This is a genomic window from Ensifer sp. ENS06, assembly GCF_014852205.1.
GTDB classification, from domain to species: Bacteria; Pseudomonadota; Alphaproteobacteria; order Rhizobiales; family Rhizobiaceae; genus Ensifer; species Ensifer adhaerens.
In genome coordinates this window covers 333839-391509 of record NZ_JACVBC010000001.1, presented here as the reverse complement: position 1 = coordinate 391509, position 57671 = coordinate 333839, and the positions used below count along the sequence as shown (strand labels likewise).

The 57671-nt window shown below is 63.6% G+C and carries 49 protein-coding genes and 1 pseudogene (1 of these 50 cut by a window edge); 18 read left to right on the top strand and 32 right to left on the bottom strand.

The genetic code is table 11. From position 1 onward, the window contains the following. Window positions 1–111 precede the first annotated feature (111 nt). Entirely contained in the window at window positions 112–633 is a 522-nt protein-coding gene (locus IB279_RS01970; RefSeq protein WP_162728662.1) for an EF-hand domain-containing protein, read from the top strand. A 118-nt stretch (window positions 634–751) separates the two neighbouring features. Here IB279_RS01970 and IB279_RS01965 read toward each other — a convergent pair whose 3' ends face one another. Continuing rightward, a complete protein-coding gene (locus IB279_RS01965) occupies window positions 752–1651 on the bottom strand; it encodes an LOG family protein (RefSeq protein WP_113187527.1) in 900 nt (299 codons plus the stop codon). Window positions 1652–2016: 365 nt separating this feature from the next. Here IB279_RS01965 and dapD point away from each other — a divergent pair, with 365 nt between their 5' ends. From dapD to IB279_RS01950, 3 genes and pseudogenes are all read left to right on the top strand, one after another. Then, window positions 2017–2874 (top strand): 2,3,4,5-tetrahydropyridine-2,6-dicarboxylate N-succinyltransferase, encoded by an 858-nt coding sequence (gene dapD, locus IB279_RS01960; RefSeq protein ID WP_034797345.1) that lies wholly within the window; start codon window positions 2017–2019, stop codon window positions 2872–2874. 5 nt (window positions 2875–2879) lie between these two features. Beyond that, window positions 2880–3262 (top strand): annotated as a pseudogene (locus IB279_RS01955) (DUF805 domain-containing protein). 139 nt (window positions 3263–3401) lie between these two features. Further along, the gene (locus IB279_RS01950) at window positions 3402–5372 is read left to right on the top strand and encodes a DEAD/DEAH box helicase (protein ID WP_060607235.1); all 1971 of its coding nucleotides are present in this window, start codon (window positions 3402–3404) and stop codon (window positions 5370–5372) included. A 164-nt stretch (window positions 5373–5536) separates the two neighbouring features. On the opposite strand, the gene IB279_RS01945 is transcribed toward IB279_RS01950, so the two are convergent. Further along, on the bottom strand, window positions 5537–6448 hold the full coding sequence (locus IB279_RS01945) for a LysR family transcriptional regulator (protein ID WP_034797362.1): 912 nt from the start codon (window positions 6446–6448) through the stop codon (window positions 5537–5539). A 140-nt stretch (window positions 6449–6588) separates the two neighbouring features. On the opposite strand from IB279_RS01945, the gene IB279_RS01940 reads away from it, so the two are divergent. From IB279_RS01940 to IB279_RS01920, 5 genes are all read left to right on the top strand, one after another. After that, the gene (locus IB279_RS01940) at window positions 6589–7413 is read left to right on the top strand and encodes an alpha/beta hydrolase fold domain-containing protein (RefSeq protein WP_034797364.1); all 825 of its coding nucleotides are present in this window, start codon (window positions 6589–6591) and stop codon (window positions 7411–7413) included. Between the two features lie 79 nt (window positions 7414–7492). Next, complete coding sequence (locus IB279_RS01935; RefSeq protein WP_034797366.1) at window positions 7493–8695, top strand: efflux RND transporter periplasmic adaptor subunit; 1203 nt, start codon at window positions 7493–7495, stop codon at window positions 8693–8695. 128 nt (window positions 8696–8823) lie between these two features. Further along, complete coding sequence (locus IB279_RS01930) at window positions 8824–12009, top strand: efflux RND transporter permease subunit (protein WP_060519801.1); 3186 nt, start codon at window positions 8824–8826, stop codon at window positions 12007–12009. A gap of 222 nt (window positions 12010–12231) precedes the next feature. Next, complete coding sequence (dapE, locus tag IB279_RS01925) at window positions 12232–13425, top strand: succinyl-diaminopimelate desuccinylase (RefSeq protein ID WP_113187529.1); 1194 nt, start codon at window positions 12232–12234, stop codon at window positions 13423–13425. Further along, on the top strand, window positions 13412–14011 hold the full coding sequence (locus IB279_RS01920) for a hypothetical protein (RefSeq protein ID WP_034797371.1): 600 nt from the start codon (window positions 13412–13414) through the stop codon (window positions 14009–14011). Before dapE ends, IB279_RS01920 begins: the two co-directional genes overlap by 14 nt. A gap of 10 nt (window positions 14012–14021) precedes the next feature. Here IB279_RS01920 and truA read toward each other — a convergent pair whose 3' ends face one another. The 3 genes from truA to def all read right to left on the bottom strand — a co-directional run bounded on the left by truA (window position 14022) and on the right by def (window position 16387). Continuing rightward, the gene (gene truA, locus IB279_RS01915; RefSeq protein WP_034797373.1) at window positions 14022–14765 is read right to left on the bottom strand and encodes a tRNA pseudouridine(38-40) synthase TruA; all 744 of its coding nucleotides are present in this window, start codon (window positions 14763–14765) and stop codon (window positions 14022–14024) included. Further along, window positions 14765–15700, bottom strand: a complete 936-nt coding sequence (gene fmt / locus IB279_RS01910) for a methionyl-tRNA formyltransferase (protein ID WP_113187530.1) — start codon at window positions 15698–15700, stop codon at window positions 14765–14767. Before fmt ends, truA begins: the two co-directional genes overlap by 1 nt. Before the next feature lie 162 nt (window positions 15701–15862). Next, window positions 15863–16387 (bottom strand): peptide deformylase, encoded by a 525-nt coding sequence (gene def / locus IB279_RS01905; protein ID WP_113187542.1) that lies wholly within the window; start codon window positions 16385–16387, stop codon window positions 15863–15865. A 151-nt stretch (window positions 16388–16538) separates the two neighbouring features. Between def and IB279_RS01900 the strand changes: the two genes are divergently transcribed. The 3 genes from IB279_RS01900 (at window position 16539) to IB279_RS01890 (ending at window position 21448) form a co-directional block, all read left to right on the top strand. Next, on the top strand, window positions 16539–17732 hold the full coding sequence (locus tag IB279_RS01900) for a DNA recombination protein RmuC (RefSeq protein WP_060519794.1): 1194 nt from the start codon (window positions 16539–16541) through the stop codon (window positions 17730–17732). A gap of 52 nt (window positions 17733–17784) precedes the next feature. Further along, complete coding sequence (locus IB279_RS01895) at window positions 17785–18684, top strand: ribokinase (protein WP_113187531.1); 900 nt, start codon at window positions 17785–17787, stop codon at window positions 18682–18684. A gap of 358 nt (window positions 18685–19042) precedes the next feature. Beyond that, a complete protein-coding gene (locus IB279_RS01890) occupies window positions 19043–21448 on the top strand; it encodes a methyl-accepting chemotaxis protein (RefSeq protein ID WP_113187532.1) in 2406 nt (801 codons plus the stop codon). A 75-nt stretch (window positions 21449–21523) separates the two neighbouring features. Here the strand turns inward: IB279_RS01890 and IB279_RS01885 are convergent, their stop codons facing one another. Next, window positions 21524–22468 carry a nucleoside hydrolase gene (locus tag IB279_RS01885; protein ID WP_060519791.1) on the bottom strand — a complete coding sequence of 315 codons (945 nt, stop codon included), beginning with the start codon at window positions 22466–22468 and terminating at the stop codon, window positions 21524–21526. A gap of 240 nt (window positions 22469–22708) precedes the next feature. On the opposite strand from IB279_RS01885, the gene IB279_RS01880 reads away from it, so the two are divergent. Together IB279_RS01880 and IB279_RS01875 are read left to right on the top strand one after the other, a co-directional pair. Continuing rightward, complete coding sequence (locus IB279_RS01880; RefSeq protein ID WP_034797386.1) at window positions 22709–23140, top strand: Hsp20 family protein; 432 nt, start codon at window positions 22709–22711, stop codon at window positions 23138–23140. A gap of 47 nt (window positions 23141–23187) precedes the next feature. Beyond that, the gene (locus IB279_RS01875; RefSeq protein ID WP_034797387.1) at window positions 23188–23445 is read left to right on the top strand and encodes a DUF1150 family protein; all 258 of its coding nucleotides are present in this window, start codon (window positions 23188–23190) and stop codon (window positions 23443–23445) included. 220 nt (window positions 23446–23665) lie between these two features. On the opposite strand, the gene IB279_RS01870 is transcribed toward IB279_RS01875, so the two are convergent. The 18 genes from IB279_RS01870 to mutS form a co-directional block, all read right to left on the bottom strand. After that, window positions 23666–24364 carry a tRNA (guanosine(46)-N(7))-methyltransferase TrmB gene (locus IB279_RS01870; protein WP_113187533.1) on the bottom strand — a complete coding sequence of 233 codons (699 nt, stop codon included), beginning with the start codon at window positions 24362–24364 and terminating at the stop codon, window positions 23666–23668. Between the two features lie 166 nt (window positions 24365–24530). After that, window positions 24531–25799, bottom strand: coding sequence for a methionine adenosyltransferase (gene metK, locus IB279_RS01865; RefSeq protein WP_089043190.1), 1269 nt, complete (start codon window positions 25797–25799; stop codon window positions 24531–24533). Between the two features lie 203 nt (window positions 25800–26002). Next, window positions 26003–26422, bottom strand: a complete 420-nt coding sequence (locus IB279_RS01860; RefSeq protein ID WP_034797393.1) for a helix-turn-helix domain-containing protein — start codon at window positions 26420–26422, stop codon at window positions 26003–26005. A 146-nt stretch (window positions 26423–26568) separates the two neighbouring features. Beyond that, a complete protein-coding gene (gene lnt, locus IB279_RS01855) occupies window positions 26569–28164 on the bottom strand; it encodes an apolipoprotein N-acyltransferase (protein ID WP_113187534.1) in 1596 nt (531 codons plus the stop codon). A 229-nt stretch (window positions 28165–28393) separates the two neighbouring features. After that, complete coding sequence (locus IB279_RS01850; protein WP_192338957.1) at window positions 28394–29554, bottom strand: hemolysin family protein; 1161 nt, start codon at window positions 29552–29554, stop codon at window positions 28394–28396. Window positions 29555–29566: 12 nt separating this feature from the next. Beyond that, window positions 29567–30073, bottom strand: a complete 507-nt coding sequence (ybeY, locus tag IB279_RS01845) for an rRNA maturation RNase YbeY (RefSeq protein ID WP_113189778.1) — start codon at window positions 30071–30073, stop codon at window positions 29567–29569. Between the two features lie 18 nt (window positions 30074–30091). Then, on the bottom strand, window positions 30092–31147 hold the full coding sequence (locus tag IB279_RS01840; protein WP_034797402.1) for a PhoH family protein: 1056 nt from the start codon (window positions 31145–31147) through the stop codon (window positions 30092–30094). 27 nt (window positions 31148–31174) lie between these two features. Continuing rightward, on the bottom strand, window positions 31175–32575 hold the full coding sequence (miaB, locus tag IB279_RS01835; protein ID WP_060607267.1) for a tRNA (N6-isopentenyl adenosine(37)-C2)-methylthiotransferase MiaB: 1401 nt from the start codon (window positions 32573–32575) through the stop codon (window positions 31175–31177). Between the two features lie 71 nt (window positions 32576–32646). Beyond that, the gene (locus IB279_RS01830; protein ID WP_060607270.1) at window positions 32647–33438 is read right to left on the bottom strand and encodes a 1-acyl-sn-glycerol-3-phosphate acyltransferase; all 792 of its coding nucleotides are present in this window, start codon (window positions 33436–33438) and stop codon (window positions 32647–32649) included. 154 nt (window positions 33439–33592) lie between these two features. Continuing rightward, window positions 33593–34090: a GNAT family N-acetyltransferase gene (locus IB279_RS01825; RefSeq protein WP_113189777.1), complete on the bottom strand. Its 498-nt coding sequence runs from the start codon at window positions 34088–34090 to the stop codon at window positions 33593–33595. Between the two features lie 6 nt (window positions 34091–34096). Next, entirely contained in the window at window positions 34097–34756 is a 660-nt protein-coding gene (tsaB, locus tag IB279_RS01820) for a tRNA (adenosine(37)-N6)-threonylcarbamoyltransferase complex dimerization subunit type 1 TsaB (RefSeq protein ID WP_034797409.1), read from the bottom strand. A 101-nt stretch (window positions 34757–34857) separates the two neighbouring features. Further along, entirely contained in the window at window positions 34858–35424 is a 567-nt protein-coding gene (locus IB279_RS01815) for a NifU family protein (protein ID WP_034797411.1), read from the bottom strand. A 105-nt stretch (window positions 35425–35529) separates the two neighbouring features. Next, window positions 35530–36021 carry a universal stress protein gene (locus tag IB279_RS01810; protein ID WP_034797413.1) on the bottom strand — a complete coding sequence of 164 codons (492 nt, stop codon included), beginning with the start codon at window positions 36019–36021 and terminating at the stop codon, window positions 35530–35532. A 166-nt stretch (window positions 36022–36187) separates the two neighbouring features. Continuing rightward, the gene (gene trpS, locus IB279_RS01805; protein WP_113189776.1) at window positions 36188–37252 is read right to left on the bottom strand and encodes a tryptophan--tRNA ligase; all 1065 of its coding nucleotides are present in this window, start codon (window positions 37250–37252) and stop codon (window positions 36188–36190) included. Between the two features lie 51 nt (window positions 37253–37303). Next, on the bottom strand, window positions 37304–37756 hold the full coding sequence (locus tag IB279_RS01800) for a VOC family protein (protein ID WP_113189775.1): 453 nt from the start codon (window positions 37754–37756) through the stop codon (window positions 37304–37306). Beyond that, the gene (gene murJ / locus IB279_RS01795) at window positions 37756–39360 is read right to left on the bottom strand and encodes a murein biosynthesis integral membrane protein MurJ (protein WP_060607281.1); all 1605 of its coding nucleotides are present in this window, start codon (window positions 39358–39360) and stop codon (window positions 37756–37758) included. Before murJ ends, IB279_RS01800 begins: the two co-directional genes overlap by 1 nt. Beyond that, a complete protein-coding gene (locus IB279_RS01790; protein WP_090295106.1) occupies window positions 39357–42200 on the bottom strand; it encodes a [protein-PII] uridylyltransferase in 2844 nt (947 codons plus the stop codon). Before IB279_RS01790 ends, murJ begins: the two co-directional genes overlap by 4 nt. Window positions 42201–42434: 234 nt before the next feature. Further along, window positions 42435–45188, bottom strand: a complete 2754-nt coding sequence (gene mutS, locus IB279_RS01785; protein WP_113189773.1) for a DNA mismatch repair protein MutS — start codon at window positions 45186–45188, stop codon at window positions 42435–42437. A 103-nt stretch (window positions 45189–45291) separates the two neighbouring features. Here mutS and IB279_RS01780 point away from each other — a divergent pair, with 103 nt between their 5' ends. Beyond that, window positions 45292–47577, top strand: coding sequence for an NADP-dependent malic enzyme (locus IB279_RS01780; protein ID WP_060519765.1), 2286 nt, complete (start codon window positions 45292–45294; stop codon window positions 47575–47577). Window positions 47578–47926: 349 nt separating this feature from the next. Here IB279_RS01780 and IB279_RS01775 read toward each other — a convergent pair whose 3' ends face one another. The 5 genes from IB279_RS01775 to IB279_RS01755 form a co-directional block, all read right to left on the bottom strand. Then, entirely contained in the window at window positions 47927–48817 is an 891-nt protein-coding gene (locus IB279_RS01775) for a GNAT family N-acetyltransferase (RefSeq protein ID WP_034797430.1), read from the bottom strand. A 121-nt stretch (window positions 48818–48938) separates the two neighbouring features. Then, a complete protein-coding gene (locus IB279_RS01770; RefSeq protein WP_192338955.1) occupies window positions 48939–51215 on the bottom strand; it encodes an ATP-binding protein in 2277 nt (758 codons plus the stop codon). A 55-nt stretch (window positions 51216–51270) separates the two neighbouring features. Continuing rightward, entirely contained in the window at window positions 51271–51762 is a 492-nt protein-coding gene (gene lspA / locus IB279_RS01765) for a signal peptidase II (RefSeq protein ID WP_034797436.1), read from the bottom strand. Next, window positions 51759–52619, bottom strand: coding sequence for an RNA methyltransferase (locus tag IB279_RS01760; protein WP_043615629.1), 861 nt, complete (start codon window positions 52617–52619; stop codon window positions 51759–51761). Before IB279_RS01760 ends, lspA begins: the two co-directional genes overlap by 4 nt. Next, window positions 52616–53770, bottom strand: coding sequence for a class I SAM-dependent rRNA methyltransferase (locus IB279_RS01755; protein WP_113079945.1), 1155 nt, complete (start codon window positions 53768–53770; stop codon window positions 52616–52618). The genes IB279_RS01760 and IB279_RS01755 overlap by 4 nt, the downstream gene beginning before the upstream one ends. A gap of 310 nt (window positions 53771–54080) precedes the next feature. Here IB279_RS01755 and IB279_RS01750 point away from each other — a divergent pair, with 310 nt between their 5' ends. After that, window positions 54081–54539, top strand: coding sequence for a carbon monoxide dehydrogenase subunit G (locus IB279_RS01750; RefSeq protein ID WP_060580658.1), 459 nt, complete (start codon window positions 54081–54083; stop codon window positions 54537–54539). Window positions 54540–54600: 61 nt separating this feature from the next. Here the strand turns inward: IB279_RS01750 and IB279_RS01745 are convergent, their stop codons facing one another. The 3 genes from IB279_RS01745 to sppA form a co-directional block, all read right to left on the bottom strand. Then, window positions 54601–54945, bottom strand: a complete 345-nt coding sequence (locus tag IB279_RS01745) for a lipopolysaccharide assembly protein LapA domain-containing protein (RefSeq protein WP_113189524.1) — start codon at window positions 54943–54945, stop codon at window positions 54601–54603. A 107-nt stretch (window positions 54946–55052) separates the two neighbouring features. Beyond that, complete coding sequence (locus tag IB279_RS01740) at window positions 55053–55430, bottom strand: integration host factor subunit beta (RefSeq protein ID WP_226020731.1); 378 nt, start codon at window positions 55428–55430, stop codon at window positions 55053–55055. Window positions 55431–55484: 54 nt separating this feature from the next. Continuing rightward, window positions 55485–56444: a signal peptide peptidase SppA gene (gene sppA / locus IB279_RS01735; protein WP_034797445.1), complete on the bottom strand. Its 960-nt coding sequence runs from the start codon at window positions 56442–56444 to the stop codon at window positions 55485–55487. A 263-nt stretch (window positions 56445–56707) separates the two neighbouring features. Here sppA and lptC point away from each other — a divergent pair, with 263 nt between their 5' ends. Together lptC and IB279_RS01725 are read left to right on the top strand one after the other, a co-directional pair. Next, complete coding sequence (gene lptC / locus IB279_RS01730) at window positions 56708–57376, top strand: LPS export ABC transporter periplasmic protein LptC (protein ID WP_034797447.1); 669 nt, start codon at window positions 56708–56710, stop codon at window positions 57374–57376. A 15-nt stretch (window positions 57377–57391) separates the two neighbouring features. Beyond that, a protein-coding gene (locus tag IB279_RS01725) for an LptA/OstA family protein (RefSeq protein ID WP_034797449.1) crosses the window boundary here: on the top strand, window positions 57392–57671 show its 5' end (the start). 281 nt of this gene lie beyond the right edge of the window; only the first 280 of its 561 coding nucleotides appear in the window; its start codon is at window positions 57392–57394; the stop codon falls past the right edge of the window.

Here is a 57671-nt window from a genome sequence, read left to right as displayed (position 1 = left end):
CGCCGAAAAACCCCTTTTCGGCCAATGACTTAAATTACCAAAGTTTAACTGGCGTCGGCTGCACCCGCGTCTATCCTTGAGATCAGAAACAACCGATCGAAAGGACGCATGATGCCGAACAAGACCCTGATCCTCGGCGTGGCTGCACTCTCCGTCGCCGTCACCGGAATGGCCTCCCCCTCCTTTGCTGCCCGCGAAAAGATGACGCCCGAGCAGCGCGGCCAGCGCATGATAGAGCGCCTCGACACCAACAAGGACCAGAAGGTTTCGCTCACCGAGTTCCAGGCGCGGATCTCCGACAATTTCAAAACCTTCGATACCAATGGCGACGGGCAGATCAGCGCCGAAGAAATGAAGGTCAAGCGCGAGGCCTTCCGTGAGGCGCGCAAGGCCTGGAAGGACGCCAAGGCAAAGACCGGCACGGAGCGCGAGACCGCCCTTGCCAAGCTGAAGGAAGCCCGCCCGGCCATGCTGCCTGGCCTGCGGCCCAAGGCCTTCAAGCGCGTCGATACCGACGGCAACGGCTCCTTGAGTGCCAGCGAGGTTTCAGGCGCCGCGGAAGCCATGTTCAAGCGGCGTGACAAGAATGGCGACGGCGTCATCGACGCGGCCGACTTTACCAAGAAGATCTGACGGGAGCTCTTCTCTCTCCCCACCGCCCGGTGGAGAGGCTCCCGGCTAGCCCATAGCCCCTTGCTCCCCCCAGCGAGGGGCTATGCGCATTGTCGGAGGCGTTCCGCGCGAGATCGTTTCAGCGGCGGCCGTTCGCCATCGGCACCGACTTCGGATCGACCGTTTCGTAGAAGCGGGAGATGATCTCCCAGGCTTCCTCGGCCGTTTCGACGAAGTGGACTAGGTCGACATCGTTGGGCGCGATCGTGCCGAACTCGGCGAGCGCCTCGAAATTGACGATCGAGCGCCAGAACTTTTCCCCGAAGAGAATGAGCGGAACCAGCGCCAGACGCCCGGTCTGCATCAGCGTCATCGTCTCGAACAATTCGTCCAGCGTGCCGAAGCCGCCCGGGAACACGGTGACGGCCTTGGCGCGCATGAGGAAATGCATCTTGCGGATGGCGAAATAGTGGAAGTTGAACGACAGTTCGGGCGTCACGTAGCGATTGGGCGCCTGCTCGTGCGGCAGCACGATGTTGAGGCCGATCGACGGCGCGCCGACATCATCGGCGCCGCGATTGCCGGCTTCCATCACGCCCGGCCCACCGCCGGTGACGACGACATATTCCTTGTAGTGCAGCTTGGCCGAATGCTCGGAGCAGAGCCGCGCGAACTTGCGTGCTTCCTCGTAATAGACCGAGGCGGCTTCGAGGTTCTTGCGCTGCGTCTCGTTCTTCGCCGCCCAGGCGTCGCCGCCGGGCTCAGGAATGCGAGCGCCGCCGAACATGACGACGGTGGAGTTGATGCCGCGCTCTTCCAGCATCATTTCGGTCTTCAGGAGTTCGAGCTGCAGCCGGATCGGGCGCAGTTCCTCGCGGCAGAGAAAATCGTCGTCGATATAGGCGAGGCGATAGGAAGGCGAAGCCGATTGCGGCGTGACCGGAACGGTCTGTGCGCGTTGCCGGCTCTGCGAGCTGTCGGCCAGCGGATCCCAGACCCCATCTTTGCGGCGCAGAGCGCGCTTCTTCATGCGTGCCATATTCTCGTCTTTCCCGTCGCGTTCCGGACAATCGGCATCTCGTCCAGACGCGTCCTATCCTCAATCCTCGGTCATGAAGGTCGCAAGCGCATCAGCGCGCTGCGGCGGCCTTTGCGCATCCCGAACGGGTACGCGGCGCTGTAGTGCCGTGTTCGCCTCAGTTTGCCAAGCCCCGGCCACTCCAGGGACCTGAAAAGCCCTTCAACTTTTCAGGATCACGTCGTGCAGCCACCGCCGCTCAGGACGTGTCAAGGTCGCTGCAGCAGCTAGATCTGCTGCATAATTTTGTCCTTAAATCGATTCCGATTTTCGGATTTATGCAGTAGAGCTTTCGCAGGATAACCGCCGAACTTTAAGGAATTCCGATGACGAACCACGACCTCGCCTCCCTGTCGCAGACGATCGAAGCCGCCTTTGAAGACCGCGACTCCGTCAACACCGGAACGCGCGGCGCGGTGCGCGATGCCGTCGAGACGGCGCTGAACCTGCTCGACAGCGGCAAGGTCCGCGTCGCACAGCGCGGCGAAGACGGTAACTGGACGGTCAATCAGTGGCTGAAGAAGGCCGTACTGCTCTCCTTCCGCCTCAACCCGATGGAAATCGTCAAGGGCGGCCCGGGCCAGTCGGTCTGGTGGGACAAGGTGCCCTCGAAGTTCGACGGCTGGAGCGTCAACGAGTTCGAGAAGGCCGGCTTCCGCGCCGTTCCGAACTGCGTCGTGCGCCGTTCGGCCTACATCGCCCCCAACGCCATCCTGATGCCCTCCTTCGTCAATCTCGGCGCCTATGTCGGCGAAGGCACGATGGTCGATACCTGGGCAACGGTCGGCTCCTGCGCCCAGATCGGCAAGAACGTGCACCTTTCGGGCGGCGTCGGCATCGGCGGCGTGCTGGAGCCGATGCAGGCCGGCCCGACGATCATTGAAGACAACTGCTTCATCGGCGCCCGCTCGGAAGTCGTCGAAGGCTGCATCGTGCGCGAAGGCTCGGTCCTCGGCATGGGCGTCTTCATCGGCAAGTCGACCAAGATCGTCGACCGCGCCACCGGCGAAGTGACCTATGGCGAAGTGCCGCCCTACTCGGTCGTCGTCGCAGGTTCGATGCCCTCGGGCTCGACCATGGGCAACGGCCAGCCGGCGCCGAACCTCTACTGCGCCGTCATCGTCAAGCGCGTCGACGAGAAGACCCGCTCGAAGACCGGCATCAACGAACTGCTTCGGGACTGATCGCGATGACACCGGAGGGGCCGCAGCCGAGCATGACCTGGCTGTTCTTCAGCCCCTCCGGTCGCATCGGCCGCCTGCCCTTCTTTCTCTCCTGCTGTTCTGGTTCCTGATCGACGGCTTCATGGTCGCCCGAATGGTTGCCAACGAGGGCAATGAGACGGTGCTGGCGCTCTGGACGCTGGCATTCGTCGTCTCGAGCCTCGTCTCGCTGCCCTCCATCGCCATGCTGGCGATCAAGCGCCTGCACGATATCGGCTATCCCGGCCCGCTTTCCCTCACTCTGTTTATCCCGGTCTTGAGCCCGGTCGTCTTCATCGCCCTTTGCCTCTGGCCGGGCGATCAGGGGCCCAACGAGTTCGGCGCGCGCAGCGACGAACCCGGCCCTTGAACCCTTCGCCCCTGTACAAGAACCGCGTGAGCGCGTATGTAGCGCGCCATGACAGGCCCGCGACGTGTTGGCCGCGGCAATTGGCGCCGAGACGATCCGTTCGTCCTGGGCTCTACGACCGATATCCGAAAGACAAGATATGACTGAATTCGAAGGGATCGCGCCTGCGATCGCCGAGGCGTTGGCAAAACGCGGTTACAACGAATTGACGCCGGTTCAACAGGCGATGCGCGATCCGGAACTCGCCGGGCGCGACGCCCTGGTTTCGGCGCAGACCGGTTCCGGCAAGACGGTCGCCTTCGGCCTGGCGCTGGCGCCGACGCTGCTTGGCGACGAACGCCGCTTCGGGCCTGCCGGTGCCCCCCTGGCGCTCGCCATCGCACCGACGCGCGAACTGGCGCTTCAGGTCAAGCGCGAGCTTGAGTGGCTCTACGGTGAGACCGGCGCGACGATCGCCTCGTGTGTCGGCGGCATGGACATGCGCACCGAGAAGCGCACGCTGGAACGCGGCGCCCACATCGTCGTCGGCACGCCCGGTCGCCTTTGCGACCACATTCGCCGCAACTCGCTCGACATTTCTTCGCTGCGCGCCATCGTTCTCGACGAAGCCGACGAAATGCTCGACCTCGGCTTCCGCGAAGACCTCGAATTCATTCTCGAAGAGTCCCCTGACGATCGCCGCACCCTGATGTTCTCGGCGACCGTGCCGAAGTCGATCGCAACGCTTGCCAAGAACTACCAGCGCGACGCCGTACGCATCAGCACCGCTTCCGAACAAAAGCAGCATGTCGATATCGAATACCGCGCGCTCACCGTTGCGCCGAACGATCGCGAAAACGCGATCATCAACGTGCTGCGCTTTTACGAAGCGCGCAACGCCATCGTGTTCTGCTCGACCCGCGCCGCGGTCAACCATCTGACCGCCCGCTTCAACAACCGCGGCTTCTCGGTGGTGGCGCTTTCGGGCGAGCTCAGCCAGAACGAACGCACCCACGCCCTGCAGGCCATGCGCGACGGCCGCGCCCGCGTCTGCATTGCGACCGACGTTGCCGCCCGCGGCATCGACCTGCCGGGCCTGGAACTGGTCATTCACGCCGATCTGCCAACCAACTCCGAGACGCTGCTTCACCGCAGCGGCCGCACCGGACGCGCAGGTCAGAAGGGCGTCAGCGCACTGATCGTGCCGGTCAACCAGCGCCGCAAGGCTGAGCGCCTGCTCGACGGCGGCCGGATTACCGCGACCTGGGCACGCCCGCCGTCGGCCGACGAGGTCAGCCAACGTGACGACGAGCGCCTGCTTGCCGATACGAGCTTTGCCGAGCCGATCCGCGAGGACGAACAGGCGATCGTGGCAGCACTTATCGAGCGCCACGGTGCCGAGCAGATGGCCGCGGCCTTCGTACGCCAGTTCCGTTCCGGACGGTCCGCTCCGGAAGACCTGATCGAAGTCGCTGTCGGCGCCAAGCCGCGCCGCGACGAACGCGCACCGCGCGATGATCGTGCACCGCGCGAGGACTTCGGCGCCGAGCGGGCCGATTTCAGCGACGGCAGCTGGTTCTCGCTGTCCGTCGGCCGCAAGCAGAGTGCGGAGCCGCGTTGGCTTATCCCGATGCTCTGCCGTCACGGCAAGCTGACCAAGCGCGACATCGGCGCGATCCGCATGCAGCAGGAAGAGACCTTCGTCGAGATGACCGCCGAAGGCGCCGAACGCTTCCTGTCGGCGATCGGCAAAGACAAGATGCTGGAGAAGGGCATCCGCGTGAAGCCGCTCGCCGGTGCGCCGGATCTGTCGCAGCAGCGCCAGGAAAAACCGAGTTTCTCGAGGGACAAGCCGAACTACTCCAAGGATAAGCCGGGCTTTGCCAAGAAGCGCCCCTATTCCGACGACGCCCCTCGCAATGACGACCGCGGCGACTTCAAGCCGAAGCGCAAGTTCGAAAAGAAGGCCGCCTATAGCGATGGGCCCGCCCATACCGAGGACAGGCCGCCGGCGAAGGGCGCCGAAAAGCCCTGGGGCAACAAGAAGAAGGGCAAGCCGGACGCTGGCAAGGACGGCGGCTTCAAGCCCAAAACCAAGCCGAAGGGCAACGCCAAGAACCGCCAGGGCTGAGCCCGGCGACGGCAACCCAAAAGCCAATCAACAAGGCGCTGCGATCCGATCGCGGCGCCTTTTTTTGTTACTCCGACGACCGGGGAGCGAGCGGTCCCGGCACTCCGCCCGGACGCTCAGCGCAACGCGGATCATGCATGGCACCGAGCCAGCGCGCGTGACGGTCAGGCAGCGTCGAGCTGCGACTGGGCGACAATCTTGACCACCCAGTCGGCAAAGACGCGCAGCCGGCTGCTCAGGTGCCGGTTCGGCGGATAGACGAGATAGATCGGCATGGGCTCGACTTCCCAATCCTCCAGCACCGGCCGCATGGCGCCGGTCTCGAGGTCCTCGCGCACCATGAAACGCGGCGCCTGAATGACGCCGAGGCCGGCTCGCGCCGCCGCGAGATAGGTGGTGGCTTCATTCGCCGCCACGGCATAGCGGCCGTTCACCTCAATCTCCTCGTTGCCGCGCTTGAAGTAGAACGGCAACTGCTGCCCGGTCTGCGGCCGGAAGTAGCCGACGACGTAGCAGTTCTTCGAGAGATCCGAGGGATGCTGCGGGATCGCGTGGCGCGAGAGGTAATCGGGCGCTGCGCAGGCGACGAAGCTCATCTCGGTGATGCGGCGCGCGATCAGGGACTGGTCGGTGAGCGCACCGACGCGAATGGCGCAATCGACATTCTCGGCCACGTAGTCCACCGTCCTGTCCGAGACCCCGAGGTCTATCTGGATGTCGGGATAACGCTTGTGAAACTCCGGTAGCGCGGGGATCACGATCAGGTTGGCAATCGCGCTTGCCATCTCCACCCTGAGCCGTCCCTTCGGCAAGGTCTGGGCGCTCGAAAGACTGCCGTCGAGTTCGTCGAGGTCGGTCAAAAGGCGTGCAGCGCGTTCGTAATAGAGCGCGCCATCGGGCGTTACCAGCACCCGGCGGGTGGTGCGGTTCAGAAGTTTTGTGCGCAGATGCGCCTCCAATCCCTGGATGAGATTGGTCAATGTCGCCTTGGGCATATTCAGCGAAGCGGAAGCGCGGGTGAAATTTCCGGTTTCGACGACCCGGAGAAAGGCGCGCATGGCCGTGAGCTGGTCCATTTTCAAGAGCCGTAATTGTTCGAGAATACGAATAGTGTAATCAGATTGAAAAGACTATTCCAGACAGAAGACAATGCTATTCTCCTATCGTGGCGTGTTGTCGCCACATGTGGGTTTGGCTCGGGCCGAAGGCAAGAGAGATGGGCGAACAGTTCAAAGTGGAGACGATGCAGACGGGCCAAGGCTCGTGCACCGCACGCGTCTACCGCGGCGAGACCCTGCTCAATCCGCCGCCGATCGTACTGCACCTGCATGGCGGCTCCTTCGTCGGCGGAACGATCGCTGCCGGCGAGCGCGTTGCCGAGGCACTCGCGGCAGCCGGAGCGGTGGTGATATCTCCGGAATATTCCGCGGCCTGCCTCAACCCCTTTCCCGCGGCCCTCGATGTCGCCTATGCCATGCTGTCGTCGATGCGCGCGCGCTGCCCGCAGTTCGCACACAAGAAGTCGTCGCTGTTCGTGGCCGGCGAAGAGGCTGGCGGCAATGTCGCCGCCGGGGCCGCGCTGATGGCGCGAGACCAGTATCTGACCGATCTCAAGGGCCAGATCCTGCTGTCGCCGATGCTGGATCCGTGCCTGGCAACGGCATCGTTCCGTCAATACTGTCCCCAGTCCTCGGCGCAATCGATCGCCGACGGCTGGCAGCGCTATCTCGGCCAGAACGGTGGCTTCACCCACCCTTACGCCGCGCCGGCCCACTGTACGCGGCTCGCCGGCCTCGTGCCTTCGCTGATCGTGACCAGCGAAGAGTGTCCGATGCGCGACGAGGCTGAAGCCTATGCCGAGCGCCTGCGCAAGGCGGGCGTGGCGGTGGAATCCCACGTGCTGCCCGGACGCGCCGGATGGTTACCGCAGAACGCAGGCACCGGCGAAAGCTGGTCGGCACAGCAGAAGGAAATTACCGGCATCTTCGCCCGCTTCTTCCAGAAGGCGGGGGCAAAGCCGGCGGAAATGACGGTGCGTTAGGCGGGGCCGCTCAGAGGCTCATTCCCCGATCTGGCATCGAACGCAAAGCGCCGGCTCCCAACCGGCAAGGAGAGAAAAGATGACATCGACAGTGACCCGCCGGGCCCTCTGGGGCGCCGGCCTGAGTATTCTTTTGTCTGTCGGCGGCGGCGCCGCCGTCATGTTCGGCCTGCCGCAGCATTTCGAGGCCGATGCCGCGACCGATGCGTCCGCCGCTCCTCCGCCGGCCGTGCCGGTCTCGGTGGCGCGGGCGCAGTCCAAGCGCATCACCACCTGGGAGGAATTCTCCGGACGCCTTGAAGCGATCGAGCGTGTCGAGGTGCGCCCGCGCGTCGGCGGCGCCATCCTGAAGGCCCACTTCCGCGAAGGCGCGCTGGTCAAGCAGGGCGACCTCCTGGTGACGATCGATCCCGAGCCCTATGCCGCCGCCGTCGAGCGGGCAAAGGCCCAGGTCGAGGCTGCCGAAGCGCGTGTTTCGCTCGCCAAGATCGAGCTCGAGCGCGGCCGCAAGCTGGTGACCACCAGCGCCGTGCCGCAGAGCAGCGTCGACCAGCGCGCCAGCGCCTATGACGAAGCTCAGGCGGAGGTGCGTTCGGCCAAGGCGGCGCTGCGCACGGCCGAACTCGATCTGCAATACACCGAGGTCCGTGCGCCGATCTCCGGCCGCGTCGGCCGGCTCGACGTCACCGCCGGCAACCTCGTTGCTGCCGGTTCCGCCTCGCCTGTGCTGACAACGCTCGTCTCGGTCGATCCGATCTATGCGAGCTTCAACGCCAGCGAAGAAGTGGTCACCACCGCTCTCGCCCGGCTCGCAGCATCGGCCGGCGGCAACGCGATCGAGCGCCTGCCGGTCCAGGTCGGCACCGCCGCCGACGAGGGCACGCCGATCTTGGGCCATATCCAGCTCATCAACAACGAGGTGGATGCGGCAACCGGCACGATCCGGGTACGCGCGGCGCTTGAAAACGCCGACGGCAGGCTGATCCCCGGACAGTTCGTCCGCATCCGCATCGGCGAGCCGGACCCCGAGGAAAAGCTTGTGATCAGCGACCGCGCCATCGGCTCCGACCAGGACAAGAAATTCGTCTTCGTCGTCGGCACCGACAACAAGGTCGAGTATCGCCAGGTGAAGCTGGGGCCGAATTCCGACGGTCTGCGCATCGTCGAAAGCGGCCTGAAGTCCGGCGAGAACATCGTCGTCAACGGCCTGCAGCGGGTTCGCCCCGGCGTCGTCGTGGCGCCGCAGCAGGTCGAGGAAACGACCGCCTCTATCGCCAAGTAATCCCGGCGCCTCTTCGCCCGGTGTGAAGAGGCTCCAGCCAAGGCATCACTCTGCAGACATGGCCGCGCGGCGCGTTTTTTCGCCGCGCCCGCCGGAGGTCTGCCCGAACGCATCCCAAGGGGGATACCATGAACTTCTCACGCTTCTTCGTCGACCGCCCGGTCTTCGCAGGCGTATTATCGGTCCTGATCTTCGTGGCCGGCCTGATCGGCATGACCGGTCTGCCGATCTCCGAATATCCCGAAGTCGTCCCGCCGCAGATCGTCGTGCGCGCGCAGTATCCGGGCGCAAACCCGGCCGTCATCGCCGAAACGGTGGCGACACCGCTTGAAGAACAGATCAACGGCGTCGAAGACATGCTCTACATGCAGAGCCAGGCGACCGCCGATGGCCTCATGACGCTGACCGTCACCTTCGCGCTCGGCACCGATCCGGACCAGGCGCAGCAGCTCGTGCAAAACCGCGTCTCGCAGGCCGAGCCGCGGCTGCCCGAGGAGGTGCGCCGTCTCGGCGTCACCACCGTCAAGAGCTCGCCCGACCTGACCATGGTCGTGCACCTGCTTTCGCCCAACGGCCAGTACGACATCAACTATCTGCGCAACTACGGTGTGCTCAACGTCAAGGACCGGCTGGCCCGTATCGAAGGTGTCGGCCAGGTGCAGATCTTCGGCGGCGGCGACTATTCGATGCGCATCTGGATCGACCCGCAGAAGGCAGCCGAGCGCGGCCTTGCCGCAGGCGATATCGCCAACGCGGTGCGCGGCCAGAACGTCCAGGCGGCGGCCGGCGTCATCGGCGCCTCGCCTTCCGTCCCAGGTCTCGACCTGCAGCTTTCCGTCAACGCGCAGGGCCGTCTGCAGACGCCTGAGGATTTCGAGAACATCGTCGTCAAATCCGGTGCCCAGGGCGAAGTAACCCGCCTTGGCGACGTCGCCCGCGTCGAAATGGGCGCGTCTGAATATTCGTTGCGCTCCTTGCTCGACAACAAGCCGGCCGTCGGCATGGCGGTCTTCCAGGCACCTGGATCGAACGCGATCCAGATTTCGGACGACGTCCGCAAGGCCATGGCCGAGATGAAGCTCACCATGCCTGAAGGCGTCGACTACGGCATCGTCTACGACACGACACAGTTCGTGCGCGCCTCGATCGAATCCGTGGTCGACACGCTGCTCGAGGCGATCGCGCTGGTCGTGCTCGTCGTCATCATCTTCCTGCAGACCTGGCGCGCCTCGATCATCCCGCTCGTCGCCGTTCCGGTCTCGATCGTCGGCACCTTCGCCGTCATGTATGTCTTCGGCTTCTCGATCAACGCGCTCAGCCTCTTCGGCCTCGTGCTTGCGATCGGCATCGTCGTCGACGACGCGATCGTCGTGGTGGAAAACGTCGAACGCAACATCGAGCAGGGACTGTCGCCGGTCCAGGCGACCTACCGCGCCATGCAGGAAGTCTCGGGTCCGATCATCGCGATCGCGCTGGTGCTCGTCGCGGTGTTCGTGCCGCTCGCCTTCATCACCGGCCTCACCGGCCAGTTCTATCGCCAGTTCGCGCTGACGATCGCCATCTCGACCGTGATCTCGGCGCTCAACTCGCTGACGCTCTCCCCGGCGCTGGCTGCCCTTCTCTTGAAGGACCACCACGCGCCGAAGGACTGGCTGACGCGGGTGATGGACAGGCTTTTCGGCTGGTTCTTCCGCGGCTTCAACCGCTTCTTCGGCGCAAGCTCGGAGGCCTATGGCCGCGGTGTGGGTCGCATCCTGACGCGCAAGTCGCTGATCATGGTGGTCTATGTCGTGCTTCTCGGCGTCACCTTCACGCTGTTTCGCGCGGTCCCCGGCGGCTTCGTACCGGCGCAGGACAAGCAGTACCTGATCGGCTTTGCCCAGCTTCCGGACGCAGCCACGCTCGACCGCTCGGAAGACGTGATCAAGCGGATGAGCGAAATTGCGCTCAAGCACCCGGGCGTCGAAAACGCCATCGCCTTCCCGGGCCTGTCGATCAACGGCTTCACCAACTCGTCGAACTCCGGCATCGTCTTCGTCGCGCTCAAGCCCTTCGAGGAACGCAAGACGCCTGAACTGTCCGGCGGCGCGATCGCCATGCAGCTCAACCAGGAATTCGGCGTCATTCAGGATGCCTTCATCGCCATGTTCCCGCCGCCGCCCGTCCAGGGTCTCGGAACGACCGGCGGCTTCAAGCTGCAGCTCGAGGACAAGAACGGCCTCGGTTACCAGGCGCTTGACGAGGCGACCAAGGCCTTCCTCGCCAAGGCTTACCAGGCACCGGAGCTGGCCGGTCTCTATTCGAGCTACCAGATCAACGTGCCGCAGCTCTATGCCGACCTTGACCGCGTGAAGGCACGCCAGCTCGGCGTGGCCGTCACCGACGTCTTCGAGACGCTGCAGATCTACCTCGGCTCGCTCTACGTCAACGACTTCAACGCCTTCGGCCGCACATACAGCGTGCGCGTCCAGGCGGATGCGAACTACCGCAGCCATGCCGACGACATCGGCAAGCTGAAGGTACGTTCGCAATCCGGCGAGATGATCCCGCTGTCGGCGCTTCTCAAGGTCGAGCAGACGGTCGGCGCCGAACGGGCGATCCGCTACAACGGCTTCCTGTCGGCCGACATCAACGGCGGCCCGGCACCGGGTTTCTCGTCCGGCCAGGCGCAGGAAGCCATCGAACGCATCGCCGCTGAAACCCTGCCTCCGGGCATCGGCTACGAATGGACGGACCTGACCTACCAGCAGATCCTGGCTGGCAACTCCGGCATCCTGGTCTTCCCGCTGGCGCTGTTGCTCGTCTACCTCGTGCTTGCGGCCCAGTATGAGAGCCTGACGCTGCCGATCGCCATCATCCTGATCGTGCCGATGGGCATCATGGCGGCACTCGTCGGTGTCTGGCTGACCGGAGGCGACAACAACGTCTTCACCCAGATCGGTCTGATCGTCTTGGTCGGGCTATCGGCGAAGAACGCCATCCTGATCGTCGAGTTCGCCCGCGAACTGGAACTGTCGGGCAGCACGCCGGTCAAGGCGGCGATCGAAGCGAGCCGGCTGCGTCTGCGCCCGATCCTGATGACCTCGATGGCCTTCATCATGGGCGTGGTGCCGCTTGTCATGTCGACCGGCGCCGGTGCGGAAATGCGCTCGGCCATGGGTATCGCGGTCTTTGCCGGCATGATCGGCGTCACCGCCTTCGGCATCTTCATGACGCCGGTGTTCTACGTGCTGATCCGCAAACTCGCTGGCGAGCGGCCTCTGAAGCACGCGGGAGCCCATATCGAGGCGCCGCATCTCGCACCCGGAGAATAAGCCCTTCTCCATCCCCTTCGCGATCTTCAGGCGGGCCGGATCCTTCCGGCCCGTTGAAGCTGCGGCGCTGCGCCTCCGCCCAGGCGCGGCGCCGTTCTGCGTTCGACGTCACAGTTCCCGTCTCGCGTGCCCCATCCTGCGTGACAGTTCGCTGGCGATCGGATAAACCAGCAGCCTCCATTCCCAAGGCCCTTCGTGGCCATGTAGACGGCATAACGTTAGATGACCTCCACCGATCCGATCGCCAATCTCGCCACCCTCATTCGTTGCCCCTCGGTCACCCCGGCCGAAGGCGGTGCGCTTGCAGCCCTTGAAGCCATGCTGAAGCCGCTCGGCTTCGCGGTCGACCGCGTGATGGCCAAGGAGGCTGGCACGCCCGACATCGAGAACCTTTATGCGCGGCTTGGAACCGAAGGCCCGCATCTGATGTTTGCCGGGCATACGGATGTCGTTCCCGTCGGCGACGAGGCCGCCTGGAGCCACGGTCCGTTTTCGGCCGACATTGCCGGCGGCGAGATGTATGGCCGCGGCGCCGTCGACATGAAGGGCGGCATCGCCTGCTTCGTCGCGGCAATCGCCCGCCATGTCGAAAAGCATGGCGCCCCGAAGGGCTCGGTCTCCTTCCTCATCACCGGCGACGAAGAGGGACCGGCGATCAATGGCACCACCAAGCTCTTGCAATGGGCGGCCGACAAGGGCGAGCGCTGGGATGCGTGCCTGGTCGGCGAACCGACCAACCCGGAGAGCCTTGGCGACATGATCAAGATCGGCCGGCGCGGCTCGCTTTCCGGGCGCATCACCGTTCACGGCGTGCAGGGCCATGCGGCCTATCCTCATCTCGCCGACAGCCCGGTGCGCGGCATCCTGCAGCTGACGCAGGCGCTGATGGACCCACCCTTCGACAACGGCACCGAGAGCTTCCAGCCCTCCAATCTGGAAGTGACGACGATCGATGTCGGCAACAGTGCCGTCAACGTCATTCCGGCCAAGGCGGCGGCCGCCTTCAACATCCGCTTCAACGACACATGGACCGCCGAAAGCCTGATGGCCGAGATCATCGCCCGGCTCGACCGTGCCGCGGCAAGCGGTAGCCTGCGTCCGGACCGCGCCCCCGTTCGCTACGAAATCGTCTGGGCCGAGCGCCCGAGCCACGTGTTTCTCACACGCAACAACGCGCTGATCGATTCGCTCTCGGGCGCGGTCGAAGCCGTGACGGGGCGCCAGCCGAAGCTGTCGACGACCGGCGGAACCTCGGATGCGCGCTTCATCAAGGACTATTGCCCGGTGGTCGAGTTCGGCCTCGTCGGCCAGACGATGCACATGGTCGACGAACGGGTCGCCGTTGCCGACCTCGAGACCCTGACCAATATCTATGAAACCTTCATCGCCCGCTGGTTCGGCCATGCCGCTGCTTGATGAGGTGCTTGCCTATATCCGGGGGCTCTGGCTCCTGGCGCAGGGTAACGAAGAAGGCTTCCGCTGGCTCGATTTCAGCGAGAGTGGCCTCTGGCGCTCGTTCACGTCCATGCTCTGGTGCCTGCCGGCGATCGCCGTCACCTGGGCGTCCTGGCGGCTCTACTACCTCTCGGTCATGCCTGATGGCACCACGATCGGCATCGGCTTCATCTTCAAGCTGCTCGTCGTCGATCTCGTCAGCTGGCTCTTGCCGCTGGTGCTGATCGCCATTCTCTCGCGCCCACTCGGATTTGCCGGAGCGGTGGTACCGATCGTCGTTACCACAAACTGGCTCTCGGTTCCGCTCTCCTACGCCATGGCGGTGCCGGCGGCGATCCGTGTCGTCATTCCCGGGAGCCAGGGGCTGACGAGCTTCATCTGGTTGACGCTGCTCGTCATCAGCGTTGCGGTGCTCTTCCGGCTCTTGCGCATGGTGACCGGCAACCAGACGCTGCTTGCCTCGGCGCTGACGGCGCTGTTCCTGTTGCCGTCGATGATGATCGGCGATCTCTTGCAGCGCTTCTTCGGTCTGATCCCGACAAGCTAGGACTTCGGGATCAGTAGTCCACCTGAAGGAAATAAAGCCCATCGGGCGGCGCCACGGGGCCGCAGGCCTTGCGGTTGCGGGCCTCAAGCGCCGCCTGCAGATCATCCGGCGTCCACTTGCCTTCGCCCACCAGCTTCAGCGAGCCGGCGAAGGAGCGGATCTGGTTGTGCAGGAAGCTCTGCGCCGTTGCGCGGATCTCGATGACGCCGGCGACAAGCGCGACGTCCAGCCGATCGAGCGTGCGCACCGGGCTCGCCGCCTGGCAATGGGCGGAGCGGAAGGTGGTGAAGTCATGATGGCCGACGAGGCGCTGGGCGCCTGCATGCATGGCTTCATGGTCGAGCGGCTTCGGCACCCACCAGGCGCGCCGGGCTTCAAGCGCCAGCGGCGCGGGCCGCGAGATAATGCGGTAGAGGTAGTGGCGGCGCAGCGCCGAGAAGCGCGCGTCGAATTCCTCGGACACTTCCTCGGCCTCGAGGATCGCCACCCGCTCGCCCGCAAGCCCCAGATGGGCATTTAGCGCGTTGCGCAGCGTGTAGGGCTTCCACGGACGCGTGAGATCCGCATGCATGACCTGGCCACTGGCGTGCACACCGGAATCGGTGCGGCCGGCGCCGCGGATCGACACGGTCTCGCCGGTCAGCGACAGGATCGCCTTTTCGATCGCCCCTTGCACGGACTCTCCGTTGTCCTGCCGCTGCCAGCCGACATAGTCCGAGCCGTCATATTCGACGGTCAGCTTGAACCGCGGCATCAGCCGACCCTCGTGCCGGGCGCAACCGGCGTTCCGCGCAGGAAGTCGGCCGCACCCAACGCCTTGCCGCCGGCGCGCTGCAGGCGGGTGAGCCGAACGGCGCCCTCGGCGCAGGCAATCGTCAGATTATCGTCGAGCACCGTGCCGGCCTCGGCCTCGCCGGAAGCGGGCTCCGAGTTCAGAACCTTGATGCGCTCCGGCCTGCCGGCGATCTCAAGTTCGAACCAGGCGCCCGGAAATGGCGACAGGCCGCGGATATGGTCGTGGACCTCGCGGGCGGGACGGGCGAAATCGATGCGGGTTTCCGTTTTGCTGATCTTCTGGGCGTAGACGACGCCGTCCTCGGCCTGGACCGTCAGCGGCAGATCGTCGGCCTCGAGTTTTGCCATCGCTTCCCGCATCAGACTGGCGCCGACCTGCATCAGGCGATCGTGCAATTCGCCCCCGGTCATCGTCTCGCCGATCAGAACCGTCTTGGTGAGGGCGACCGGGCCGGTATCGAGCCCCTTTTCCATCTTCATCACCATCATGCCGGTCTCGTGGTCGCCGGCCATGATCGCGCGCTGGATGGGCGCTGCACCGCGCCAGCGCGGCAGCCGCGAGGCGTGGCCGTTGTAGCAGCCGAGCTTGGTGCCGGTGAGGATGGCCTCGGGCAGAAGCAGGCCATAGGCGACGACGACGGCGACGTCGGCGTCGAAATCACGGAAGGTCTGGCGGTCCGCCTCGTCCTTGAAGTTGACCGGCGTTAGCACCGGAATACCCAGCAGTTCGGCCGCCTGGTGCACCGGCGATTTCTGCAGATCGAGCCCGCGGCGGCCACCCGGCCGCGGTGGCTGGGTGTAGACGGCGACGATCTGATGACCGGCCTCGGCAAGTGCCGCCAGTGTCGGCACCGAAAATTCCGGTGTGCCCATGAAGATGATGCGAAGCGACAAGGCGGTAACTCCGTCCTTTCAGATCACTTCATGCGGGGAAACGGCGAAATGATCTCATTCTCTAAAACAGGACAATTCCAGGAAAGCCGTTTCACGCTCTTCCTGGAATGTTCAATGGGTTCCCGCCTTCAAAATTTCGCGTGATCTTCCGCGATCGAAGGCTCAGATCGCCTTTGCGCCGCGCGTCTTGGCAGCCTTGGTGAACTTGCGGATCACCATGTCGCGCTTGAGCTTGGAGATGTGGTCGATGAACAACACGCCGTTCAGGTGGTCGATCTCGTGCTGCAGGCAGGTGGCGAGCAGGCCTTCGGCCTCGATCGTCTGCTGCTTGCCGTCGCGGTCGAGGTGCTTGACGGTGATGACGGCGGGGCGCTCGACCTCGGCGTAGTAGTCCGGGATCGACAGGCAGCCTTCCTCGTAGACCGAATAGGTGTCGGACGAAGCGACGATCTCGGGGTTGATGAAGACAAGCGGCGTCTTCTCGTCGCCCTCTTTCGAAACGTCGAGCACCAGCATGCGCCTGGCGACACCGATCTGGATCGCGGCAAGGCCGATGCCGGGGGCATCGTACATGGTTTCGAGCATGTCATCGGCCAGACGGCGGACGTCCGCGTCGACGGTTTCGATCGGCGTTGAAACCTGGCGAAGCACAGGATCGGGAAGGATGATAAGCGGCTTGATGGTCATGATGCTCCCATAGCCGATCTTTCCATCGACGCGCAAGGAAATTGCCTTGCCACCTGCGGCACCCGCTCGTCCCTCGTCGGGCGTTAACCGCCGCGCACATATGTTCTTGTTTTGATCTACACTTCGCGAGAGAATCTGTTAGGTTTGGCGCATGGAACCCGCGCCCCTTCCCTTCGCCCAACCGTTGTTTTTCATCGGCACCCTGCCGATTACCCTGGGCCATCTGGCGATTGCCGCCGGCCTTGTGCTGGCTGTTGCCGGCCTGATGGCGCTCTCGCGCCGGCGCAATCCCCGCGACGACGAGCGGCAGGAACAGATGGCAATGCTGCTGGCAGCACAGACGGAGATGCAAGGGCGGGTCGCGGCCATGGCCGAGGTGTTCGGCGCCCGGCAGGCGGAGCTCAACCAGACACTCAGCCAGCGCATCGACGGCATGACCCATCGCATCGGCGCCTCGATCAGCGAGCAGACCAAGGCGACACACGAGAACCTGCGCCGGCTGCAGGAGCGCCTCGCCGTCATCGACACGGCCCAGAACAACATCCAGTCGCTCGCCAAGGACATGGCCGGACTTCAGGCGATTCTATCGAACAAGCAGACGCGCGGCGCCTTCGGCCAGTCGCGCATGGAAGCGATTATCGCCGACGGGCTGCCGATGGGTGCCTTCGAATTCCAGGCGACGCTGTCGAACGGGGTGCGGCCCGACTGCACCATCCGCATGCCAAACGGCCAGCCGCCGCTGGTCATCGACGCCAAATTTCCGCTCGAAGCCTGGAACGCGATGCGGGATGCTCCGACTCCGGAGCGGCGCCAGCAGATCGCCCAACTCTTTCGCCGCGACATGGAAACGCATGTGCGCGACATCGCCGGCAAGTATCTGATCCCGGGCGAGACGCAGGACACCGCCTTCCTCTTCGTACCCTCGGAATCGATTTTTGCGGAGATCCACGAGCATTTCGAAGCGATCGTGCAGAAGGCGCACCGCCAGCGGATCGTCATCGTCTCGCCCTCCCTGCTGCTGCTGTCGATCCAGGTGATCCAGGCGATCCTCAAGGATGCGCGCATGCGCGAGCAGGCGCACCTGATCCAGGGCGAAGTCGCGCGGCTGATGGAGGATCTCGGCCGTCTCGACGAGCGCGTGCGCAAGCTGCAGGGCCATTTCGCCATGAGCCAGAAGGATGTCGAGGACATCCTCGTTTCCTCCAGCAAGCTCACCCGCCGCGGGGCCAAGATCGAGGCCCTAGAGCTGCAAGCGGAAGGCGGCACACGGGACGCGGACGAACCACGTGCCGCGGTTGACAATCGCGTCGGGCAATTGCGCCTGCGGGTGGTTGACGAGGACTGAGGCTGTCGGGCACTCTCCGGCCCAATTCGCAAAGCCGACAGGATAGTTTCACATGATTACTGTTTTTGGGTCCATCAACATGGATCTGATCGCCACCACCGCGCGCCTTCCGAAGCCCGGCGAAACCGTCGCCGGCACCAGCTTCTCGACCGCCGCCGGCGGCAAGGGCGCAAACCAGGCGCTGGCCGCACGGCGTGCCGGCGCGACGGTGCAGATGGCAGGCGCGGTAGGAAAGGACAGCTTTGCCGACGGCGCGCTCGAACTGCTGAAGGGTGCGGGCGCCGACCTGTCGTTGACCAAGACGGTCAGCGAGCCGACCGGCACCGCCCATATCCTCGTCGGCGGTGACGGCGAAAATGTCATCGTCGTCGTCGCCAGCGCCAATGCGACGGTCGATGAAGCCGATGCGGTGAAGGCCGTCGACGGCATGAAGCCCGGCGACACCTTGATGCTGCAGCTCGAAATTCCGGCCGCTTCGGTCGAGAAGGCGCTCACCGCCGCCAAACAGAAGGGCGTGCGTTCGGTCATCAACATCGCGCCGCTGACACCGGACGCAGCCCGCCTCGGCCGCCTCGCCGATATCGTCATTGCCAACGAAACCGAATTCGAGCTGCTGGCCGGCAAGAGCGGTATCGGGAGCACTGAGCGCGAAGAAGCGATGAAGGCGCTGCACGCGGAGACCGGCCAGACGGTCATCGTCACGCTTGGCGCCGAAGGCGTGGTGGCCGTGCATGAGGGCGAGATCCAGCGCGCCAAGGGCCTGAAGATCGAGCCGGTCGATACCGTCGGCGCCGGCGACACCTTCTGCGGTTATCTCGCAGCCAGCCTCGATGCCGGCATCGCCTTCCCCGACGCTCTGCGCCGCGCAGCAGTCGCCGGCTCTCTCGCCTGCCTGAAGAGCGGCGCCCAGCCCTCGATCCCGCTCGCTGCGGACGTGGCGTCGCGTCTCTAAATCCTGCGCGAAAAAGCACGCACTTGAGACGGGCGAAGTCGCCCGTCTCATTTTTCCCAGGCCCTGGCCCGCATAGATTTCACCCTCCCGACGGCCGCTTGCGCAATCCGGACAGCCGATGTCGCGGACATAAAACTTTGCGTGCAATTTTATGCAAGCGATGCGTAAAACAGCGTCCGTGTTGGCCCTATCTTAAGAATCTCCAGTCTATTCAGGACCGTGAGAAAACCGGCCGAAGCGCCTGGTCGTCTCCAACATGCCGGTCGGCATCTGACGCTCCATGATGGAGTTCACCCCCATTGCGAAATGCGTCCACCGCAGGTGAAAACCTGCGAACCTCCCAGCACGTGAGGATTTCATGTTCAAGTTCCAAGCCAAATCGCTGGCGACCAAACTGATCGCGGTGACAGGCGGCACGATCGCACTTGTCCTGCTTGCCTCGAATTTCGTTCTCATATCCCAGACCCAGGACCGCGTCGAAACGCTGGTCCTCGAACAGGCTGGCGGCGAAGCCCGCGCGATTGCCTCCGACATTGCCGGCGACATCGGCGAGCTTGCAAGTGCTGCCCGCTCGATGGCGGGCATCCTCGGCCGCGCACATGCCGAAAAGTCGCTGGAGCGCACCGGGGTGATCAACATCCTCAGGGCAAACCTCGAGCAGAACCCGTTCGCCTTCGGCAGCTGGTTCGCGGAAGAACCCAAGGCTTTCGACGGTCGCCAGGAAGACCTCGTCAACAACAAGGAACTGGGCGGCAACGACAAGGGCATCTTCACGCCCTACTGGTCGAAGAGCCGCACCAACGAAATCCAGTACTCTACTTTCGGCGCTGACTATGCGGCCGAGTGGTACAAACTCGCGGCAAAAAGCGGCAAGGGTGCCATCACCCAGCCCTACACCGCGCAGGACACCGACGTTCCGACCGCGATGAGCTCGATCGCCTACCCGGTCATGTCCGGCGGCAAGCTTCTCGGCGTCACCGGCGTCGACATTTCGCTCGCCTCGCTCGGCGATGGCCTCTCGAAGCTGAAGCCCTTCGACACCGGCCGCGTCTACCTGCTGTCGCAGACCGGCAAATGGCTGGTCGCGCCGATCCCGGACCTTCTGCTCAAGGAGTATGACGGAGAAGGCAACGAGGTCGTCAAGAACGCGCTCGCCTCCGGCAAGCCGGGCATCATCTCCAACCTCTCCTATGACGGCAACGAGCCCTTCGACCGTCTCGTCTATCCGTTCACTCTCTCGGGCGTGAACACCAGCTGGGTCGTGCTCGTCGACGTGCCGCGTACCGCGATCAATGCGCCGGTCAAGGATCAGACCTACATGATGATCGTCGGCGGCCTCGTCGTGCTCGGCGCTGTGTTGTTCGGTCTCTATCTCGCGGTTCGTGGTTTCGTGCAGAAGCCGCTGGCAAGCCTCGTCAAGGACGTGAACGATCTCAGCCATGGTGACTACACCAAGGCGATCGCCGGCCAGGATCGTTCCGACGAAACCGGTCAAGTCGCCAAGGCGCTCGAAGGCTTCCGCCATCAGCTTGCCGACACCAAGCGCCTCGAAGGCGAAGCCCGCCATGAGCGCGAACAGGCCGAGCGCGAACGCGGCCGCTCGGAAACCGAGCGTGCCGAATCGAGCGCGCTTCAGCGCGACATCGTCGCCCGCCTCGGCAAGGGTCTCTCGCATCTGTCGTCCGGCGATCTCGCATTCCGCATCACCGACGATTTCCCGGGCGAATACGCGCAGCTCAAGCGCGACTTCAACGCGGCAATGGAAAGCCTCGAAGAGACGATCCGCACCGTCAACCATTCGGTCGTCAACATCGGCAACGGCACCAGCGAAATCAGCAGCGCCGCCAACGACCTGTCGCACCGCACCGAACAGCAGGCTGCAAGCCTGGAAGAGACAGCAGCGGCTCTTGACGAGCTGACCTCGCAGGTCAACGCCAGCGCCGAAAACGCCAAGGTCGCCGCCAAATCGGTGGATGTGGCCAGCAGCGATGCCGGACAGTCGGGCGAAGTGGTGCAGAAGGCGATTGCCGCGATGAAGGGCATCGAGCAGTCCTCGCACGAAGTCAGCCGCATCATCGGCGTCATCGACGAAATCGCCTTCCAGACCAACCTTCTGGCGCTGAACGCCGGTGTCGAAGCGGCGCGTGCAGGTGAGGCCGGCAAGGGTTTTGCCGTCGTCGCCCAGGAAGTGCGCGAACTCGCCCAGCGCTCTGCCAATGCCGCCAAGGAGATCAAGACACTGATCAACACCTCGGCCGGCCAGGTGCGCGAAGGTGTTGATCTCGTCGGCAAGGCCGGTGGCGCGCTCGAAAAGATCGCGGAGCAGGTCGTGCAGATCAACGGCCTCATCCGCCAGATCTCCAGCTCCGCTTCAGAACAGGCCGTCGGCCTGAAGGAGATCAACTCTGCCGTCAACCAGATGGACCAGGTAACCCAGCAGAACGCCGCGATGGTCGAGGAAACGACCGCGGCCGGCATGGCGCTCAACGAAGAAGCCCGAACGCTCAACACGCTCGTGGCCCGCTTCCGGGTCGCGCAGGCGACCGCATCGGCCCAACCGTCCTCGGCGGCTATGCTGCGTGGCACGGCCGAGCGCATGCGCGCGGCCGAACGCCCCGCTCCGGTCCCGGCCCCCGCCCGCGAGGCGCGGCCCGCTCCGGCGGCGAACCCATCGCGAAGCAATTACTCAGCTTCGACGCAGCGGGTGCTGACCCAGACCTCCGGCGCCAACGCGCTTGCCCAGGACAACTGGGAAGAGTTCTGATCAACGGAACGACAAAAGAAAACGGCGCCTCTCGGGGCGCCGTTTTTGTTTGGACTACGAGGATTGAGCCGAGGCTCAGATGCGAGCCAGCCGCTCGGTCAAAAGGTCGAAGAAGCCCTGGTCATCGACGAAGCGCATAACCTTGGCGTTGTGCGGCCGGCCGGTGACCTGCCACCAGTCGACGACGGTCATGCCGGCCGTCAGCTCCGACTTGGTCTCGATCTCGACGTTGCAATCGCGGCCGGTGAAAAGCTCGGGGCGCAACAGATAGGCAATGACCGTCGGATCGTGCAGCGGACCGCCATCGGTGCCGTACTTCTCGATATCGAAGCGCTCGAAGAATTCGAGCATCTCGGCCATTGCGATCGCCGGGCGGCTGCCGATGTCGCGGATCTTCTGGACGCGCGCCTTGTGGGTCAGCACCCGGTGGGTGACATCGAGCGGCATCATCACGATCGGAATGCCCGAACGGAAGACGATGTCGGCTGCCTCGGGATCGACGTAGACGTTGAATTCGGCGGCGGGCGTGATGTTGCCGCCTTCGAAGAAGCCGCCACCCATCATCACCAGTTCCTTGACCCGCTGCGCAATGTCAGGCGCCTTCTGCAGGGCCAGCGCGATGTTGGTGAGCGGGCCGAGCGTGCAGAGCGTCACGGTGCCCTCTGGCTCCTTTCGCAACGTCTCGACGATGAAGTCGACCGCATGCTGCTCCTCGAGCTTCATTGTCGGCTCAGTAAGCTCCGGGCCGTCGAGGCCGGTCTTGCCGTGCACGTGCTCGGCGGTCACCAGCGGGCGAGCAATCGGCTTGTCGGCGCCCGAGAACACCCGAACCTTCGGCCGGTCGCAGAGCTCGCACAGGATGCGCGCATTGCGGGCCGTCAGCGCCAGCGGCACGTTGCCGGCGACCGCGGTGATGCCGAGCAGGTCGATCTCTTCCGGACTGCCGAAGGCGAGCATGATGGCGGCGGCATCGTCCTGCCCGGGGTCGGTGTCTATGATTATCTTTCTCGGCACGGGCACTTTCTCGTCCTCCCTGGACCACGTTGTTCGGCGCGATCGATACGTTGCATTGGGCCGGACGGGAGTAAACGCCCTGGCGTTCCTTTGTCCCATTCCCGGATTCTGCGAGAGCGGACTATGATTTGCGTGCACGCCGGAGGCAAGCGGCTTGCACTCATTGCGCACAGCTACCATATTGCGGAAAGGATGCTGCAAGGCAGGTCCGAACAACGGTCGCTTGATCTCGCAAGGACTTGAAGAATGAGCCGAATTACCCCTTTTACGAGCCCGCTTCTGCTGGGTTTCGATACGATGGAAAAGACCCTTGAGCGGATCGCCAAGGGCAACGACGGATACCCGCCCTACAACATAGAACGCGTTCGCGGCGATGCCTCGACCGACGAACCGGAACGGTTGCGCATCACGCTCGCCGTGGCAGGCTTTTCCGAAGAAGACCTCGAAGTCACCACCGAAGAGAACCAGCTCGTCATCCGCGGCCGGCAGATCGACAACGGCGACCGCGATTACCTGCACCGCGGCATTGCGGCACGCCAGTTTCAACGCACTTTCGTTCTCGCCGACGGCATGAAAGTTCTGGGCGCGGAACTGCGCAACGGCCTGCTCTCCGTCGACCTCGTTCGTCCCGAACCGGTTCGTATGGTAAAGAAAATTAACATTTCAGTCCCAGAGTAGGATAACCGGCGGGATTCTCCCCTCACCGGCGACCACGGAGTGTCACCATGGGACTGAAAGACATCAGCTCGTCGCTGTCGAAGAACGACCTCGCACATCTCGGCGAAGGCGAAATCGGCTACATCCGGAAGATGCGCTCGGAAGAAGTCTCGCGCTGCTTCCCGGAAGCGCCGGAGATGGGACCGGGTATCGATCTCTGGGCGCTCTTCGGCGCCGACGGCACGCCGATCCTTCTGACAGACAACCGTTCCAGCACCTTCTTCAAGGCGGCCGAGGATGATCTGAAGACGGTCACCCTGCACTGACAGGCTGCCGTCGGTGGAGACGGCAATCGGACGTTTGAATGGAAGCCGTCGCTCTCGAGAGCGACGCAAGCGCGAGCGGAAAACCGCTTCGCACCTTTCCTGGAATTGATCTGCTAGTCCGCAATTCCGGACAGAAAACCGCTTCGCACTTTTCCTGGAATTGATCTGCTAGTCCGCAATTCCGGACAGAAAACCGCTTCGCACTTTTCCTGGAATTGCTTTAGACGCGCCGGAAGGTGAGGTAGGCGGAGCTTCGCCCTTCCCTGCGTGCCTTGGCCTCGTAGCGCGTGCTCGGCCATCCCTCATAGGGCGTCAGCCAATCGGAAGCCGTCTCTGCCGTCCACTCGAAGGCTGCGTGATCGCGGCAGTGCAGCAGCGTCCAGTTGACATAGGTATCGATATCCGAGGCGAAGCAGAACACGCCGCCGGGCTTCAGCACGCGGGCGAAGCGATCGAGATTGATCTTGGAGACGAAACGGCGCTTCCAGTGTTTGCGCTTCGGCCACGGGTCCGGATAGAGCAGGTCGATCTGGTCGATCGACGCGGCCGGCAGCCAATCGAGGACCTGGGTGGCGTCGTCGTCATAGAGCCTGACGTTGCTGACGCCGCGCTCCTCGATATGACCGACAAGCTTGGCCATGGAATTGACGAAGGGTTCGACGCCGATGAAGCCGGTCGACGGCGCTTCGGCCGCACGGTGGATCAGGTGTTCGCCGCCGCCGAAACCGATTTCGAGGCGCATGCGGTCCACGCCCTGCGGATAGAGGGTCTTCAGGGCCGCCGGAGGCGGGCTCGAAAGGTCGAGCTTCAGGGTCGGCAACACGGTTTCCAAATGCGCCGCCTGCCGCTCGCGCAACGGCTTGCCCTTGCGGCGGCCGAAAAAGGCTTCGGTTGCTCTGGCGCGGCGCGGTTCGGTCATGTCGTCTTTCCCTTGGTCATACCGATCTGGATCAGGCCAACCCAAAATCAAAATGAACGAAGCGGGCGCTCCTTGTCGGAGCGCCCGCCTTGATTTTCGCAAACGCCTGATAGCAGGACGTTGCGCTACCTTCAATGCGCGGCGTGACGCCGCGCCCCATCGCCTGTTAGGCGGCAGCGCGGCCGTTGACGGCGCCGCTCTGCTCGATCGCAGCCTTCAGCGGCTTCACGAGGTCGAGCTTCTCCCAGGAGAAGGAACCGTCGCGGCCAGCCTTGCGGCCGAAGTGGCCATAGGCAGACGTCTTGGCATAGATCGGCTTGTTGAGGTCGAGATGACGGCGGATGCCGGTCGGCGACAGGTCCATCGTCTTGCGGATCGCATCCTCGACCTGGTCTTCCGAAACCTTGCCGGTGCCGTGCAGGTCGACATAGATCGACAGCGGCTGGGCGACGCCGATGGCGTAGGACAGCTGGATCGTGCATCGGTCGGACAGGCCGGCGGCAACGACGTTCTTCGCCAGGTAACGGGCAGCATAGGCGGCCGAACGGTCGACCTTGGTCGTGTCCTTGCCCGAGAAAGCGCCGCCGCCGTGCGGTGCGGCACCGCCATAGGTGTCGACGATGATCTTGCGGCCGGTGAGGCCAGCATCGCCATCCGGGCCGCCGATGACGAACTTGCCGGTCGGGTTGATGTACCAGGTGCAGTCGTCGGCGATCTTCAGATCGTCGAGGGCTTCGCGGATATAGGGCTCGACAACCGAGCGAACCTTGGCCGAATCCCAGGTGTCATCGAGGTGCTGCGTCGACAGAACGATCGAGGTGACTTCCGCCGGCTTGCCGTCGACGTAGCGTACGGTGACCTGGCTCTTGGCGTCAGGGCCGAGCTTGGCGACTTCGCCCTCGCCCTTCTTGCGGGCAGCGGCGAGCAGGTTGAGGATGCGGTGCGAATAGTAGATCGGCGCCGGCATCAGCTCGGCGGTCTCGCGGCAGGCGTAGCCGAACATGATGCCCTGGTCGCCGGCACCTTCTTCGCCCTGCTTGTCGGCAGCGCTGTCGACGCCCTGAGCGATGTGAGCGGACTGGAAGTGCAGGAGCACGTCGATCTTCGCGGTCTTCCAGTGGAAGCCGTCCTGCTCATAGCCGATCTCGCGGATCGCCTTGCGGGCGGCGGACTTGAACTTCGAGGGGTTGATGACGTCGTTGCCGTCCTTGTCCTTCTTCAGAAGGCTCGGCGGCAGGCGCACTTCGCCGGCAATCACGACACGGTTGGTGGTCGCCAGCGTCTCGCAGGCGATACGCACGCCCCAGGGATCGACACCGGTCTTGGCCGCTTCGCGGTAGACCAGGTCCACGATCTCGTCGGAGATACGGTCACACACCTTGTCCGGATGACCTTCGGCTACGGATTCACTCGTGAACAGGTAGTTTGCACGCATGCGGGAAGTCCCCTCAATGAAGAAAAAGCGCTGGCACGGTGTTAGTGGTTTTGCGACCGAAAAACAAGCACACAACGACATAAATATATCTTTATATCGCCATTGCGGCCAATCACTTTGGTGCGCCGGAGGGAAAGGCGCGCAAGAAAAAAGCGGCACAAATGGCCGCTTTGTTTTTCAAGTCCCGACGGGGAACGTTGGAACTATTCGCTTTCTGCTTCCGCAGCGAGTGCCTTGACGAGATCGACGAGCCGACGGCGAACCTTCGGGTCGGTGATCTTGACGAAAGCGCGGTTGAGCTGCAGCCCCTCGGAGGACGACAGGAAATCGACGACGTAGTTCGAGCTGGAAGCTTCTGCCATGCCGGACTGACCGGCAGCGTTATCGCCCGGGGCATCTTCGAAGAAGAAGGAAACCGGAACGTTCAGGATGCCTGAAATGTTCTGCAACCGGCTGGCGCCGACGCGGTTCGTGCCCTTCTCGTACTTCTGGATCTGCTGGAAAGTGATCCCCAGACTTTCGCCGAGCTTCTCTTGGCTCATGCCAAGCATCGTACGGCGAAGACGAATCCGACTTCCGACATGAATGTCGATCGGGTTCGGCTTCTTCTTGTTTTCGATCATATCTGCGTTCCCAAACACGCTGTTTCGTTTATCCATCGCCCAGCATGAGACCTACGCTCACCGAAGCGACCGCCAGGGTGATAAGGACAGAGCCAGCACAACAAGGACGATGGTGCGGACCACTATGCAATTTTAGGGGTTTTAGGTCAATTCTTCCTAATATTAAAACCAACACGCGAAAACACTGCAACCAGAAGGAGGAAGATCGCACCCAGCCAGAAAACGCGGCTTCGCATAGCGTCGTCCAACGGGGTAGGCATCCTTCCCGGCAGAAGTGTGTCGACCACTCCCCTATAATTGTAGGATAATCCTACCATTAAAACCCCACGTGCATCAACAATTGCTGATATACCGCTGTTTGCCGCTCGGACAAGGGGGGTGCCGGTTTCAACGGCCCTTAATTGTGCCTGATGGAAATGCTGGCGCGGGCCTGGCGTATCTCCGAACCAGGCGTCGTTGGTAACATTGAGAAGCACATCGGCCCGGCGCGCGGCCCCATCGATCTCGTCCGGGAAGATCGCCTCGTAGCAAACGAGCGGATACAGCGCGCGGCCGCTGGGCAGCGTCAGCAGCGAACGGTTCTTGGCCGCTGTGAAGCCACCGGGCATCGACGCGGCGACCGAACTCAGGCCCCAGGAAGACAACAGATCCTCGAAGGGAAGATATTCGCCGAAAGGCACCAGATGCACCTTGTCGGCAGCGCCGATGATCTGGCCCCGACCGTCGATCATGTAGATCGAGTTGTAGTAGCGGGGCGGCAGACCGGCGCCGGCATACTCTACGCGCACCGCGCCGGCAATCAGGATCTGGTCCTCATCAAGCACCTCGGCGATACGCGCCAGTGCGTCCGGATTGTCGGTGAGGATGAAAGGGATCGACGTCTCGGGCCAGACGACGATATCCGGCCGCTTGCCGTCTTTCTCCGGAGCCACGGCGGTCAAAGCCAGATGCTCCTCGAACACCGCGGCACGCTCGCCGTCATCGAGCTTCTTTGCCTGGTCGATCACCGGCTGGACGAGGCGCACGGTCAGCGGCGGCTCGGGCGAGGCCGGCGCCGGCTGCGACAGGCGGTAGAAGCCGAAGCCCACATGGCCGGCAAAAAGCACGACGGCGATCGTGAGCCCGATCCGGCTCCCGCGGCCCGTCGCGATCAGGGCGGGAGCGGCAAAGACGAAGACGGCGAGCATGTTGACGGTCGCGAGATTGATGACGCTTGCCGACTGCATCATCAGCGGCATCGGCATGGCCGCATAGCCGATCGCATTCCAGGGAAAGCCGGTAAAGAGGAAGCTGCGCAGCCATTCGGCAAGCCCGAAGCCCAGGGCGAGTGCGGCGATGCGCCCGACGCCGTCGGACCAGAAAAGGCGGGCGATCAGCGTCGCCAACGCATAGAACAGCGCGAGAAAGGCCGGCAGGCCCACGACGGCGAGCGGCAGCGCCCAGGCGAACTCGTCGGCCTCGACGAGCAGCGCATTGCCGAGCCACCAGAGACCACCGAGGAAGTAACCGAAGCCGAACCACCAGCCGACAACCGCAGCCGGCCAGAGCCGGCGGATGAAGCCACCGTCCGGACTTCCGGTCGCACCGTCGAGCAGCCAGACGAGAATCGGGAAAGCGACGAAAGCAAAGGCGAAGATGCCGAAGGGCGGCTGGGCCAGAACCGCGAGCAGCCCCGCGAAGAAAGCAAGCAAAGCCCGGGGGAACCCGGAAAGTAGCATCACCCTGCCAGCCAATCTTGCCATACAGCCTCCAGTCGATCCCGCAGCCTGCCACGGCGAAGGAGCGAAACAACACCCGAATCAATCGGGGCCAGTCTTCCAAAAAACCGGCTGCTTGTCCCCTTTCGGGGCTGGATTAGGGGGCGAGACGACGGTTCCGGCCCTTGGTCGGTGTTTACGACACAGCCTCGGGAGACGTCAAAGGTGGGGGGAGGACTTCCCGCGCGCGCAGAAACGCGCGGGAACCGGACAATTACTGTTCGTCGGCCGCTGCCTCGGAGGCGGCTGCACCGTTGGCGCGATTGAGCGCACCGGCCTCCGCAATCGTCTCGCCTTCCGGTCGCAGGACGCGGCGGCGGGCGGGCGGGCGCTTGCGCATGATGCGGACGCGCTTCACGCGGCGCGGGTCGGCGTCGAGGATCTGGAACTCGAAGCCCGGGATCGCCTGAACGACCTCGCCGCGTACGGGAATGCGGCCCAGTGAAGCGAAGATCAGGCCGCCGAGGGTGTCGACGTCTTCGAGCTGTTCGCGCACGTCGAAGTCGGGACCGATCGCCGCGGCGATCTCTTCCAGCTCGACACGAGCGTCGGCGATAAAGACATCGTCCGAAGTGCGCGCGAACATGACTTCGTCATCGTCGTGCTCATCCTCGATGTCGCCGACGACCATCTCGACGATGTCTTCGAGCGAGACGAGGCCATCGGTTCCGCCATATTCGTCGATGACAAGCGCCATCTGGATACGGGCCGCCTGCATGCGCTGCATCAAGTCGGAGGCCAGCATAGAGGGCGGCACGAAGAGAAGCTGGCGGACGATGCCCGCCTCTTCCAACGACTTGCCTAGATCGACACGTGAAAGGTCGAAACTTGCCTTGGGCGAGCGCGGCGTCTTTTCGGACGCAGCCGTCGTCGACGCCTGGGCCTTGCCGTTACGCCGGCGATTGCGGGCCTGTTTGGTGACGTAGGACAGCAGGTCGCGAATGTGGACCATGCCGCGAGGGTCATCGAGCCCGTCGCTATAGACCGGCATGCGCGAGCGGCCGGATTCCTCGAAGATCACCATCAGCTCGCCGATGGTGATGCTCTGGTCGACCGCCTCGATGTCGGCGCGCGGGACCATGACGTCCTCGACCCGGATCTCGCGGAACCGCAGGATGTTGTTGAGCATCGCCCGTTCGCCGGGCGAAAAGACCGTGTTGCTGTCGGCATCGGTCTGCAGCGCGTCAGCAAGATCCTCGCGCAGGCTCGATGGACTTGCGCCGCGCAAAAGGCGCGCGGCCCGGCTCCAGAAAGTGGAAGTGGATTTCGTGCCCTCGTGTCGAGTGGCGGTGCTACTACTGCCCGCCTCCGCCTCTCCGGAGGCATCTGCCTCCTCGGTCGCCAGCGCGACAGGCTGTGTTTTATAATCGCTCATCGGTCCAAACTGTTAATCCGGGGTACGATCCCCGTAGGGGTCAGATAAGCCAAGACGCGCCAAAATGCGAGTCTCCAGGCTTTCCATTCTTTCGGCTTCATCATCTTCCATATGATCATAGCCGAAAAGATGCAGGAATCCATGCACGAGAAGATGCGTCAGATGCTGATCGAAGGACTTCTCGAGCTCCACCGCCTCGCGCTCGAGGGTTTCGCGGGCAACGATGATGTCGCCGAGCATCGGTCCGGGCATCGATCCGGGCGTCACGGGAAAGGCCGGGAAGGACAGAACGTTGGTCGGCTTGTCCTGGTTGCGCCACTCGGCGTTGATCGCGCGCATGGAGGCATCGTCGGTGAATACGAGCGAGAGCTCCGGCGGCATGTTCGGCAACGGCTGCTGTTCTTCGCTTGCGAGAAAGGCTGCCGCCGCTTCGAGCACGGGCGACGAGAAGGCGAGCAACGCCTCTTCGTCCGGCCAGTTGCCCTCTTCCACGCTGATCTGGATATCCAATGCCGTCATGATCGCAGCGACCGCCTGTTAGCGGTCGCCTTGCTCGCTTTCGTCGTGCACGGCCGTATGGGATTCGTAGGCCTTGACGATGCGCGCCACCATCGGATGGCGAACGACATCGACATCCTTGAAGCGGACGACCGAGACGCCCTCGACCCCTCTCAGGATCTGCAGGGCCTCGACCAGCCCCGATTTAACGCCGCGCGGTAGGTCCACCTGGCTCGGATCGCCGGTGACGATCATCCGGCCGTTTTCGCCAAGACGGGTCAGGAACATCTTCATCTGCATCGATGTGGTGTTCTGTGCCTCGTCGAGGATGACGGCAGCATTGGCGAGCGTACGGCCGCGCATGAAGGCGAGCGGCGCGATTTCGATGACCCCGGCGGTGATCGCGCGTTCGACCTTGTCGCCCGGCATCATGTCGTAGAGCGCGTCGTAGAGCGGCCGAAGATAGGGATCGACCTTCTCCTTCATGTCGCCCGGCAGGAAGCCCAGGCGCTCGCCCGCCTCGACTGCAGGGCGAGAGAGCACGATACGGTCGACGGCGCCGCGCTCAAGCAGCTGTGCGGCGTGGGCGACGGCAAGATAGGTCTTGCCGGTACCGGCGGGGCCTACGCCGAAGACGAGCTCGGACCGCTCGAGCGCTCGGATATAGGCATCCTGCGTTGGCGTGCGCGCGGCGATCGTCTTCTTGCGCGTCGAAATCTGCGCCATTGTCAATTTGGCTTTACGCTCCATGGTCGGCAATTGTAGCTGATCGTCGGCGGCAACCGCCATTCGGATCGCACCCTCGACATCAGACGTATCGATCGACGCGCCGCCCTGCAACCGCCCGTAGAGATAATCGAGAGCACGGCGGGCCTGGTTGGTGGCGACGACGTCACCCGAGATCGCGACGGAATTGCCGCGCGGCCGAGCGTCGATGCGCAGGCGCTCTTCGAGAAGCTTCAAGTTCTGATCGAACTGGCCGAAGAGCTCGCTGGCGAACCGATTGTTCTCGAAGGTCAGCACGAAGTGATTGGCGTCTGTCGCAGTTGTTTTCGACTGGCGCGTGGATGAAGAGATCAATTCGTGTCCGTTCAAGCGGTTCAGGCTCCTTGTTTTCGGTCCTTACCCGATCATCTCCGCAAACAGGCTGTTCGGCCCGGCCTTGATGATTCGCACCTTGATAATGTCACCGATTTGCGATGCTTTTGCATCAACATTCACCGGCTGCAGCCACGGCGAACGCCCGACGAGTTGGCCGGGCATGCGCCCTTCCTTCTCCAAAAGCAGGTCGATTTCGCGGCCGACACAGGACTCGGCAAAGGCGCGCTGCTGGGAAAACAGCAAAGCCTGCAATTTTTCCAAGCGCTTGGCTTTCACGTCCTCGGGAACCTGGTCGCCGAGCTCGGCGCCCGGCGTTCCGGGACGGGTCGAATATTTGAATGAAAATGCCTGTGCATAACCCACGGCTTCGACGAGGCGCATGGTGTCCTCGAAGTCTTCATCGGTCTCGCCGGGGAAGCCAACGATGAAATCGCCCGACAATGCGAGGTCCGGCTGGACGGCGCGGATGCGCGCGATCAGCGCCAGATATTCCGCCGCCGTATGCCTGCGGTTCATCGCCTTCAGAATACGGTCGGAGCCGGACTGCACCGGCAGGTGCAGGTAGGGCATCAGCTTTACCATCGAGCGATGCGCCTCGATCAGGCTGTCGTCCATGTCGCGCGGGTGGCTGGTGGTGTAACGCAGCCGGGCAAGACCCTCGATCTCGCCAAGACGCGAAAGCAGGTCGCCAAGGCCCCATTCGCGGCCATCGGGCCCGACGCCGTGCCAGGCGTTGACGTTCTGACCGAGCAGGGTGATCTCGCGCACGCCGCCCTCGACCAGCTTTTCCGCCTCCGAGACGATCTGGGCGACGGGGCGGGAAACCTCGGAGCCGCGCGTGTAGGGCACGACACAGAAGGTGCAGAACTTGTCGCAGCCTTCCTGAACCGTCAGGAACGCGGTAACGCCGCGCATGCGGGTCTTTGCCTTGTCGGGTGCCGGCAGGTGTTCGAACTTGTCTTCGACGGCATACTCCGTCTGCACGACACGCTCGCCGCTGCGGGCGCGCTTCAGCGCCTCGGGCAGCCGGTGATAGGTGGTCGGGCCGATCACCAGGTCGACGGCCGGTGCGCGCCGCAGGATCTCGTTGCCTTCGGCCTGCGCGACGCAGCCGGCAACGCCGATCACCATCTCGCGGCCTTCCTTGGCCCTTTCCTTCTTCAGATCACGCAGGCGGCCGAGTTCGGAATACACCTTTTCTGCCGCCTTCTCGCGAATGTGACAGGTGTTGAGCAGGACGAAGTCTGCGTCTTCCAGCACATCGGTCGAGACGTAGCCGTCGCGCGACAGGGCGTCCGTCATGCGGTCGGAATCGTAGACGTTCATCTGGCAGCCGTAGGTCTTGACGAAGACCTTGCGGGCCGGGGCGCGCTCGTCGCCCGTGGCGGGCGTCGTCGACAGAAGGGCGGTTTCCTGGGTCATGCCGGGTTCTTTAGTGCAAAGCGGTCGGAAGTTGAAGTATTTTCGGCGCAGCGGTCCTTGCCCGGGGCGTTTCAAGCCCGCCCGCGCAGACGATCCGACAGCATGCTGCGGATGCGCTGCTCGACCGTGCGGCTCACCTCCTTGCGATTGGTATGGCGGTCGTAATCGATGGCCTCACCGAAATCGACGTCGACCTCGATCGCGCCCTCACGCAGGATGCCGAGCAAATGCGGCACCAGTTCGGTGTCGCCCGGCCAGGCGGCGATCGGCCGGTTGAAGCGGCCCATCGGCATGCCGTGGATACCGGTATAGGAGATCGCGACCGGCTGCACATGCACGAGACCGGTCGGCGAATGCGGCACGGCGGAAGCGGCAGCCCCGAAAAGCGAGGTCTTGATCTCCAGCAGGCGGTTGCCGTCCGAGGTCGTTCCCTCGGGAAAGAGCACGACGATTTCACCGGCCGCCATGCGCTCGCCGATTTCGCTCACCTGCTTGCCGGTCGAGCGCTTCTGCTCGCGCTCGACGAAGATCGACGCCTGCAGCCGGGCAAGCACGCCGAAGACCGGCCAGCCCTTCACCTCGGACTTGGCGACGAAGACGACGTCGGCAACCGAGGAGAGCACCAGAATGTCCTTCCAGGAGGCGTGGTTGGCGCAGATCAAAAGCGGCCGGCGGCGATCCGCCATGCCATGGACGCGCACCTTTATGCCGAGAAGGTAACAGGCGAGCCGGTGCCAATATCGCGGCAGACGGCGCCGGGGTTTCAGATCAAGCCAGAGGCAGACGACCTGCATCGGCATCAGCACGAGCGAAACCAGCGCCAGAAGCGCTGCGAAGATCGCGATCCGTAGCCAATTGACCATCCGGGAAGAGTTTTCCTGCGCGAGACCTTGAGAATCGCGATGATCTGGAGCCGAACCGCGGCGCGATCATCGTGACCTGTTCCGATAGGGTAATGCGGGATGCGGGCGGAAGACCGCCTTGGCCTTCCTCATCCTGCCCCTGTCCGTGTCGGGACTAGCGAAGATCGAGCCGCATGACAAGCGCGGCGGTCCGCTGGCCGGCCTTGTCCTGGTAATAGGCGCGGCGTTCGCCGACCTTGTTGAAGCCGAGCTTACGGTAAAGCCCGATTGCGGGCTGGTTGGTCTCGTCGACTTCGAGGAACAGGGCCTCGGAGCCCTTGACCAGCGCTTCACGCATCGCCGCCTGCATCAACCGCCAGCCGAGACCGGAGCGCGCATAACGCGGCTCGACACCGATCGTCAGGATTTCCGCCTCGCCGGCAACCGCACGCGACAGGACAAACCCACCGAATGCCGGGCGAAAGCTGCCATTGGTCTGCCGGGCGACAAAGCCGAACACCGTCTCTTGCACCAGAAGCGCATGGATTTCGCCATCGCTCCACGGGGACGCGAAACGCTGATGGTGCAGCGCCGCCGCGGCAATCAGGTCCGCCTCCTCCAAGGGGAAGATGTCGAACTCGGTGCGGCGGGTGAAGTAATCGGTGAAGCTCATCTCGGTCTATGCTCGGGCAATCGCGAAGCCCGCCTGCGGCTTGGCGTCGGGGCCTCGGAGATATAACGGACGCGGCTTGGCCGAGGCTGGATCGGCAGCGGCACCAAGTTTGGCGACGGCGGCGACATCGATGAGTTCTGAAGGCTTGAGCGGTAGATCGGCAGCGACGAGATGCGCGCCGGAGCCGCCTATGACGCCGTCGAAACCGGCAAATCGTTCGCGCGCACTTCCGACGGAGAGTGCTTCGGGCTCACCCGTGGCGCTACCGGTCGCATCGAAAGCCTGGAGATAGACCTCGTCCCGCTTGGCGTCGATGGCGACAAGGACGGGCTTTCCGGCGGCCGTCCGGCGCAGCCCCTCGGCCACGACCGCAAGTGTCGAGACGCCGACGGCGGGTTTGCCGAGCGCAAGCGCCAAGCCGCGAGCGGCCGCTACGCCGACGCGAATGCCGGTGAAGGATCCCGGGCCGACAGTGACGGCGATGCGGTCGATAGCGTCAAGCGACCGGCCGGACGCAGCCAATGCCTCGTCGACGAACTCCATCAGCCGCTCGGCGTGTCCCTTGCCGAGATCGGCCCCGGAACGCCCGAGCACGGCTTCCGTTTCGCTGTCATAGACGGCAACGGAGCAACCGGAACCGGACGTGTCGAGCGCAAGTACAATCATTTCAACGCAGGATCTTTCAGACGCCACAAGCCGCAAAGCCGATCGGGCTTTGCGGCAAAATCGATACGCGAAACCGGCGCGCCGGACAGGCGCGCGCTATATCAGACGGCCTCGACGGCCTCCACCTCGGGAACGAAGTGGCGCAGCAGGTTCTGCACGCCATGCTTCAGCGTCGCGGTGGACGACGGGCAACCGGAGCAGGCGCCCTTCATGTTGAGGAACACAGTCCCATCCTTGAAGCCGCGGAAGGTGATGTCACCGCCATCCTGGGCGACGGCCGGACGTACGCGGGTTTCCAACAGTTCTTTGATCGTGGCGACGATCGTTTCGTCACCCTCGTCGAAGAACTCGTCTTCCTCGTCGGACTGCTCGGCGCGGCCGCTGCCAGCCATGATCGCCTGGCCCGACATGAAGTGTTCCATGATCGAACCGAGGATCGCCGGCTTCAGGTGCTGCCATTCCTGGCCTTCCTTGCTGACGGTAATGAAATCGTAGCCGAAATAGACGCCGGTGACGCCGGGGATCGAAAACAGCCGTGCCGCGAGCGGCGAGCCGGCGCGTGCTTCTTCCTCGTCGCGGAACTCGGCCGTGCCGTTTTCCAGGACGACCTTGCCCGGCAAAAACTTCAGCGTCGCCGGATTCGGCGTGGCTTCGGTCTGAATGAACATGTCTGTCTCCGTTTCGCCGGAGCGGCATCCGCCCAGCTTTTTAGAATAATTCAAAAGAATATAGGAGCATGGCCGTCTGGTCGCAAGAGCACATAGCGACGCAGGTCAGCTGAGCGCGTCGATCTCCTCGTCCGTCAGGGCATCCGGGATGACCGTGACGGGGATCGGAAAGGCCGCGGCCTTGCCGGCAATGGACGACACCAGCGGACCGGGGCCTTCTTTCGCCGAGCCGGCCGCGAGAACCAGAATGGCGATGTCGCGATCTTCTTCGATCGCCGCGTGGATCTGCTCCGTGGCCGTGCCCTCGCGGATGACGACCTCGGGCTCGATGCCGATCCGCTCGCGGACCGATTGGGACACCTTGGCGAGCGTCGCCTCGGCCTCCTCGCGTGCTTCCGCACGCATGATTTCCTCGACCCCCAGCCATTGCTGGAAGTCGCCGTCGGCGATCACATAGAGCAGGACGAGGCCACCATTGGAATTCTTGGCGCGCATGCCCGCATAGTGCACGGCGCGCCCGCATTCCGGGGTATCGTCTATCACCGCCATGAATTTGCGGCGGTGTCCTTCAAGTCGAGAGAGTCGGGTCGAGACCATAGGGTGAACAATACATCCCGCGCGAGCCGCCGCAAGGTCTGATTTTTGCGTTTCGGACGAGGGCACGGAAAAGTGCCCGAGGCTTTCCGGTCGAGGTTCACTTCGGCTTGCGAAGTCCGACCATCAAAATGAAACTGGGTCCGGGAGTTCCCCGGACCCAATCAATTTACTGCAGGAAGCCGATGATTTCGCGCACTTCGCGCATCGTCTTTTCTGCCCGCGCCCGCGCCCGCTCGCCGCCATCCCTAAGGATTGCGTCGATATGGGCGGTGTCGCCCATCAGGCGGCGCATCTCGGCCGTGATCGGCGAGAGAACCTCGACCGCGAGGTCGACCAGCGCCGGCTTGAAGACCGAGAACTGCTGCCCACCGAATTCGGCGAGCACCTGCTCCCTGGTCTTGTCCGACAGCGCCGCGTAGATACCGACGAGGTTGTCCGCCTCGGGACGGCCCTTCAGACCGTCCACTTCGCTCGGAAGCGCGTCCGGATCGGTCTTGGCCTTGCGGATCTTCTTCGAGATCGTCTCTGCGTCGTCCATCAGGTTGACGCGCGAGAGATCGGAGGGATCCGACTTCGACATCTTCTTGGTGCCGTCACGCAGCGACATGACGCGCGGCGTAGCGCCACCGATCAGCGGCTCGACCGGCGGGAAGTAGGCATGGATCGGCTCTTCGCCGACAACCATGTCGACACCGTAACCAGCGCTGCGAATATGCTCCATGAAGTCGATGTTGAACTTCTGGGCGATATCACGCGTCAGCTCCAGGTGCTGCTTCTGGTCGTCGCCGACGGGAACATGGGTGGCGCGATAGACGAGAATGTCAGCCGCCATCAGGCTCGGATAGGCCAGCAGGCCGAGCGACGCATTCTCGCGGTCCTTACCGGCCTTGTCCTTGAACTGCGTCATGCGGTTCATCCAGCCGATGCGGGCGACGCAATTGAAGATCCAGGCGAGTTCCGCGTGCTGCGGCACGGCCGACTGGTTGAAGACAATATGCTTGTTCGGATCGATGCCCGAAGCGATGAAGGCGGCGGCGATCGAGCGGATCTGCCCCTTCAGGTCCTCATGCACGAGCTGCGCGGTGATCGAGTGCAGGTCGACGACGCAATAGATGCAATCGTTGTTTTCCTGCAGCGCCACGAACTTGCGGATCGCGCCGAGATAATTGCCGAGATGGAGATTGCCCGTCGGCTGAACGCCGGAGAATACGAGCGGCTTGAATTCGTTCATGTCGTCCTCAATAGGCTGGTGGAGGGCCCCAGGGCCGGCTGGCCCATGTTGCTAACGGCATGGCTTATGCACGGGTGGCGGGAGGCAATCAAGAGGTCGAGAACTGTAGGTTCGCGCCGCCGGTTGCAAGAGATCCCAATGGTTGCCGAACGGGTCGCTGAACACGGCTACGGTGCCATAGGGCTCATGGCGCGGCGCTTCCAGAAAGACGACGCCTTCTGCCAGCATCGCCGCATGGTCTCGGGAAAAATCGTCGGTGAACAGGAAGAACCCGACCCGGCCGCCGGTCTGGTTGCCGACCGCCGCCTGCTGGCGTTCGCCGTCAGCCTTGGCAAGCAGCAGCGCCGTTTCGACGGCCCCCTTGGGACGGACGACGACCCAGCGCTTGGTGGCGTCGAGAACGGTGTCCTCCAAGAGATCAAAACCGAGCTTGCCGCAGTAGAAGGCGATGCCGGCGTCATAATCCGGCACGACCAGGGCAATGCGTGCGATCGTCTGGCGCATCAGTCACCCGCCTCCGGCGTTGCTGCAGGCTCCGCAGGCGCTTTCGCGCCCCGCTTGATGTTGCGGCGGATCATGCCGAGGCTCGCGCCGCCGAGGCCGAAGGCGAGCCCGAAGTAGATCACCATGGCGACTGCGACCAGGCCCGTCAGCGTCGTTGCCCGCGTCAGGAGGGACGCGGCAGAGGACAGTTCGAAAGCGAACCAGCCGACAGCGTAATACAGCGCCGCCGCCATACCCGCCGCCGCGAGGACGAGACGCGGGATACGGGTCAGAAGCGGGATGTCCCTGCCCCAATGGCCGCGCCAGACAAGCGTTGCGAAGAGCAGCACGGCATTCACCCAGCCGGCAACGATCTCGGCGGTGGCGATGCCGCTCGCGCCAAGCCGTGGAAACAGGGTGAGCGCCAGGGACACGTTCACGACGACGGAAATCGCGGCGAAGATCATCGGCGTGCGCGTGTCTTCGCGTGCGAAAAAGCCGGGAATGAAGGCCTTGATCAGCACGAAAGCCGGCAGGCCGAGGCCGTAAATTGCCAGGATATGACCGACGATGATGGTCGATTCCGGCGAGAACTTGCCGCGCTCGAACAGCAACCGGACGATCGGCTCGGACATGACGAGCAAAGCGGCGGCGGCCGGCAGCGTCAGGAACAGCGTGAACTCGACCGAGCGGTTCTGCAGGTTCGAGGCCTCGTTGAGGTTGCCCGAACGCAGCGCGCGGGCGAGTTCCGGCAGAAGCACGGTTGCGACCGCGATGCCGACGACGCCGAGCGGAAGCTGATAGATGCGGTCGGCATAGACGAGCGACGACACCGCACCTTCCCGGGCAGACGCAATGTTGGTGTTGATCAGCAGGTTGATCTGGGTGATGCCGCCGGTGATCGCCGCCGGCAGCGCCAGTACGAGCAGGCGCTTCACGTTGGCGGTCATCTTCGGGCGACGAAGGCCGATCCTGATGCCGGCATCGCGCACGGCGATCCAGACGATTGCGAGCTGGACGAGGCCGGCGGCCATGACGCCCCAGGAAAGGCCGTAGCCGACCGCGATCGGATCCTGACCCGCATACCACGCATAGCCGAGCACGCCGATGAGGATGAAATTGAGGAAGACCGGCGCGATGGCCGCCGCGAAATAGCGATGCAGCGAATTCAGCATGCCCGCCATCATCGCCGCCAGCGACATACAGGCGAGATAGGGGAACATGATCGCCGCAAAGACGATGGTGCTTCCGAGTTTTTCCGGATCGTCGGCAAAGCCGGGCGCGATCAGGTTGCTGACGATGAAGGGCATCGTCAGTTCCATCGCGATCGTCAGGAACAGGAGCACGGTGAAGAGGACGCCAAAGACCTCCTCGGAGAAACGCCGCGCGCCATCCATGCCGTTCGCCTCGATTTCCCGGGCAAAGAGCGGCACGAAAGCGGAATTGAAGGCGCCCTCGGCAAACAGCCGGCGGAAGGTGTTGGGCAGACGGAAGGCGGTGTTGAAGGCGTCGGCAACCGGGCCGGTGCCAAGCGCTGCCGCCATGAAGGTTTCGCGGATGAAGCCGAACAGGCGGCTTCCGAGTGTCGCGCCGCCGACGGTTGCAAATTTCTTGACCAGACTCATGTTTCGGCTTTTGTCGTTCTGTGAGCGGAGGAAACGCCCGGGGGCGGCGCGATGATGCCCGAGGGCATGCGGTCGCGCGCTTCGTCCCCCTCCCCGGCCATGACGGCCTTGAGGCGGGCGGCAATGTTCATCTGACGGTTTTCACTCGTCACCTTCTGGCCGACGAGATCGGTGACGTAGAAGGTGTCGATCACCTTTTCACCGAAGGTGGTGATGTGGGCCGAGGCGATGTCGAGTGAAAGATCGGACAGCACCGCGGTGATCTCGGACAAGAGGCCCGGACGGTCGAGGCCTTCGACTTCGATCACGGTGAACTTGTTCGACAGCGTGTTGCTGATCGTCACTTCCGGCGTCACCGTGAAAGCCTTGGTGCGCTTCTTCACCTTGGTGCGGCTGGCGATGACTTCCGGCAACCGCTTGCGGCCCGAAAGCACGTCCTCGATCAGCTTGCCGATGCTCGCTGCCCGGCGCATCTCGTCCTCGTCGACAGCGAACTCGCGGTTGACGAGAATAGTATCGAGCGCACGGCCATCCGAGGTCGTGAAGATCTGCGCGTCGACGATGTTTGCGCCGGCGGCCGCACAGGCACCGGCAATCACCGTCAGAAGCCGCGGATGGTCCGGCGAAAGCACGGTGATTTCGGTGATCGCGTGGAACTGGTGGGTGCGCACCATCGTCGCCAGCGCCTTGCCCGCGGCATCCGCCTCGCGAATGAAGCGCGCATGCCGGATCTGGTCCTCCAGCGCCACCGTCAGGAGATAGGGCTGGTAGTGCAGGCGCACGTAATCCTCGCGCTCCTTCTCGGACCAGTCCGTCAAGGCCTCGCCGAGCATGACAGCGGCATGGGCCGCACGCTCCTTGCGCGACAGCTCGGAGAAGCCGCCCGACAGCAACAGCTCGGTCTCGTAGTAGAGCGTGCGCAGAAGCTGTCCCTTCCAGCCGTTCCAGACACCCGGGCCGACGGCGCGGATATCGCAGACGGTCAGGACGAGCAGCATCTTCAACCGATCAAGCGACTGTACCCGCTCGGCAAAGTCGACGATCGTCTTGCGGTCGTTGAGGTCGCGGGTCTGGGCGACCATCGACATCAGCAGATGCTCCTCGATCAGCCAAGCGACGAGTTCGGTCTGTTTCGGCGACAGCCCGAAGCGCGGGCAGAGCTTGCGTGCCACCTTGGCGCCGGCGGTCGAGTGATCCTCCGGCCGGCCCTTGGCGATGTCGTGCAGCAGCACGGCGACATAGAGCGCCTCGCGCTCCTCGATCCCCGGCATCAGCTTGGCGACGAGCGGATGGGCCTCCTCCTCGATGCCACCTTCGATGCGCGACAGCACGTCGACGGTGCGCAGCAGATGCTCGTCGACCGTATAGTGATGATACATGTTGAACTGCATCATCGAGACGATCTTGCCGAAATCCGGAATGAAGCGGCCGAGCACGCCGGCTTCGTTCATGCGCCGGAGGATCAGCTCCGGCTTGCGGCGGGACGTGAGGATCGACAGGAAGAGGCGGTTCGCCTCCTCGTTTTCGCGCAGCGCCGGCTTGATCAGGCTCAGCGACCGCGTGACCTGGCGCAGTGCCGCCGGATGGAATTCCAGCCCGTTGATATCGGCGATGTGGAAGAAGCGCAGCAGATTGACCGGATCGCGCTTGAAGACGTCGGGGCTTGCAAGCGCAATGCGACCGCCATCGTCGACGAAATCGAGCGTGCCGGCAATCTTGCGGCTACGATGGGTGAAGCGGCCGATGAGCCCGGAAATGCCGGGCGCGTCCTTGGCCTGCTGGTCTTCGAGTGCTGCGCAGAAGATACGGGTGAGATCGCCGACGTCCTTTGCCACCAGGAAGAAGTGCTTCATGAAGCGTTCGACGGCCGAAAGGCCCGGATGGTCGTGATAGCCGAGTGCCTCGGCGATCTCGCGCTGGATGTCGAAAGAGAGCCGTTCCTCGGATTTTCCGGTGAGGAAATGCATGTGGCAGCGCACCGCCCAGAGGAAGTCCTCGGCCTTCTGGAAGAGCTGGTACTCCTGCCGCGAAAGCACGCCGAGCTTGACGAGGTCGGCGGTGTCCTTCAGCCGGTAGAAGTACTTGGCGATCCAGAACAGCGTGTGCAGGTCGCGAAGCCCGCCCTTGCCTTCCTTGACGTTGGGCTCGACGAGGTAGCGCGTGTCGCCGGCCTTGCGGTGGCGCTCGTCGCGTTCGGCAAGCTTGGCGGCGATGAAATCCGGGCCGGTGTTGCGGACGATCTCATGATCGAAGCGCGTTTCGAGCTCAGCGCACAATGTCTCGGAGCCACAGATATAGCGCGTCTCGAGGATGGCCGTGCGGATCGTCATGTCGGCGCGCGATAGCCGGATGCACTCGTCGATGGTGCGGGTGGCGTGGCCGACCTTGAAGCCCAGATCCCAGAGGATATAGAGCATGAACTCGATCGCCGGCTCGGCCCAGACCGCCTTCTTGACCGGCAGCAGGAACAGAAGATCGATGTCTGAACCCGGCGCCAGCGTGCCGCGGCCATAGCCGCCGACCGCCGTCACGGCGATCCGGGACGCGGGCGGCGCATTGGCGGCGTCGAAGATCTCGTTCAGCACGAAATCATGCAGCACTGTGATCAGTTGATCCTGCAGCCAGGAAATGCGTTCGGCGCAGAGAATGCCGGCACCATCGGCGTTGAACAGCTCGCGGGCCTTCGCCCGGCCGGCGACATTTGCCTGCTTGAAAGCCGCCAGCAATGCCTGACGCATCGGGTCGCGCTGTTCGGCGTGGGCCGAGGCGATGAAGTCGCATTTTGCCCGGAGCGCTGCGACGTCGAGGATTTCGGGAAAGAAGGTTTCGTGTCTGCCCATGAAGTGCCGAGGGGCGTCCTGTCCGACTGGTTGCGTGGTCGTTCGCTGTCAAGCGCTCCTGCATGATCCTTGCGACCGAGGCCGAATAAAGACCACACAACAATTCGAGCGCCGCGCCCGCAAAAGCGTGCGGCGCTGTATAGCCTTTTTACAGACGGCTTGCACAGGAAAAAGGCGCAGCGCCGCCTAGGCAACGGTTGGCGGGATGCGGGCGGAAAACCGCACGCATTTTCCTCATCCCGCCTTGGCGGCGCTCAGTTCCTTCTTCAGCGCATAGAGCGCATCGAGCGCCTCGCGCGGCGTCATGTCGTCGGGGTTCAGCGCCTTCAGCGCCTCGTCGATCTTGGAGTTTCCGGCGGGCTTCACCTCTTCACGACGGATCGCCACCTGGAACAGCGGCAGATCGTCGATCAGTTGGCTCGCCGGGTTCTTGCGATCGGCGTCCTCGAGCTTGGCGAGCACGTCCTTGGCGCGAGCCACGACCGAGGCCGGCAGGCCAGCGAGACGCGCGACCTGAATGCCATAGGAGCGGTCGGCGGCGCCCGGACCGACCTCATGCAGGAAGATCACATCGCCGTGCCATTCCTTGACGCGCATCGTCGCGTTCGAGAGACGGCCGAGTTTTTCCGAGAGCACGGTCAGTTCATGGAAGTGGGTGGCAAAGAGGCCGCGGCAGCGGTTCGCCTCATGCAGGTGCTCGACTGCCGCCCAGGCGATTGACAGGCCGTCGAAGGTGGCGGTGCCACGACCGATCTCGTCGAGGATCACCAGCGAGCGGTCGGTCGCCTGGTTGAGGATCGCCGCGGTCTCGACCATCTCGACCATGAAGGTCGAGCGACCGCGCGCCAGATCGTCGGAGGCGCCGACGCGGGAGAAGAGCCGGTCGACGATGCCGATATGGGCGCTCGCGGCAGGCACGAAGGTGCCCATCTGCGCCATGATCGCGATCAGCGCGTTCTGGCGCAGGAAGGTCGATTTACCGCCCATGTTGGGACCGGTGAGCAGCCAGATCGCGCCACCCTCCTCGCCCTCAGGCGGAGAGAGATCGCAGCCATTGGCTACGAAGGCATTCGATGCCTGGCGCTTCAGCGCCTGCTCGACCACCGGATGGCGGCCGCCGTCGATGGCAAACATGCGCGAGCGGTCAACGGTGGGGCGGGCATAGGCCTGCTCCTCGGCAAGGACCGCAAGCCCGACCGAGACGTCGAGGGTCGCAAGCGCGAACGCTGCCGCCTTCAGCACCTCGGCCGCGGCAACGACCTCCGCCGTCATCTGGTCGAAGGCTGCGAGCTCGATCGACAGCGCCCGGTCGGCGGCATTGGCGATCTTGCTTTCCAGCTCGGCAAGGGCCGTGGTGGTGAAACGCATGGCGTTGGCCATCGTCTGGCGGTGGATGAAGCGGGCGCGGCCCTCGTCCGTGTCGGTCATCGAGCCGGCATTGCCCGCCGTCACCTCGATGAAGTAACCGAGTACGTTGTTGTGCTTGATCTTCAGCGACTTGATGCCGGTCTCTTCGGAATATTGCAGCTGCAGCCCGGCGATCACCCGGCGCGACTGGTCGCGCAGGCCCCGGACCTCATCGAGCTCGGCATTGGCGCCTTCGCAGACGAAACCGCCGTCGCGCTTCAGAAGCGGCAGCTCGTCACCAAGCGTCGCATCGAGCAGGCCGAGCAGGCCTGCGGGAAGCGCATCGATTGCGGCGCGCGCCTCCTTCAGTTCGTCCGAGAGCGTTCCTGCGGCCATCAGCCGTGAAATGGACGCGGATGCATGCAAGCCGGCCTGAATTGCGCCGAGATCGCGGGGGCCACCACGGCCGAGCGCCAGCCGCGACAGGGCGCGCGGCATATCCGGCGCGCGACGTAGCGCATCGCGCAGGTCGCCGGCAAAGGACGGCTGGTCCGCCAGGATCTCGATGGAATCGAGACGCTCATTGATACGGTCCGGGTCGGTCAGCGGCGACATCAGCCGCTCGGCAAGAAGGCGGGCGCCGCCGCTTGTCACCGTGCGGTCGAGCGCCTTCAGCAGCGTGCCCTCGCGCGCGCCGGACAGCGTCTTCACCAGTTCGAGATTGCCGCGGGTCGCCGGATCGATGAACAAGGTCGAGGCGGCACTTTCGCGCTCCGGCGTGCCGAGTGCCGGGCGTTCGGCAAGCTGGGTCTTCTCGACATAGGAGATCGCCGCGGAAGCGGCTGCGAGTTCCGCACGGGAAAACGTGCCGAAGCCATCAAGCGTCTTGACGCCGAAGTAGCGGCTGATGCGCCCTTCCGCCGTGGCGCTGTCGAACAAGACCGCCGGCTGCGGCACGGCAACGCGGCCGAGCACATCGAAGACGGGTCTTAGTTCCGGGTCGTGAAACACGGTGTCTGCAAGGATCAGTTCGCGCGGCTCGATACGCAGGATGTCCGCAAGCAGCCGGCTCTCGGCTGTCTCGGCGAGGCGGAAGATGCCGGTCGAAATGTCGATCCAGGCGAGCGCGTAGGCAGGCTCGGACCCGCTCTTGATGCGCGCCAGCGCCATCAGATAGTTGGTCTCGGACGGCGAAAGCAGTTTCTCTTCGGTGATCGTGCCCGGAGTGACCAGGCGCACGACGTCGCGGCGCACCACCGACTTGCTGCCGCGCTTCTTCGCTTCCGCCGGGTCTTCCACCTGCTCGCAGACAGCGACGCGGAAGCCGAGACCGATCAGTTTCTGCAGGTAATCGTCGGCCGCGTGTACCGGCACGCCGCACATCGGGATTTCCTGACCCATGTGCTGGCCGCGCTTGGTGAGCGTGATGCCGAGCGCGCGCGAGGCTTCGACCGCGTCCTGGAAGAACAGCTCATAGAAGTCGCCCATGCGGTAGAACAGCAGCGAATCCGGGTTGTTCGCCTTGATCTCGATGAACTGTTCCATCATCGGCGTCGCCGTGGAACGGCTTTCCTCGCTCGCCAATTCGGCTGCGGATAAAACCTCCCCCGCGCGGGTCGAATAGTCTGTCACGAAATTCATGATTGTCCCGAAAAAAGAGATGGCACACTATCGCCAAGGAATTATAGACGACAACCATAAAGAGGCGCGCCGCAAGGCTCGCCCACAGGAGGATTGAGGAAACATGCCGGCCACCGACAAGACCGATCGCACCATGACGAGCGTCACCGCGCAGGAAGCGCTCGATTTTCACTCGCAGGGTCGTCCCGGAAAGCTGGAGATTTCTCCCACCAAGGCGATGGCCACCCAGCGCGACCTGTCGCTTGCCTATTCTCCGGGCGTTGCAGTCCCCGTGAAGGCGATCGCCGAGGACCCCAACACCGCCTATGACTACACGACGCGCGGCAACATGGTGGCCGTGATCTCGAACGGCACGGCCATTCTCGGCCTCGGCAACCTCGGCGCGCTTGCGTCAAAGCCTGTCATGGAAGGCAAGGCCGTGCTGTTCAAGCGCTTTGCCGACGTCGATTCCATCGACCTTGAAGTCGATACCGAAAACGTCGACGAGTTCATCAACTGCGTGCGTTTCCTCGGGCCCTCTTTCGGCGGCATCAATCTTGAAGACATCAAGGCGCCGGACTGTTTCATCATCGAGCAGAAGCTGCGCGAGGTCATGGACATCCCGGTGTTCCACGACGACCAGCACGGCACCGCGATCATCGCCGCAGCAGGCCTCATCAACGCGCTGGCCTTGACCGGCCGCGACTTCAAGACGACCAAGCTCGTCTGCAACGGTGCGGGTGCGGCGGCAATCGCCTGCATCGAGCTCATCAAGTCGATGGGTTTTGCCTCTGACAACATCATCCTCTGCGACACCAAGGGCGTGATCTTCGAAGGCCGCACCGAGGGCATGAACCAGTGGAAGTCGGCGCATGCGGTCAAGACCGACCGCCGCACACTCGCCGAAGCGCTCGACGGCGCCGACGTGGTCTTCGGCCTCTCGGCAAAGGGCGCCCTTTCGGAAGACATGGTGCGCTCGATGGCGCCGCGGCCGATCATCTTCGCCATGGCCAACCCGGATCCGGAAATCACGCCGGAAGAAGTCGCCCGCATCCGCGACGACGCGATCGTCGCCACCGGCCGTTCTGACTATCCGAACCAGGTCAACAACGTGCTCGGCTTCCCCTATATCTTCCGTGGCGCGCTAGACGTGCGCGCGACGACCATCAACGACGAGATGAAAATCGCAGCGGCTGAAGCGCTGGCGAGCCTTGCCAAGGAAGACGTTCCTGACGATGTCGCCGCAGCCTACCAGGGCAACCGTCCGCGTTTCGGTCCGCAATACATCATCCCGGTCCCCTTCGATCCGCGGCTTATTTCGGCGATCCCGATGGCGGTCGCGAAGGCGGCGATGGAAAGCGGCGTCGCCCGCAAACCGATCACCGACCTCGAAGCCTATGGCCGGCAACTCTCCGCCCGCCGCGACCCGATCGCCTCGACGCTACAGCGCATCTACGAGCGCGTCCGGCGCCAGCCGAAGCGCATCGTCTTTGCAGAGGGCGAAGAGGTGCAGGTCATGCGTTCTGCAATCGCCTATGCCAACCAGCAGCTTGGCACCGCCATCCTGCTCGGCCGCGAGGAGCGCATGCGCGAGACGGCAGAGCGCGAGGGCATCGACCTCGACCGCCCCGGCATCCAGATCGTCAATGCGCGGCTTTCCAAGCGCGTCGGCGCCTATACGGACTATCTCTATGCCCGCCTGCAGCGGAAGGGCTTCCTCTTCCGCGACGCCCAGCGCCTGATCAACAACGACCGCAACCACTTCGCCGCCTGCATGGTGGCGCTCGGTGATGCCGACGGCATGGTGACGGGCCTGACCCGCAACTATTCGACGGCACTCGAAGACGTGCGTCGCTGCATCGACCCGAAGCCCGGCCATCGCGTCATCGGCGTCTCGATCGCGCTTTGCCGCGGCCGCACGGTGCTCGTCGCCGACACGGCGGTTCACGACATGCCCTCTTCGGAGGAGCTTGCCGATATTGCCGAGGAAGCAGCTGGCCTCGCCAAGCGGCTTGGCTACGTGCCGCGCGTGGCAATGCTTGCCTATTCCACCTTCGGCCATCCCCAGGGCGAACGCTCTGAGCGGGTGCGCGAAGCGGTCAACATCCTCGACAAGCGCCGCGTCGATTTCGAATATGACGGCGAGATGGCCGCCGACGTGGCGCTCAATGCTCGCGTCATGGAGCAATACCCGTTCTGCCGCCTCTCGGGCACGGCGAACGTGCTCGTGATGCCGGCGTTTCATTCGGCATCGATTTCGACCAAGATGCTGCAGGAACTCGGCGGCTCGACGGTGATCGGCCCGCTGCTCGTCGGCTTCGACAAGTCGATCCAGATCGTCTCGATGTCGGCCAAGGATTCCGATATCGTCAACATGGCGGCGATCGCGGCCTACAACGCCGGCATGTAGGACCGGCATTGCCGGTCCGGCGGCTGCTTCATTCTGGTGCAGCCGCCTTCATTCGGGTCAACGCGCGACCCCGATTGGTAGCAATTCGATACAACTATAAAGAAGAAAAGCCCGCTTTCCGAAAAGGAGGCGGGCTTAATAACAGGCAATGCATTTATGTTTAAGGTAATGAAAGACGGAGTCTTGGGAACCCTATACCTGTCGACCCCCGGAAGATCGGCAGTTTCTCCATTTATTTTCTCTATTCGTTCGTCATGAAATTAGAGAAGAACATGACAATACATGTCTCTCTTTCGACCTTGAAAGTCAAATCCATCATTAATAATTGGTTAACCTCACCGGGACCCGGTCAGGAGGCGGCGCCACCGAAACGTCCGGCATCTGCGCCGTAGTAGTTGAGGTAGCGGCCCGAGATATTGCTGATCGGCAAAACGATCAGAACGTCGGTGGTGCGGAACGCATGATCGACCACGGCGCCATCGCCGACCATCGCGCCGAGGCGCATATAGCCCTTGATCAACGGCGGCAGAGCGGCGAGCGCCTTCTTGGCATTGATCGCCTCGGCCGGCATCAAATCCATCGTCCGGTGCAGCTCGGGCCGTGCGCTGACGGCCCAGTCGTCGCGGGCGCGGATGTTGTGGTGCAGGAAGGACAGCGCCAGCGCATGCTCGGCCGGAACGACACCCGGGAACGAACCGCAGCCGAACATCGCGTCCATGCCGTATTTGAGCGCATAGGCCCAATTGCCCTGCCACAGGAGTTCGACCGTGCGCTTGGTCCGGTAGTCCGGCAGGACGCAGGAGCGGCCGAGCTCCATGAAGCGCTTGGTCGGATGACGGGCGAGAAGCGCGTCGATCGCGAATTCGGAAGACGAGTAAAAGCCGCCGGAGCGCTCAGCCACATCCTGGCGCAGCAACCGGTATGTCCCGACGATCTGATCTTCGGCGTCGCCTTCGATCGAGGTGTCGAGAACCAGCAGGTGGTCGCAGATCGCGTCCCAGCTGTCGACGTCACGCTTGCGCCGATCGGCCTCGGGGCCGACCTGCGCCTTCATCTCCTCGACGAAAACCTTGTAGCGCACGGCCTGGGCAGCATCGATTTCCGATGCCGTGCGGGCAAGGCGCGTCTCAAGATTGGCGATCCGGCCAAGCACGTCGGTCGTCGGGACGGCAGCTTTCGTGCCGATGCAAGCCTGAGAAGTGTCAACCACGTTCGCTGAATCCAGTAGCTCGATGGCCATCCGCGTTATCCCGAATCAAATCTGTCTGCGGGGGCTTAGACCACGTTTCTGCAACAACATAGTGACATGAAAGTTGCGTACAACCCCCGCCGCCCGATCAATACCGTAACCATCGCAAGAGTTACCGTTTGCGCAGCAGACGCGCGATCTCCGAGGTCAGCACCTGAGGGTCGGCCGGCTTCGCCAACACCACATCGGCGCCGGCGGCAAGCAGGCGGTCGCGCATATCCTCGCGGATATCGGAAGTCAGCACGATGACCGGCAACCTTGGCAAGGAGCGTATTGCCTCGTCATTACGGATGTGCCGCATCATGGAAAGCCCGTCGCCACCCGGCATATTGAGGTCGGTGACGAGAAGCTCCGGCAAGGCGTTTCCGGCAGGGGCTCGCAGCGTCTCGGCGACCCCCGCGAAGTCGCTGACAAGCTGCACCGCGTGTCCCGAACGCTGCAACAGCGTGCGGATGATCAACGCATTGATCGGATCGTCCTCGGCCAGCAGGATGCCGTGTCCCGGTCGGCGGACGGGTTCAACGACGGGCTCCTCGCGCAGGACCGGCCTGTTGTCGTTGATCGCGTCGCGTTTTTCGATGCCCTTCAGGCGTCCGAGCAGCACTTCAATCAGCGACTTTTCGCGCAAGGGCCGGATCAGCCAGGCCTCGTAGCCATCCATCTGGTTGACGGGGTGGCTGTTGCGCTCCTCCGGATTGATCAGATAGGTGCGGCGAACCTCCAGCCGGCCGATGGCCGGCTGGAGTGCGAGGAGCTGCTCGTACTGCTGCGCATGCCGGTGGTCGACGATCACGTCGGTGAGTGGCGCGCCACCTGCCTGCACATCGGCAAGAACATGCTGGGCTGCGGCAAGCGTCGTTGCGCGATGACAGCGCCCGCCAAGCGTCGCGATGGTTGCCGCCAGCGCCGCCGAGGCCGGTCCATCGGGAGCCATGACCAGCACATGCGACCCGGCGAGGGTGGAGCGGCGCTCCGACGCAATCGCCTCGACTTCGGCAAGCGGCAGGCGGATTTCAAAGCGGCTGCCGCGGCCGGGCGCGCTTGCGGCCGTAAGACTGCCGCCGCAGGCCTGCATGATGCGCCTGGAGATCGCGAGGCCGAGCCCTGTGCCCTTGGCGCGTTGCTCGTCGTTGCCGGCCTGCTCGAATTCCTCGAAGATGCGCTTCAGGTCGTCGGGCGACATGCCCGGCCCCGTATCGTCGATACGGATCCGCACGCAGTCCTCGATCGTGTCGGCGCTGACGAAGACGCCACCGACTTCCGTGAATTTGACCGCGTTGCCGATGACGTTGAAAAGCACCTGGCGCAGGCGCGCCGCGTCGAAAGCCATCAGCGCGGGCACGTCGACGGAAACGGTGGCGCCGATCTCGATGCCCTTCTCGTGGGCGCGATTGGAGAGCATTTCCACGACGCTCTCGATCACGCCGCGCGGATCCTGGCGGCTGGGGCGAAACTGGAAGCGGCCGGCTGAAAGCGACGAGAAGTCGATCAGGTCTTCGACGAGCTGGACCAGCGCGTGGCCGGATTGCTGCATGCCGGCGAGATAGTTCTGCTGCTCGCTCGACAGGCGGGTCTGGCCGAGCAGATGGCTCATGCCGAGAATGCCCGAAAGCGGCGTGCGGATCTCGTGGCTGACGGTGGCGAGCAGCCGCGACTTTGCCTGGCTCGCCTCCTCGGCCCGCCGGCGCGCCGCCTCACGCTCGCGCGCGGCGCGCGCTTCCTCGGTGACATCGCGCGCAATGCTGTGGCGCATGAGTTTGCCGCTCGCCGGATCGCGGGCGATCACGTCATGCCAATCGAAAAGGCGGATGCCTTCGGCCGCGGCGATGCGCACGAGATAATGATTGGGCGCAGCCTTCGGCTCGAAGCTCAGGCCAAGGGCGCCGCAGGCCATGCCCCGGACATCCGACCGGCCGCAGACCTGATGGAAGACAGCATTGGCGTGGACGATCTTTCCGTCCATGCCGCGCATGATCGCAAGGTCACCCAGCGCATCGTGAATGGTCGAAAGCAGCGCCGAGGTTTCGGAGCGGTGCCAATCCTGGTCCCGCTCCACCTCATCGGAAACCGGCACGCTATCAAACGCGCGGATGGCTTCGACGGCGAGCAGAAGCGCACCGACCACGCCGGCCGCGGCAATCGCCGCGGCGAACAGGTGGAAGCCGGCAGTCATGCCGACGACAAGGACAAGGCCGGAAGCGACCAGGCCGAGCAGCGCCATGGATACGTAACTAAGCGCAGAGCGCGCGCCGGAAGCCGGCTGCGCCGACACCTGACGGGACGCCGGCCCATCGAGCGGAAGCGCCGAAACCGACGCAGCCCTATCCGCCCGGGCGTCTCTCCCGAAGCCGGTTTCGATCCGCTCTAGCAGTCGTGACGGTTCGCTCATGCGTTCCGGCTAACACGACAGGCGTTCCGAATGGCTTCAAGGCTTCGATAAAATCTTAGCGATCCGCTTTTTTCGCGTGCAGTAGTTCGTCAAGAATGATCGCGCCGGCGCCGATGGTGATGAAGGTATCGGCCAGATTGAAGACGGCGAAAGACCACGTCTCCGTATAGAACAGGATGTAGTCGATGACGTAGCCGAAGAGCAGCCGGTCGACGAGGTTTCCGAGCGCGCCGGCGATGATCAGCGCATAGCCGAAATGGGCGAAGAACCGATCCTTCGGCGTGCGCTTCCACAGCCAGAGCACAAAGGCGCAGACGGTGAGCCGCATGCCGACGATGAACCAGCCCTCCATGCCTGACAGCATCGAGAAGGCGACGCCGTAGTTGTAGGTGCGGTAGAGCGCCAGCATCGGCACGACATGGACCGCCTGATTGAAGGGCAGGTAAAGCTCGACCAGATACTTGATTATTTGGTCGGCGATGAGCGCGAAGACGATGAAGACCGCGATCGGCAGCGGCCGCGAAAACAGCACCTGCTTCTCGCTCATGCGCGGGCATCCAGGGTCAGAAGGTGGCGGCGCGCCTCGAACAGCATGATGCCGGTGGCAATCGCCAGATTGAGCGAGTCGGCGCGGCCGGCCTGCGGGATGCGGGCAAGCGCACCGGCTTCTCGAGCGAGTTCCTCCGGCAGACCCGACTGCTCGTTGCCCATCAGAAGCACGACCGGCTTGGTCTTGTAGTCAATGGTGCGATAGTCGACAGCGCCGGCGAGATGGGTCGCGACGACCTTCACGCCGGCGGATTTCTGCCAGCGGATGAAGTCCTCGACGCTGGCGCGCGCCACCGGCATGGCAAAGACCGAGCCCATGGTCGCACGCACGGTTTCGAGCGAAAACGGATCGGTGGTCTCGCCGACGAGAATGACGCCGGAAGCGCCGGCGGCATCGGCGGTGCGGATGACGGTGCCGAGGTTGCCGGGATCGCGGACGCGGTCGAGCGCCACATAGGTTTCGCCCAATTGCGGCTTCAGGTCCTTCAGCGACTGGTAACGCTGCTCGAAGATGCCGACGACCATCTGCGGATTGTCGCGCCGGGTGATCGTCGACAGCACTTTCTCGCTGACTTCCAGCACCAGGCCGCCCTTGGCGAAGGTCTTTGCCGCCACCTGCTCCACGTGCGGCTTGCCCTTGGCCGCCTTGGCATAGATCAGCGTCTTGATCTTCCAGCCAAGGTCCAGCGCGTCGATCACCAGTTTCAGGCCCTCGGCCATGAAGGAGCGCGTCTCGTCGCGGTGCTTCTTCTGCGTCAGCGCGCGGATGTCCTTGATGATCGGGTTGGTGAGGCTCGTGACCTCCTTCACCTGACCGACACGACCGGTGCCGTGTTCGCTTCTGTCGTTCGTCATTGCGGTACCCAGCGGCTGAAGAGTGAGGTCGAAAGCGCCCTGCCCGGCTCGCGGCCGTCAAGCCCGCCCTCGCGGATGATGAGCTCGCCCGACTCCACCCGGCCGCCGTGGCCGCGCATCGTCTCGCGCATCAGTTCATGGATCGAGTAGAAGCTCGCCCGGATCGAATAGGCCGTCAGCACCAGGCCGCGCGCCTCCGGCGACAGGATCTCGCGGCAGATGTCGAGCATCGCCGCCAGATGGTCGAAAAGCTGCCAGACCTCGCCGTTCGGCCCGCGGCCGAACTTCGGCGGGTCGGTCAGGATGATGTCGTAGCGGCTGCCGCGGCGTTCCTCGCGCTGGATGAACTTCATCGCATCGTCGCAGATCCAGCGGATCGGCAGGTTTTCGGCCCGCGCCAGCTGCTGGTTTTCGCGCGCCCAGCCGATTGCCTTCTTGGAGGCGTCGACATGGGTGACCTCGGCGCCGGCCCTGGCGGCGATCAGCGAGGCGACGCCGGTGTAGCCGAAGAGGTTCAGCACCTTCAGCGGCCGCCCCGCCCTTTCCACCTGATCCTTCACCCAGCTCCAGTGCGCGAGCTGTTCCGGGAAGACACCGACATGGCGGAACGAGGTGAAGCGACCGTGGAAATCGGTGCCGAGAAGCTGCATCGGCCAGGTCTCGCCGAGCACGGCGCCAGGAAAGCGCCAGCGCCCCATGCCGTCTTCGTCGGTGTCGCCGGTGAAGATCGCGTCGGCTTTTTCCCAGACGCTATCGGGCAGGCTGCGCGGCCAGAGCGCCTGCGCCTCGGGGCGCACGATGCGGTAGGGACCGTATTGCTCAAGTTTTTCGCCGGCGCCGCTGTCGATCAGGTGATAGCCGGATGCGTCCGACGTTTCGAGAATGAGCGGTATGCGCTCGGCCGGCTTTTCCCCCGTTCGCCGCGCGATCACCCGCGCCGGCGTTTCCTGTGCAGGCGCATGCTTTGCTGGCTTCTCGCGCGTCTCCGCCGTCTGCGCTGCCGCCGGTCGCGCCGGCCGTTCCTTGAAGCCGCCGCCCTTCGGCGGTGCCGAACGTTTCTGATCGTGGCGGCCGCCGCCACGCGCTTCGGCACCACGGCCCTTGGCCGTCGTCACGGAGGCATTCTTCGACCGCCGGTCCTTTTCCTTCACGCTGAAATCCCTGGGCTTTGTTAGTGCATGGGCCGCCTGCCTGCGCAGTATCCGGGACGGGCCGGCGGACGCCATGAGGTTTGTCGCCGCAGCCTGAAGCCGCGGCATCTCTTGAAGCTGCAAATAGCATCGCTGATGCTCTTGGCAAAGCCGTTTCCGTTTTGCGAAGATAACGCGCAAGAACCCGCTGCGAATTTTCTTGGGCTGGAACCGGCTTCGCGACAAAATTCCGCGGCAGGTCTAGTGTGTCGAAGCGACATTTGCGCGTCGATATCGGGCGCGCGGCGTCGCATGGGGGGGAGGAAAACGCATGGACATGACCGGCGAAGAGCGGATTGCGGCTGGGCGCGACGCGGTGTGGCGCGGCCTCAACGACCCGGAAATTCTCAAGCGATGCATTCCCGGGTGCCAGTCGCTGGAGATGACGTCGCCAACCGAGCTTGCGGCCGTGGTGAAGATCAAGATCGGCCCGGTCTCGGCCTCCTTCACCGGCAATGTCGTGCTCTCCAATCTCAATCCGCCGCAGAGCTATACGATCTCGGGCGAAGGAAAGGGCGGCATCGCCGGCTTTGCCAAGGGCGGCGCCGACGTCGCCTTAACAGCGGACGGGGACGAAACGGTGCTGCGTTACGACGTCAAGGCGGAGATCGGTGGCAAGCTCGCGCAGCTCGGCTCGCGCCTGATCGACTCAACCGCCAAGAAGCTGGCGCAGCAATTCTTCGCCGATTTTAGCGCCGCCGTCGGCGGTACGGCGGAAGCTGCGAGTTAAAGAGGCGACGCGGACCGAACGGGCGCCCCGTCTCGGTCTTCGCAGGCTTGTGAACTTCTGATCAGTTCTGCGGCGCTGCGAGCGTCGCCTGGGTTGCGAGCTTTTCCGCCTGGCTGCGGTGTTTCTCCGCCTCGCGGTGCCACTTCACTGCTTCGTTCGCCTCGTTGCGCGCGCGCCGCCGGTACTTGCCCTGGCTGAACCAGGTCGCGGCGGCACCGAGGATGACGCCGACGATGACCGCAAGGAACAGGAAGACGAAGAACGGCGCGCTCACGGAAAGCAGGCTGTCTTCCGGCCGGAAGGGGTTCAGCGCCAGCGTTACGCTCTGGCGGTTGGCCACGCTCAGCACAATCAGGATGATAGCGACCGGCACGAGAACAACGATGTTGATCAGTTTCTTGAACATTCAATCGCTCCATCTCGCCGACGCCCGTGCTCTTTGCCGGACGCTTGCCGGCAACGGGCCTCGTATAAAAGGGGTCGTTAGGGGTCTCTGGCGACCGCCAAGGATGATCAATCCTCGTCTTCGCCGTTCATGCCCGGGTTGAGCCGCTCGCGCAGTTCCTTGCCGGTCTTGAAAAACGGCACCCATTTTTCCTCGACAAAAACGGAATCGCCGGTGCGCGGGTTGCGCCCCGACCGCGACGGCCGGTTCTTGACCGAGAAGGCGCCGAAGCCACGCAGTTCGACCCGGTTGCCTGCAGCGAGCGCGTCGGTGATCTCATCGAGGACCGCGTTGACGATATTTTCGACGTCGCGGTGGTAGAGATGCGGATTGCGAGCCGCAACAATCTGCACCAGTTCTGACTTGATCACTGTCGCCCCCTCAAATTCTTGTTTGTTTTGCTTTTTCGGTCTGCATTGTGATTTCCGCAAGGCGGTGCGCGGCATTTGCAAAATCACCGACATCGCTCGACGGCTCAGGCTGGGTATATGTCGCCTTGCTCATTGGCCATCAACCTGCCAAACCGAAACAAGACCGTCAAGAAACAACTTGTCGCCTGCAATTTTTTCGAGCCCGCTCATTGCCGGAAAAGCGTCATATCCCAACATCTTGATCCAGTTGCCGACCAGCGCGCCGAGGCCAAAAGGCAGGGTCTTGCGCGGGGCTTCCCAATCGACGATCGGCAGGTCCTTCGACACCTTTTTCTCCGTGAGGAAGGCGCGAATTTCGTCCTCGCCGCCGAGCTTGTCGACGAGCTTGGCCTTTAGCGCCTGGCGACCGGTGAAAATGCGTCCGTCGGCGAGCAGCAACGCATCCGGACGCGGCAACTTGCGGCGGTCGGCAACCAGGTCGACGAACCAGGCGTAGCTATCGTCAATCATCGACTGGATCATGGCCTTCGCCTCGTCGCTCGCCGGATGGAAGGGCGAAGGTTCCGCCTTCAGCGGCCGCGACTTGATCGATTCCAGGGAGACGCCGAGCTTGTCCATCAACTCCTTGACCTGCGGATACTGGAAGATGACGCCGATGGAGCCGGTGATCGAGCTCTCACCGGCAACGATCGTATCGCCGCCGAGTGCGATCATGTAGCCTGCCGAGGCGGCAAGCGTGCGCACGTCGGAAACGACCGGCTTCTTGGCCGCCACCTTGCGGATCGCCTTATAGATAACCTCGCCGCCATAGGTGGTGCCGCCCGGCGACGAAATGGTCACGACCAGCGCCTTGACGCTATCGTTGTCGGCAATCTTCTGCAGGCGCTCGAGCAGTTCGCGGTCATCCTGGATCAGGCCGGTGATCGCAACGCGCGCCACATGCTGCCTGTTGTGGCCGACGTCGTCGGCAGCCCCGGACCAGGCAAAGATCGCGAGCGCGACGAGGAGAAGCAGCCCCGCGACCACAAAGCGCCAGAAGCTCAACTTCCGGCGCAGGCTGCGGCGATCGGCGATGGCGAGTTCGTCCATGTGGGTTTCTCCCGATTTGTTGGCGCTGCTTCTGTCAGTTTCCGCGGGAACGTGCTATCTGCGCGCGAAGAGGCATATTCCATAGACGCGCTTGACCACGGTTGAAAGCCGCGGCTGGCGTTTTTGCGCTTCACCCGAGTTTTTTTGCGGCGCCATTGTGCGTCAGCAAAAAATATCCATATTTGCGACGACTTACACCAATGTATGTAAATGACCCCCACGTTGGGTCAGCGACAAAAGCAGTAGAACCGACAGGCCCTTCCATGTTGAACCACGCGCCAGCCCCGGGCATCTTTGCCGATACGGGTGCGAGTTCCGCCGACGCCTATGCGCTCGCCGCACGGCATTCCGCGCGCGTGCGCCGCCTGAAGATCATCCTGCCGATCATCGCCGGCGTCATTGCCGTCATTTTTGCCGCCGTGTCCTTCGTGCGCGCGTTCATGCCCGTCGACCTGCAGATCGAGACCGCGACGATCGAGGACGGCAAGATCGTCATGAAGAATCCGGCGATCTCCGGTCGCAACAAGCAGGGCATCAGCTACTCGATGAAGGCCCAGCGGGCGCTTCAGGATATCGCCAACCCCGACATCATCACGCTGCAGACGATCCACGCAGAAATGCCGATGAAGGATTCGATGATAGCGACCGTCGACGCCACCAACGGCATCTATGATCGCGGCGCCAATACACTCGACATGAACGCCCCGTTCACCATTTCCGTCAATAATGGCATCAACGCCGACTTCCAGTCGGCCTATCTGGACATCAATGCCGGCGAGATGGAAACGAAGCAGCCCGTTGCGATCAGCATGAAGGGTGGTTCGATCATTGCGCAGACGCTGCGAATGACGGATAAGGGACGTATTGTAATTTTCGAGGGTATGGTGAGGGTCAACGTCGAGCCCGCCGCCATCCGCAAAAACGCGAAATAGGACCCGGTGCACTCCATGTCGGTCACAACCGCATCATTTTTCAAGATTTCCGCCAGCCTGGCCATTGCCGGAGCGGGCGCTTTGATTATTGCCTCCGGCGCTTTTGCGCAGGCCACGTCGAGCAAGATGAAGGGCCTCGAGCTGTCCAACGACAAGCCGATCCAGATCGAGAGCGACAAGCTCGAAATCAAGGACCCGGAAAGCAAGGCGATTTTTACCGGCAACGTCAAGGTCGTGCAGGGCACGACGACGCTGCAGGCCGGCAATATGGTCGTCTTCTACAAGTCCGGCGGCG

Bases quoted from the DNA above. Each gene is read 5' to 3' on its own strand.
- metK (WP_089043190.1), bottom strand. From the start codon at position 25,799: ATGCGTGCAAACTACCTGTTCACGAGTGAATCCGTAGCCGAAGGTCAT.
- murJ (WP_060607281.1), bottom strand. From the start codon at position 39,360: ATGAGTCTGGTCAAGAAATTTGCAACCGTCGGCGGCGCGACACTCGGA.
- lnt (WP_113187534.1), bottom strand. From the start codon at position 28,164: ATGGCAAGATTGGCTGGCAGGGTGATGCTACTTTCCGGGTTCCCCCGG.
- miaB (WP_060607267.1), bottom strand. From the start codon at position 32,575: ATGACCCAGGAAACCGCCCTTCTGTCGACGACGCCCGCCACGGGCGAC.
- dapD (WP_034797345.1), top strand. From the start codon at position 2,017: ATGACGAACCACGACCTCGCCTCCCTGTCGCAGACGATCGAAGCCGCC.
- IB279_RS01750 (WP_060580658.1), top strand. From the start codon at position 54,081: ATGGACATGACCGGCGAAGAGCGGATTGCGGCTGGGCGCGACGCGGTG.
- IB279_RS01935 (WP_034797366.1), top strand. From the start codon at position 7,493: ATGACATCGACAGTGACCCGCCGGGCCCTCTGGGGCGCCGGCCTGAGT.
- ybeY (WP_113189778.1), bottom strand. From the start codon at position 30,073: ATGACGGCATTGGATATCCAGATCAGCGTGGAAGAGGGCAACTGGCCG.
- IB279_RS01880 (WP_034797386.1), top strand. From the start codon at position 22,709: ATGAGCCGAATTACCCCTTTTACGAGCCCGCTTCTGCTGGGTTTCGAT.
- mutS (WP_113189773.1), bottom strand. From the start codon at position 45,188: ATGAATTTCGTGACAGACTATTCGACCCGCGCGGGGGAGGTTTTATCC.
- IB279_RS01965 (WP_113187527.1), bottom strand. From the start codon at position 1,651: ATGGCACGCATGAAGAAGCGCGCTCTGCGCCGCAAAGATGGGGTCTGG.
- IB279_RS01890 (WP_113187532.1), top strand. From the start codon at position 19,043: ATGTTCAAGTTCCAAGCCAAATCGCTGGCGACCAAACTGATCGCGGTG.
- IB279_RS01775 (WP_034797430.1), bottom strand. From the start codon at position 48,817: ATGGCCATCGAGCTACTGGATTCAGCGAACGTGGTTGACACTTCTCAG.
- sppA (WP_034797445.1), bottom strand. From the start codon at position 56,444: ATGGACGAACTCGCCATCGCCGATCGCCGCAGCCTGCGCCGGAAGTTG.
- IB279_RS01760 (WP_043615629.1), bottom strand. From the start codon at position 52,619: ATGACGAACGACAGAAGCGAACACGGCACCGGTCGTGTCGGTCAGGTG.
- IB279_RS01770 (WP_192338955.1), bottom strand. From the start codon at position 51,215: ATGAGCGAACCGTCACGACTGCTAGAGCGGATCGAAACCGGCTTCGGG.
- IB279_RS01825 (WP_113189777.1), bottom strand. From the start codon at position 34,090: ATGAGCTTCACCGATTACTTCACCCGCCGCACCGAGTTCGACATCTTC.
- lptC (WP_034797447.1), top strand. From the start codon at position 56,708: ATGTTGAACCACGCGCCAGCCCCGGGCATCTTTGCCGATACGGGTGCG.
- IB279_RS01850 (WP_192338957.1), bottom strand. From the start codon at position 29,554: ATGAGCGATTATAAAACACAGCCTGTCGCGCTGGCGACCGAGGAGGCA.
- IB279_RS01790 (WP_090295106.1), bottom strand. From the start codon at position 42,200: ATGGGCAGACACGAAACCTTCTTTCCCGAAATCCTCGACGTCGCAGCG.
- IB279_RS01780 (WP_060519765.1), top strand. From the start codon at position 45,292: ATGCCGGCCACCGACAAGACCGATCGCACCATGACGAGCGTCACCGCG.
- dapE (WP_113187529.1), top strand. From the start codon at position 12,232: ATGACCTCCACCGATCCGATCGCCAATCTCGCCACCCTCATTCGTTGC.
- IB279_RS01895 (WP_113187531.1), top strand. From the start codon at position 17,785: ATGATTACTGTTTTTGGGTCCATCAACATGGATCTGATCGCCACCACC.
- IB279_RS01830 (WP_060607270.1), bottom strand. From the start codon at position 33,438: ATGGTCAATTGGCTACGGATCGCGATCTTCGCAGCGCTTCTGGCGCTG.
- IB279_RS01745 (WP_113189524.1), bottom strand. From the start codon at position 54,945: ATGTTCAAGAAACTGATCAACATCGTTGTTCTCGTGCCGGTCGCTATC.
- IB279_RS01930 (WP_060519801.1), top strand. From the start codon at position 8,824: ATGAACTTCTCACGCTTCTTCGTCGACCGCCCGGTCTTCGCAGGCGTA.
- tsaB (WP_034797409.1), bottom strand. From the start codon at position 34,756: ATGATTGTACTTGCGCTCGACACGTCCGGTTCCGGTTGCTCCGTTGCC.
- IB279_RS01860 (WP_034797393.1), bottom strand. From the start codon at position 26,422: ATGATCGAAAACAAGAAGAAGCCGAACCCGATCGACATTCATGTCGGA.
- IB279_RS01800 (WP_113189775.1), bottom strand. From the start codon at position 37,756: ATGCGCCAGACGATCGCACGCATTGCCCTGGTCGTGCCGGATTATGAC.
- IB279_RS01945 (WP_034797362.1), bottom strand. From the start codon at position 6,448: ATGGACCAGCTCACGGCCATGCGCGCCTTTCTCCGGGTCGTCGAAACC.
- IB279_RS01740 (WP_226020731.1), bottom strand. From the start codon at position 55,430: ATGCCGCGCACCGCCTTGCGGAAATCACAATGCAGACCGAAAAAGCAA.
- IB279_RS01875 (WP_034797387.1), top strand. From the start codon at position 23,188: ATGGGACTGAAAGACATCAGCTCGTCGCTGTCGAAGAACGACCTCGCA.
- IB279_RS01870 (WP_113187533.1), bottom strand. From the start codon at position 24,364: ATGACCGAACCGCGCCGCGCCAGAGCAACCGAAGCCTTTTTCGGCCGC.
- IB279_RS01810 (WP_034797413.1), bottom strand. From the start codon at position 36,021: ATGGTCTCGACCCGACTCTCTCGACTTGAAGGACACCGCCGCAAATTC.
- IB279_RS01940 (WP_034797364.1), top strand. From the start codon at position 6,589: ATGGGCGAACAGTTCAAAGTGGAGACGATGCAGACGGGCCAAGGCTCG.
- IB279_RS01920 (WP_034797371.1), top strand. From the start codon at position 13,412: ATGCCGCTGCTTGATGAGGTGCTTGCCTATATCCGGGGGCTCTGGCTC.
- IB279_RS01950 (WP_060607235.1), top strand. From the start codon at position 3,402: ATGACTGAATTCGAAGGGATCGCGCCTGCGATCGCCGAGGCGTTGGCA.
- lspA (WP_034797436.1), bottom strand. From the start codon at position 51,762: ATGAGCGAGAAGCAGGTGCTGTTTTCGCGGCCGCTGCCGATCGCGGTC.
- IB279_RS01900 (WP_060519794.1), top strand. From the start codon at position 16,539: ATGGAACCCGCGCCCCTTCCCTTCGCCCAACCGTTGTTTTTCATCGGC.
- trpS (WP_113189776.1), bottom strand. From the start codon at position 37,252: ATGAACGAATTCAAGCCGCTCGTATTCTCCGGCGTTCAGCCGACGGGC.
- IB279_RS01970 (WP_162728662.1), top strand. From the start codon at position 112: ATGCCGAACAAGACCCTGATCCTCGGCGTGGCTGCACTCTCCGTCGCC.
- def (WP_113187542.1), bottom strand. From the start codon at position 16,387: ATGACCATCAAGCCGCTTATCATCCTTCCCGATCCTGTGCTTCGCCAG.
- truA (WP_034797373.1), bottom strand. From the start codon at position 14,765: ATGCCGCGGTTCAAGCTGACCGTCGAATATGACGGCTCGGACTATGTC.
- IB279_RS01815 (WP_034797411.1), bottom strand. From the start codon at position 35,424: ATGTTCATTCAGACCGAAGCCACGCCGAATCCGGCGACGCTGAAGTTT.